49 protein-coding genes, 2 tRNA genes and 2 pseudogenes (1 of these 53 running past the window's edge) are annotated in these 57,671 nt (G+C 47.2%); 33 read left to right on the forward strand and 20 right to left on the reverse strand.

The window, feature by feature from the left end:
• Window positions 1–116, reverse strand: a 116-nt coding sequence (locus H6G46_RS11950; protein ID WP_347338223.1) for an IS630 transposase-related protein, incomplete at its 3' end; no start/stop codon positions are given.
• Window positions 117–192: 76 nt separating this feature from the next.
• Window positions 193–2,322: a ComEC/Rec2 family competence protein gene (locus H6G46_RS11955; protein WP_010871755.1), complete on the reverse strand. Its 2,130-nt coding sequence runs from the start codon at window positions 2,320–2,322 to the stop codon at window positions 193–195.
• Window positions 2,323–2,467: 145 nt separating this feature from the next.
• On the opposite strand from H6G46_RS11955, the pseudogene H6G46_RS11960 reads away from it, so the two are divergent.
• The 8 genes and pseudogenes from H6G46_RS11960 to H6G46_RS11995 all read left to right on the forward strand — a co-directional run.
• Window positions 2,468–2,954, forward strand: a pseudogene (locus tag H6G46_RS11960) (helix-turn-helix domain-containing protein); the annotation flags it as partial.
• 242 nt (window positions 2,955–3,196) lie between these two features.
• Entirely contained in the window at window positions 3,197–3,781 is a 585-nt protein-coding gene (locus H6G46_RS11965; RefSeq protein WP_010871756.1) for a GNAT family N-acetyltransferase, read from the forward strand.
• The gene (locus tag H6G46_RS11970) at window positions 3,781–4,215 is read left to right on the forward strand and encodes a hypothetical protein (RefSeq protein WP_020861472.1); all 435 of its coding nucleotides are present in this window, start codon (window positions 3,781–3,783) and stop codon (window positions 4,213–4,215) included. Before H6G46_RS11965 ends, H6G46_RS11970 begins: the two co-directional genes overlap by 1 nt.
• A 569-nt stretch (window positions 4,216–4,784) precedes the next feature.
• On the forward strand, window positions 4,785–6,560 hold the full coding sequence (locus tag H6G46_RS11975; protein ID WP_010871758.1) for an iron uptake porin: 1,776 nt from the start codon (window positions 4,785–4,787) through the stop codon (window positions 6,558–6,560).
• A 64-nt stretch (window positions 6,561–6,624) separates the two neighbouring features.
• Complete coding sequence (locus tag H6G46_RS11980; RefSeq protein WP_143705307.1) at window positions 6,625–6,810, forward strand: hypothetical protein; 186 nt, start codon at window positions 6,625–6,627, stop codon at window positions 6,808–6,810.
• A 19-nt stretch (window positions 6,811–6,829) separates the two neighbouring features.
• Window positions 6,830–7,471 (forward strand): response regulator transcription factor, encoded by a 642-nt coding sequence (locus H6G46_RS11985; RefSeq protein ID WP_010871759.1) that lies wholly within the window; start codon window positions 6,830–6,832, stop codon window positions 7,469–7,471.
• Window positions 7,472–7,528: 57 nt separating this feature from the next.
• Window positions 7,529–8,545 carry an N-acetylmuramoyl-L-alanine amidase gene (locus H6G46_RS11990; protein ID WP_010871760.1) on the forward strand — a complete coding sequence of 339 codons (1,017 nt, stop codon included), beginning with the start codon at window positions 7,529–7,531 and terminating at the stop codon, window positions 8,543–8,545.
• 23 nt (window positions 8,546–8,568) lie between these two features.
• Entirely contained in the window at window positions 8,569–8,997 is a 429-nt protein-coding gene (locus H6G46_RS11995; RefSeq protein ID WP_010871761.1) for a hypothetical protein, read from the forward strand.
• Here H6G46_RS11995 and H6G46_RS12000 read toward each other — a convergent pair.
• Window positions 8,994–9,431 carry a DUF1036 domain-containing protein gene (locus H6G46_RS12000; protein WP_010871762.1) on the reverse strand — a complete coding sequence of 146 codons (438 nt, stop codon included), beginning with the start codon at window positions 9,429–9,431 and terminating at the stop codon, window positions 8,994–8,996. The two genes, H6G46_RS11995 and H6G46_RS12000, sit on opposite strands and share 4 nt — an antisense overlap.
• A 264-nt stretch (window positions 9,432–9,695) precedes the next feature.
• On the opposite strand from H6G46_RS12000, the gene H6G46_RS12005 reads away from it, so the two are divergent.
• From H6G46_RS12005 to H6G46_RS12015, 3 genes are all read left to right on the forward strand, one after another.
• Complete coding sequence (locus H6G46_RS12005) at window positions 9,696–10,052, forward strand: STAS domain-containing protein (protein WP_010871763.1); 357 nt, start codon at window positions 9,696–9,698, stop codon at window positions 10,050–10,052.
• Between the two features lie 131 nt (window positions 10,053–10,183).
• The gene (locus tag H6G46_RS12010; protein WP_010871764.1) at window positions 10,184–10,537 is read left to right on the forward strand and encodes a hypothetical protein; all 354 of its coding nucleotides are present in this window, start codon (window positions 10,184–10,186) and stop codon (window positions 10,535–10,537) included.
• A 102-nt stretch (window positions 10,538–10,639) separates the two neighbouring features.
• The gene (locus tag H6G46_RS12015; protein WP_223211336.1) at window positions 10,640–10,906 is read left to right on the forward strand and encodes a hypothetical protein; all 267 of its coding nucleotides are present in this window, start codon (window positions 10,640–10,642) and stop codon (window positions 10,904–10,906) included.
• 211 nt (window positions 10,907–11,117) lie between these two features.
• On the opposite strand, the gene H6G46_RS12020 is transcribed toward H6G46_RS12015, so the two are convergent.
• Window positions 11,118–11,915, reverse strand: a complete 798-nt coding sequence (locus H6G46_RS12020; protein ID WP_010871766.1) for a CsgG/HfaB family protein — start codon at window positions 11,913–11,915, stop codon at window positions 11,118–11,120.
• Window positions 11,916–12,038: 123 nt separating this feature from the next.
• Window positions 12,039–12,422, reverse strand: coding sequence for a TM2 domain-containing protein (locus H6G46_RS12025; RefSeq protein WP_223211337.1), 384 nt, complete (start codon window positions 12,420–12,422; stop codon window positions 12,039–12,041).
• 520 nt (window positions 12,423–12,942) lie between these two features.
• On the opposite strand from H6G46_RS12025, the gene H6G46_RS12030 reads away from it, so the two are divergent.
• From H6G46_RS12030 to H6G46_RS12045, 4 genes are all read left to right on the forward strand, one after another.
• The gene (locus tag H6G46_RS12030; protein ID WP_010871768.1) at window positions 12,943–13,257 is read left to right on the forward strand and encodes a DUF1825 family protein; all 315 of its coding nucleotides are present in this window, start codon (window positions 12,943–12,945) and stop codon (window positions 13,255–13,257) included.
• Window positions 13,258–13,345: 88 nt separating this feature from the next.
• Entirely contained in the window at window positions 13,346–14,197 is an 852-nt protein-coding gene (locus tag H6G46_RS12035; RefSeq protein ID WP_010871769.1) for an alpha/beta hydrolase, read from the forward strand.
• Between the two features lie 90 nt (window positions 14,198–14,287).
• Entirely contained in the window at window positions 14,288–15,196 is a 909-nt protein-coding gene (locus tag H6G46_RS12040; protein WP_010871770.1) for an alpha/beta fold hydrolase, read from the forward strand.
• A gap of 149 nt (window positions 15,197–15,345) precedes the next feature.
• Entirely contained in the window at window positions 15,346–15,975 is a 630-nt protein-coding gene (locus H6G46_RS12045; protein WP_020861474.1) for a CPP1-like family protein, read from the forward strand.
• A 52-nt stretch (window positions 15,976–16,027) separates the two neighbouring features.
• Here H6G46_RS12045 and H6G46_RS12050 read toward each other — a convergent pair whose 3' ends face one another.
• The 4 genes from H6G46_RS12050 to H6G46_RS12065 form a co-directional block, all read right to left on the reverse strand.
• Window positions 16,028–17,851, reverse strand: coding sequence for a penicillin-binding protein 2 (locus tag H6G46_RS12050; protein ID WP_010871772.1), 1,824 nt, complete (start codon window positions 17,849–17,851; stop codon window positions 16,028–16,030).
• 12 nt (window positions 17,852–17,863) lie between these two features.
• The gene (locus H6G46_RS12055; RefSeq protein ID WP_010871773.1) at window positions 17,864–18,322 is read right to left on the reverse strand and encodes a hypothetical protein; all 459 of its coding nucleotides are present in this window, start codon (window positions 18,320–18,322) and stop codon (window positions 17,864–17,866) included.
• Between the two features lie 304 nt (window positions 18,323–18,626).
• Window positions 18,627–20,009: a (Fe-S)-binding protein gene (locus tag H6G46_RS12060; protein WP_010871774.1), complete on the reverse strand. Its 1,383-nt coding sequence runs from the start codon at window positions 20,007–20,009 to the stop codon at window positions 18,627–18,629.
• Window positions 20,010–20,076: 67 nt separating this feature from the next.
• Window positions 20,077–21,153: a hypothetical protein gene (locus H6G46_RS12065; RefSeq protein ID WP_010871775.1), complete on the reverse strand. Its 1,077-nt coding sequence runs from the start codon at window positions 21,151–21,153 to the stop codon at window positions 20,077–20,079.
• A gap of 146 nt (window positions 21,154–21,299) precedes the next feature.
• Between H6G46_RS12065 and H6G46_RS12070 the strand changes: the two genes are divergently transcribed.
• Together H6G46_RS12070 and H6G46_RS12075 are read left to right on the forward strand one after the other, a co-directional pair.
• The gene (locus H6G46_RS12070) at window positions 21,300–23,000 is read left to right on the forward strand and encodes an AarF/ABC1/UbiB kinase family protein (protein ID WP_010871776.1); all 1,701 of its coding nucleotides are present in this window, start codon (window positions 21,300–21,302) and stop codon (window positions 22,998–23,000) included.
• Window positions 23,001–23,125: 125 nt separating this feature from the next.
• The gene (locus H6G46_RS12075; protein WP_010871777.1) at window positions 23,126–24,232 is read left to right on the forward strand and encodes a hypothetical protein; all 1,107 of its coding nucleotides are present in this window, start codon (window positions 23,126–23,128) and stop codon (window positions 24,230–24,232) included.
• A 50-nt stretch (window positions 24,233–24,282) separates the two neighbouring features.
• Here the strand turns inward: H6G46_RS12075 and H6G46_RS12080 are convergent, their stop codons facing one another.
• Together H6G46_RS12080 and H6G46_RS12085 are read right to left on the reverse strand one after the other, a co-directional pair.
• The gene (locus H6G46_RS12080; RefSeq protein WP_010871778.1) at window positions 24,283–25,320 is read right to left on the reverse strand and encodes a LysR family transcriptional regulator; all 1,038 of its coding nucleotides are present in this window, start codon (window positions 25,318–25,320) and stop codon (window positions 24,283–24,285) included.
• 303 nt (window positions 25,321–25,623) lie between these two features.
• Window positions 25,624–25,821, reverse strand: coding sequence for a hypothetical protein (locus H6G46_RS12085; protein WP_010871779.1), 198 nt, complete (start codon window positions 25,819–25,821; stop codon window positions 25,624–25,626).
• A 119-nt stretch (window positions 25,822–25,940) separates the two neighbouring features.
• Here H6G46_RS12085 and H6G46_RS12090 point away from each other — a divergent pair, with 119 nt between their 5' ends.
• Both H6G46_RS12090 and H6G46_RS12095 read left to right on the forward strand, forming a co-directional pair.
• Window positions 25,941–26,885 carry a PhzF family phenazine biosynthesis protein gene (locus H6G46_RS12090; protein ID WP_010871780.1) on the forward strand — a complete coding sequence of 315 codons (945 nt, stop codon included), beginning with the start codon at window positions 25,941–25,943 and terminating at the stop codon, window positions 26,883–26,885.
• Window positions 26,886–27,031: 146 nt separating this feature from the next.
• A tRNA-Leu gene (locus H6G46_RS12095) sits at window positions 27,032–27,112 on the forward strand.
• 404 nt (window positions 27,113–27,516) lie between these two features.
• Here the strand turns inward: H6G46_RS12095 and H6G46_RS12100 are convergent.
• Together H6G46_RS12100 and miaB are read right to left on the reverse strand one after the other, a co-directional pair.
• Window positions 27,517–28,536, reverse strand: coding sequence for a hypothetical protein (locus tag H6G46_RS12100; protein WP_020861477.1), 1,020 nt, complete (start codon window positions 28,534–28,536; stop codon window positions 27,517–27,519).
• A gap of 83 nt (window positions 28,537–28,619) precedes the next feature.
• Window positions 28,620–29,975: a tRNA (N6-isopentenyl adenosine(37)-C2)-methylthiotransferase MiaB gene (gene miaB / locus H6G46_RS12105; RefSeq protein WP_010871782.1), complete on the reverse strand. Its 1,356-nt coding sequence runs from the start codon at window positions 29,973–29,975 to the stop codon at window positions 28,620–28,622.
• Window positions 29,976–30,099: 124 nt separating this feature from the next.
• Here miaB and H6G46_RS12110 point away from each other — a divergent pair, with 124 nt between their 5' ends.
• Window positions 30,100–31,251 carry an NAD-dependent epimerase/dehydratase family protein gene (locus H6G46_RS12110; protein WP_010871783.1) on the forward strand — a complete coding sequence of 384 codons (1,152 nt, stop codon included), beginning with the start codon at window positions 30,100–30,102 and terminating at the stop codon, window positions 31,249–31,251.
• Window positions 31,252–31,393: 142 nt separating this feature from the next.
• The gene (locus tag H6G46_RS12115; protein WP_010871784.1) at window positions 31,394–31,684 is read left to right on the forward strand and encodes a DUF2470 domain-containing protein; all 291 of its coding nucleotides are present in this window, start codon (window positions 31,394–31,396) and stop codon (window positions 31,682–31,684) included.
• A 36-nt stretch (window positions 31,685–31,720) separates the two neighbouring features.
• On the opposite strand, the gene H6G46_RS12120 is transcribed toward H6G46_RS12115, so the two are convergent.
• The 3 genes from H6G46_RS12120 to H6G46_RS12130 form a co-directional block, all read right to left on the reverse strand.
• Window positions 31,721–32,416, reverse strand: a complete 696-nt coding sequence (locus H6G46_RS12120) for a Uma2 family endonuclease (protein ID WP_010871785.1) — start codon at window positions 32,414–32,416, stop codon at window positions 31,721–31,723.
• A gap of 85 nt (window positions 32,417–32,501) precedes the next feature.
• A complete protein-coding gene (locus H6G46_RS12125; RefSeq protein ID WP_020861480.1) occupies window positions 32,502–33,224 on the reverse strand; it encodes an OB-fold-containig protein in 723 nt (240 codons plus the stop codon).
• Between the two features lie 19 nt (window positions 33,225–33,243).
• Window positions 33,244–34,341: a potassium channel protein gene (locus H6G46_RS12130; RefSeq protein WP_010871787.1), complete on the reverse strand. Its 1,098-nt coding sequence runs from the start codon at window positions 34,339–34,341 to the stop codon at window positions 33,244–33,246.
• Between the two features lie 123 nt (window positions 34,342–34,464).
• On the opposite strand from H6G46_RS12130, the gene H6G46_RS12135 reads away from it, so the two are divergent.
• The 4 genes from H6G46_RS12135 (at window position 34,465) to H6G46_RS12150 (ending at window position 37,210) form a co-directional block, all read left to right on the forward strand.
• Window positions 34,465–35,754 carry an aspartate aminotransferase family protein gene (locus H6G46_RS12135; RefSeq protein ID WP_010871788.1) on the forward strand — a complete coding sequence of 430 codons (1,290 nt, stop codon included), beginning with the start codon at window positions 34,465–34,467 and terminating at the stop codon, window positions 35,752–35,754.
• A 126-nt stretch (window positions 35,755–35,880) separates the two neighbouring features.
• On the forward strand, window positions 35,881–36,195 hold the full coding sequence (locus H6G46_RS12140) for a cupin domain-containing protein (RefSeq protein ID WP_010871789.1): 315 nt from the start codon (window positions 35,881–35,883) through the stop codon (window positions 36,193–36,195).
• Between the two features lie 6 nt (window positions 36,196–36,201).
• Window positions 36,202–36,843, forward strand: coding sequence for a PAP/fibrillin family protein (locus H6G46_RS12145; RefSeq protein WP_010871790.1), 642 nt, complete (start codon window positions 36,202–36,204; stop codon window positions 36,841–36,843).
• A 28-nt stretch (window positions 36,844–36,871) separates the two neighbouring features.
• Window positions 36,872–37,210: a hypothetical protein gene (locus H6G46_RS12150; RefSeq protein WP_010871791.1), complete on the forward strand. Its 339-nt coding sequence runs from the start codon at window positions 36,872–36,874 to the stop codon at window positions 37,208–37,210.
• A 66-nt stretch (window positions 37,211–37,276) separates the two neighbouring features.
• Here H6G46_RS12150 and fghA read toward each other — a convergent pair whose 3' ends face one another.
• The 4 genes from fghA to H6G46_RS12170 form a co-directional block, all read right to left on the reverse strand.
• Window positions 37,277–38,107 (reverse strand): S-formylglutathione hydrolase, encoded by an 831-nt coding sequence (gene fghA / locus H6G46_RS12155; protein WP_010871792.1) that lies wholly within the window; start codon window positions 38,105–38,107, stop codon window positions 37,277–37,279.
• 8 nt (window positions 38,108–38,115) lie between these two features.
• Complete coding sequence (locus H6G46_RS12160; protein ID WP_010871793.1) at window positions 38,116–39,225, reverse strand: S-(hydroxymethyl)glutathione dehydrogenase/class III alcohol dehydrogenase; 1,110 nt, start codon at window positions 39,223–39,225, stop codon at window positions 38,116–38,118.
• 28 nt (window positions 39,226–39,253) lie between these two features.
• Window positions 39,254–39,326: transfer RNA gene (locus tag H6G46_RS12165), tRNA-Arg, on the reverse strand.
• A gap of 97 nt (window positions 39,327–39,423) precedes the next feature.
• Window positions 39,424–39,561, reverse strand: a complete 138-nt coding sequence (locus H6G46_RS12170) for a hypothetical protein (RefSeq protein WP_158299071.1) — start codon at window positions 39,559–39,561, stop codon at window positions 39,424–39,426.
• A gap of 295 nt (window positions 39,562–39,856) precedes the next feature.
• Here H6G46_RS12170 and H6G46_RS12175 point away from each other — a divergent pair, with 295 nt between their 5' ends.
• From H6G46_RS12175 to H6G46_RS12210, 8 genes and pseudogenes are all read left to right on the forward strand, one after another.
• Window positions 39,857–51,775, forward strand: coding sequence for a SwmB domain-containing protein (locus H6G46_RS12175; protein ID WP_010871794.1), 11,919 nt, complete (start codon window positions 39,857–39,859; stop codon window positions 51,773–51,775).
• Between the two features lie 214 nt (window positions 51,776–51,989).
• Window positions 51,990–53,063, forward strand: a complete 1,074-nt coding sequence (bchI, locus tag H6G46_RS12180; RefSeq protein ID WP_010871795.1) for a magnesium chelatase ATPase subunit I — start codon at window positions 51,990–51,992, stop codon at window positions 53,061–53,063.
• 34 nt (window positions 53,064–53,097) lie between these two features.
• Window positions 53,098–54,312, forward strand: a complete 1,215-nt coding sequence (gene tyrS / locus H6G46_RS12185; protein WP_010871796.1) for a tyrosine--tRNA ligase — start codon at window positions 53,098–53,100, stop codon at window positions 54,310–54,312.
• Window positions 54,313–54,499: 187 nt separating this feature from the next.
• Complete coding sequence (locus H6G46_RS12190) at window positions 54,500–54,853, forward strand: hypothetical protein (protein WP_010871797.1); 354 nt, start codon at window positions 54,500–54,502, stop codon at window positions 54,851–54,853.
• A gap of 26 nt (window positions 54,854–54,879) precedes the next feature.
• Window positions 54,880–56,547, forward strand: a complete 1,668-nt coding sequence (locus tag H6G46_RS12195; protein WP_223211338.1) for a hypothetical protein — start codon at window positions 54,880–54,882, stop codon at window positions 56,545–56,547.
• 66 nt (window positions 56,548–56,613) lie between these two features.
• Window positions 56,614–56,916: pseudogene (locus H6G46_RS18490) on the forward strand (S4 domain-containing protein); the annotation flags it as partial.
• 153 nt (window positions 56,917–57,069) lie between these two features.
• Window positions 57,070–57,459: a single-stranded DNA-binding protein gene (locus tag H6G46_RS12205; RefSeq protein ID WP_010871800.1), complete on the forward strand. Its 390-nt coding sequence runs from the start codon at window positions 57,070–57,072 to the stop codon at window positions 57,457–57,459.
• Window positions 57,460–57,515: 56 nt separating this feature from the next.
• Window positions 57,516–57,671 carry the 5' end (the start) of a GIY-YIG nuclease family protein gene (locus H6G46_RS12210; protein WP_010871801.1) on the forward strand. Its footprint extends 372 nt past the window's final position, so the window shows 156 of its 528 coding nt (coding positions 1–156); its start codon is at window positions 57,516–57,518; the stop codon falls past the right edge of the window.

The following is a 57,671-nucleotide window of genomic DNA, read 5'->3' on the forward strand; positions in this document are numbered from 1 at the left end:
AACCATCTGTATATCGAGGCTTTTCCTATTTTATATATCTTGGAAGCCTCAGTTATTTTTCCTCCAGCTTCTATATAAGCTACTACCCTTTGCCTTAAATCTAAACTGTAAGCTATTGTTTAAACCTGTTCATTTTGTACACTCCATAATTTTACATTAAATTCTCTCATCGTTAATTGAAATGACTATAGTTCAAAAATTAACCGAAGAATTAAAGCTCTCGCGTGGATTCCATTGGATAGCTCCCTGTCCCGTGACCCACAATTGACCTCGATATTTTCCTATTGCTTGCTCCAAATTTTTGCTTACATAGGGTGCAATGGCGATCGCCGTGGGAGGTCGTAAACTATCCAACCAACTGTAGGGAAAAAACTGACCAACCCAGATGATAATTTGGGGTCGTTGATCCAGCGGCAACTTCAAAGCAGTTTGATCTTTCTGGGGAACTTGTAGAAAAATCCACCAGCGTTTTTGAGCAAATTCCAGTTGCAAAATCCCTGGGCTGATGGCTACCCAACTCAGATGGGCGCAGGAAGGCGGTAGCGGTTGACCAATTATGGCGGGGGTGATGGTTAGTTTACAGTCAACTTGATTAATGCCCTTTTGAGCTAGGAAGGGAGCTAACAATCTTGGTGCAGATTGATCCTCCGCCCTAGTAATGGTGGTTACTGCGCCTGGACTCTGGGCCACAATGACAGGAAATTCTTTACTATCAAAAATGGTCAATTCCACCCTAGTTTGCAGGCTAAAAATCAGGGGTAAAATAATGGTGCCCAGTAAAAATGTGGAAACCAAACCCCAACGCCGTCGCCACCAGGGAAAGGCCCAGATCAAACAAAAAGCGCCGTACATTATGACCACTTGTCCTAAGCCCACTTCCCCCACTGCCACGGTGGGTAATTGTTGAAATTGGTCGGCGATCGCCATTAACCAACGGGCAGGGAAAGCTAGCAACCAACCAGTGGCACTACCCAGGGGGGGAAAAATGAGCGCACATAGAGCACTGACCATTCCCCCCAAGCTCAACAGGGCTAACAAAGGGGTAATTAGAATATTAAGGGGTAAGGCAGCAGGGATAAAATAGCCAAATTGTTGCAGAAGTATGGGTGTAGTCCAAACACTTGCTGCTAAGGGCACTGCTATCACCCCGGCAATTTTTCCTGGCAAAAAATCCAGCCGTTGCTGTAAGGGAGGCACCATCACCACAATGCCTAAAGTGGCTAAAAAACTGAGTTGAAAGCCCAACGCTTGGCTCCAGACGGGGTTAACCAATAGCATCACTGTGGCAATGAGCAATAACGCCCCCACGGTGTTTAATTTTTGTTCGCTGGCCAGGGCCGCCATTACCCCCACCCAGAGTAAACTAGCCCGGATTACTGAAGGTTCCAGCCCTGTTAAGCCCAGGTAAAATGCCAGGGTAATTAGCCCGACGGCGATCGCCAATTTAGAACTGACACCGGCCTTTTTGCCCAGGAGCAATACAGTCCCCACCAGTAGGGAAACTTGATAACCAGAGGCAGCCAGGAAATGGGAAAGCCCCACCGATTGGAAAAGATTGCGTAATTCCGTGGGCAAATTAACCGCTTTGGCGCCCAAGACAATGGAACTAATTAGCAAGCCAGGCCATTGCCCTTGCCCCTGGACTGGTAACCAGGCTGTCTGGGCGTTGACAATTCTTTGTCGCAGGGGATTGAGACCGCAAAATTTTTCCCCCACTAGAGTCGCCGTTTCTCCTCTTAACCCGGCAAAAATACCCTGACGGGCCAAATATTGAGCAAAATTAAAGGCCCCCGGATTCTGGGGGGTACTGGGACGGTACAGCAAACCTGTAACCCGTATTTGCTGGCATTGTTGCCAGGGTTGTTCTCCCATGGGCAAAGTCAGGTAAACAGTGCCAGAACGGGGCCGAAATTCTTTTTCGGGCGGCCGTTGCAGCTGCTCTACCTTGAGCCAAAATTGTTGTTGCCCTTGGGCGTTTTCTCTCCCTCCAGCCTTCAATGTACCGATCGCCGTGATGGTCTGAAAACTTTTGGCCGGAGGATCTAGAAGGCGGCTAATGTCAGTTAAACCAGGCTGGGGCATGCGCCAAAGGGCGTAATAACTGGCCAGCAACGCAATTATTCCCGCCAGTAACCATTGCCATCTGGTTGGGCCCCGTCGCCAAACTAAGGGTAGAAAAATAATGGCGATCGTCGTAGCAAAAAACCACAGCCCAGCCAGCACAATCAATTGATTAAGATTGAAAAAATCAACATCAAGCCCCGTCCCCAACAATCCCAGAATAAAGCTAAGACAAATTAAGGCCAGGGGATGGAAGCGCATCAGTTTAACTCCATATCAAGTTTCCGAAAATTTCCTTGATTAGGGGAAATAACGGGAGACAAGTTTTTACAGTGGTTAGGGTATTTGCGTGTCACAGTAAAAACTCAGCAGAATAAGCGTTATGACAGCTTTATCGGTGTCAAGTTGCCAATATCAATTCACTAATCTCTCCAAGGAATGGGGTAAACCTCTCTGGATGAAACTAGAAGCGGTCTTAATGTACATGAGTGGCATGTCAATGAATGCTACAGCAAAACTATTGTGAGTTTCTACTCAGTCAGTGCTCAACTGGATTAGGGATTTTGGCGAAGCAAACTACGAGAAACCAGCTCCAGACTCAGCAATCGTAGTAGAATTAGACGGACTGTGGCATTTTCTTCTGACTGGAGGCCCTATCAATAACTGCTGAAGAACATCCCGATACTTTTCATGGGATTAGCAAAAGAGAAACAGTGGGAATTGAGAGAAACAACTCAGATAATCGTCATTAGTTTGCTAGATTTCATCGCCGCACGAAAGTCGTCTCCAGGTCAGCCCACATGGTTGATATCACCATGGAAATCTTTGCTAAATTCAGGGTCAATGGTAGTATGGAACTATTGCCCAACTGGTACTTCTCATTACTTTCTTGAAACTCTCTAAATTCCCGGCAAGGAACAGGGAAAAACTGAATGAAGGCAAACTTTATCCCCGCTTAGGTGTTTTACCGAAAACCGTCGTAAAGCTTCTGGTTTGAGCCATGGGTAATATAGTGTGTCAACGTTTAAATATCTGACCATGGCCCGTCAGCAAACTGCAAATGGAGCCCAGTCTCCTCGGAGTAAAAAAATTTTTGTATAATTCCGGGAACGGTATTTCTCCTTACTCCGCCTGAATGGTCAAGTCCACCCCTTCTCCTCTCCTCTCCGTTGCAATTCGTGCGGCTACGGTGGAAGATATTCCGCCCCTGGCCAATCTCCTAATTAAAAGTTTCCATCCCCCCCAAAACTGGTTGATGTGGAGCTATCCTTTTTTGCGCCTGGGCATCACAGAAGATCTGAGGCTACGCATGCGCCATGGCGATAATGCCTACCATTGCCTCATTGCGGTTAATTCAGATAACGGAGAAATACTTGGCACCGCTGAAGTTTCCCTCAAACACTGGTTCACCCGCCCCAAAACCACTGCCTACATTTCTAACCTAGCCGTGAGCCCCCAACATCGCCGCCTAGGGATCGCCAAGCAATTAATCCAAAAATGTGAAGCCATTGCCGACCAGTGGCAGTGCCGTCGCCTTAGTCTCCATGTGATGGAAAATAATTTGGGCGCCCAAAATCTCTACCAAACCTTGGGATTCATTTATCAAGAAGCAGAATGGAGTTGGCGGGCTTGGCTATGGCAGAAACCCCGACGGTTACTATGGGAAAAGATTCTAACCACGGAAATTCTTTGTCCCACCCCTGTCCACCAAACCCCCTAATGACTTCCGCCGAAGCCTTACTGGAGCAGATCCAAAACAAACAATCCCTAGTGATCAACCCCCGTCGTCGCAATGGGGTTATTTTAGTGAAGCCCTACCATGCTGAATTTGCTGGGCCAGGGGCCTTTGTGGGGGGAGACCTAGACCAAGATGTGACCTTTTGTTACCCGGTGGGTAACCTTGCTTGGTTAACTCCTCCATCCTCCGCAGAGCAAATCAAGGCTTATCTAATTCGCCGACAGTGGACTGTGTTAATCAAACAAATTGTTGATAATCCCATCGCCATGGAAAGGGCCCAGGTGATTTTAAATCAGCTAGAAAATTGGTTTGATGATGCCACGGTGGCGCTTTTGCCAGATTCTGCGGTGGCAACTTTAGTGGGGGTTTTACCTTCTACGGTACGGAGTGCCCGCACCAATGCAACGGTGTTTTAGCTCCTTTTCAGCCTGAGACAGTTTATTTGCTTGCCTGTCAATGGAAATGATGATGATTTCCCGATTATTAGGATTAGGCCGTTGCCCAAAATGTTGGTCGGTCAACAAAATCTCTGACCTATAAATGTTAATCAACTGGATAACTTTTCCTGGAGTATTAGGTATAGTTTGCTGGCAAATATTTTTTGACCAACAACTAAAAGTTAAGTAAAGGTTAAGGATCCGTTAAGCAAAGTTTAATGCTCCGGGTCACTTATAAAAATATTTTATGAATAACGTCGTAGCAGATATGAAATTACCAAACTCGGGGCGGAATTCTAGAGGGAGCGATGGCTCAAACTAGGTAAATTGGTCAGCCAAAGCCCTTCTCTGTCGAGGTTATACGTTTTTTGCATAGCTTTTAGTCGGTGCCCTTGGAATTGTTCAAAATAGGTGCTAGAATTCTCACTGAGGAATTTCTTGGTCTTCGCTGATCAAGAATCAGGTCAATAATCCAAGTTTCAACTGCTATTCAATTTATCGGTTGTGCCTGGCTTGATTAATGTAATCGGTGTGAGGATCCCTTTGTTATGAATAAGTTGACCAGTCATTTACTGAAATTATTTCCGTTGGCCCTAGGTAGCTCCTTGGCTATTGTTCCCGGCGCCATGGCCCAGTCCACAGGTGAATTGGCCACCCCTGGAGATTTCCCTAGAATTAGTAATCAGGGTGACAGTCTGGAACTGATGCGTCGTCGTCAGAATGCCGGTACCTTCAATGCGGCTACCCCAGATATCACCGACATGTCCCAGGTAACTAGTGTGTCCGAGTTGCGGGATGTGCAACCCACCGCCTGGGCCTATGAAGCATTAAAAAGTTTAGTAGAACGCTACGGTTGTATTGTTGGTTATCCTGACCGGACTTTCCGCGGCGATCGGGCCCTTTCCCGTTGGGAATTCGCCGCTGGTTTGAATGCTTGTATGAACGTGATGGAGCGTTTGATTCAGGAGAACGTGGCGGTCCTACGGGAAGACATTGATAAACTCAAGCGCTTGATGCAAGAGTTTGAAGCGGAATTGGCCGCCCTTGGTGCTCGTATTGATAACCTGGAAACCCGCACGTCTTTCCTAGAAGATCATCAATTCTCCACCACCACCAAGCTGAACGGGGTCGCCGTTTTTGCCTTGGTTGACCAGTGGGGCGGTGATAAAGCTGTGGATTGGCGGCAACAGGACAACATTGACAACTTCGGCGCTGCCGCTCCGGCTCCGGTAGAAGAGAATGCTACCCTCTCCAGTAGGGTTCGTTTAAACTTTGACACTAGCTTTACTGGTAAGGACTTACTACGTACCCGTTTGCAGGCTGGTAGTGTGCCCAACTTGTCTGGTCCTACTGGCACCAACATGGCTCGTCTTTCCTTTGACGGTTCCAGCCCGGACAATAACGTTGATATTAACAAGTTGTTCTATCGCTTCCCCATGGGTAACCTTACCACCTGGATTGGCGGTACTGGTTTAGCTCTGGACGATGTGTTCAAAACCTATAATCCCTACCTAGAAAGTGGGGACAGTGGTGCTTTGAGTCGCTTTAGCCGCTATAGTCCCTTTGTAAACCGGGGTCCTGAGGGGACTGGTGGAGCTTTGCGTTATAAATTCAATGACGTTTTCACTGTCAGTGCGGCCTATTTGGCTGATACAGGCCAGGCTAGCACCCCCTCCGATGATGTTTTCACTAGTGGAGGCAATACCTTCCGTAGTGGTAATGGCTTCTTTAACGGTAGCTATAGCACTGGGGTTCAATTTGACATCAAACCAGTCGACAACTTCAGCTTTGGTATTTCTTACTTGCACAAATACTACAGCCAAGGGGATGTTAACCTGACCGGCAGCACCGGTAGCCGCATTGCTAGTAATCCCTTTTACCAGGCGGCTACCACCATGGATACCTATAACCTCCAAGCTACCTGGCAGATCACCGACAAGTTTAATCTTTCCGGTTGGTTTGGCTATGCCAATGCCACAGCCCAAGGTTTCAACACCGGTGGTAATCCCCAAAACCGTGATGGTTTAGGCGCTGACCTCTGGACGTGGAATGCAGCTCTGTCCGTCATTGATGTGTTCAAAGAGGGGGCGGTGTTGTCCCTGAGTGGTGGTTTGATGCCCTATGCTCCCTACGTTGGTAGCTTGAGCGGCGATCGCATTAGCAATGACCGCAACTCCCCCTATATCATCGAGGCTCAATACCAGTTCCCTGTGAACAAAAACATCCAAATTACCCCTGGTGCTTACGTAATTCTTAGCCCCGAAGCCAACAGCAACAACAGTGCCATTTGGGTTGGTGTACTCCGCACCACCTTCAAGTTCTAGGAACTTTGTTGGGGTAAAACCAATACTCACACCAGTAACTTCCAGATATTTAGCCCCCACTTTATTGCTGGGGGTTTTTTCAATACTAATCTTGGCGATCGCCTGCTGGTGGGATGAAAAACTCCATATCCGGCAAAACTATTTAGACGGTACAGTTCGTCGGTTAGGATTATTTAGGGATGATGGTAGTCGGAAAAATTCTCAGATAAACCTTAGTTTTACCCCCGATCGCCAAGGTCAACCTGGTTAACCTGCAAAAATTAATCGCCATGAGCCAATCTAAGGAAAATTATCATTTATTGTTGGTGGACGACGATCCCAATCTACTCCTTTTGGTCAAGGATTATTTGGAATATCAGGGTTACCAAGTCACCACCGCTGGGAACGGTCGTGAAGCTCTGGACCTGCTGACAACTACAGTGCCCGATATGATTGTTTGTGACATCATGATGCCGGAGATGGATGGCTACGCCTTCATCGAGCAGGTGCGCCAAAACCCGGATATTAGTTGGATTCCGGTGATGTTTCTTTCTGCCAAAGGCCAAAGCCACAATCGGGTGAAAGGACTCAACGTGGGAGCGGATATTTATATGGCTAAACCCTTTGAGCCGGAGGAACTGGCCGCCCAAGTGCAATCTTGTCTCCGTCAAGCTGATCGCCTATTGCAACACAATAATCATCCCCTGGAAGACAATGCTCGGGTGCAGGTGGCCAGGGACGTGGAACTCACCCCCACCGAAACCAAGGTGATTCAATTGGTAGCCCAGGGATTGGCCAACCGGGAAATTGCCGACCACTTAAAAGTCAGTCAGCGCACTGTCGAAAGTCATGTATCGAATATGTTAAACAAGACAGGATTACACAACCGCACCGAGTTAGCCCGTTGGGCGATCCAAAAAAGTATTGCTTGAGGTTCTTTGCCACTGGTTTTCTAGTGGGCCAGCACCAATTAGAAAAACAACATATTCATGAACTACTTTTCCTGTTCCCTGCCGAAAAGTTTGGGTCTAATTTGTGCCAGCTTGCTGAGTCTCCCGGCCCTGGCCCCGCCGGTCTGGGCTGGCTCCTTGGAATATTGGAAATTTGATCTGCGGGATAGTCGTCTGGACATCATTACCGATGAAGATGTCAGACCCCAGGTAAATGTGCTGCGAAACCCCACCAGGGTGGTGGTGGATTTACCAGGTATCGAACACCGGGGCCCTACCATTTATAAGCCCCTTACCCAGTATGTTAAAGAAGCAAGGGTTGGTCGATGGAATAATAATTCGACTCGCATTGTCTTGGAATTGACGGAACCTTTCACGGTCAAGCCCTGGGAAGTGCAGGTGCGGGGGTTAGCACCCAATCGTTGGTATGCCCGCCTACCCACCATCCTCCAACCTTCGGAATATAGTTTGCCCCAGGAAACGGTGGCGGTTAATGTGCCAGCCCCAGCCCCCAGGCCCCTACGACGCTTTACGGTGGTTCTAGATGCGGGCCATGGCGGTCAGGATCCAGGGGCGATCGGGCAACGGGGCATCCGAGAAAAGGATGTGGTGTTGGCCATTACCAGGGGGGTGGCTAGGGAGTTGGAAAAACAGGGCATTGAAGTGGTGATGACCCGCAACAGTGATATATTTGTTTCTCTGCAGGGTCGGGTGCAGAGGGCAGCGGCGGCCCGGGCGGACATTTTTGTTAGTATCCATGCGAACTCCATCGGGTTGGGGCGGCCGGAAGTCAATGGGGTGGAAACCTATTATTTCCAAACGGGGCGTTCCTTAGCCCAAACCATTCATCGCAGTATCCTACAGCGGCTTAATGTGCGCGATCGCCGGGTGCGCCAGGCTAGATTTTATGTGTTGCGCCGTACTTCCATGCCTTCTACCCTAGTGGAGGTGGGTTTTGTCACGGGGAGTCAAGATAGTCGCAATCTTAGTAATCCCCGCTTTCAACAGCAAATGGCTGAGGCGATCGCCGCCGGTATCGTACAGTATTTGAAGTAAGTTCACCCCCCGACCGCAGTCGAATGTTTTCCCCCGACCCCATACTTCCCGACGACGGCCAACATCCCTGGCGTTACCGACTAGACCAGTTCACCAAGGAGGAACAAACCGCCCTAGGGGCCCTGGCCTGGGCGTTTTACCAACAATGGCCAGCCAAAGAACAGTATTTAGGTTTGGACCTCCATCCTCAAGCCCATTTCATTAGCTGTGCTCCCCAGGCGATCGCCCAACTCAATGACCAGGTGAACGGCCGCATCCAAGAAATGGTGGGAATTTTGTACGGTTATGACCCGAGAACAGAAGTGGCCATTTTTGTCATTGGCCCCACCCAATTCAAACTGCTCTTTTTCCAGCCAATTCCCGACCCCGCCAGTTGTTTTGCCGCATTGGGACTGACCATTGAGGAACTCAAACACAGGCTGGAAAAGACACTCCAGGAAAAACTAGCCTAGGGACTAGTGGACTCAATCAATTCTAGATTGGCGCCTGGGTTGATAAATGTTTGATTATTGCCCCCTGCATTGCGGCACACAGCACCACTGTCCGATTGAAAGACGGTGAAGCGGTCATTGACTTGGCATAGTTTGATGGACTCACTACCTGCCATCTCAGCAATGGCTTTGCGGTTCGGAGCCACCCCATCGCTAATTTTGAAGTAGGTAAAGGCACTGTCGGAATAGACCACACACTCCCCCGGTTCTACCACCCACCAACCTTCACTCACCCAAATCCCATTGGGATTTTCGTAGCCCTGAGCCATGAATAAGTTGGTGTTGAGATAATTGCAGCTTTTTCCGGCGATCGCCGGGGTTGGGGCAAAAACACTGCCTACCAAGGTGGATCCTAGTACCATCACCGCCGCAGACCATAACCCTTTATTAACCATAAAAACTCCTCAAACCACAGAAATTGTTAACGCCAATCTTACTAGAACTAGGCTGGCTTTGCCCACGGCCAGGGATGGGCTTACCCTGGGGATAAATAGTTTTTTGGTATTAAACTAAACAGGCCGTAACGGACAATACGGAAATTGTCGCTCCCAAAACACAAAATAGTCAGCACATCGACATAATTGACGGCGATCGCCTAAATTACTAGAGTTGAGGCCAGTTTTGCCGTTGCCTTTTTTTCTTTTGTGTGAGGAGTCAGCATGATGTCGTTTAACCCCCAGATTGTGACGAGGGATGTTTTCTATCCCCAAGGCACATTGAGTGCCGCTGTCACCCAAGCTTTCCAAGCTGATTTAGCAAGCTGGTTAGCCACTACCTCCAGTCCGGTGATGGTGATTGACTTTAGCCAGGTGGACTTCCTCGACAGCGCTATTTTGGTGGTTTTGGTCAACACCTACAAAGAACTCCAGAGTCAAAACAGAACCTTGCTGTTAAGTGGGGTTTCCCCAGAACTGAAAATCATTTTTGAGTTGACCCAACTAAATCGAGTTTTTCCCATCTATAGCAACCCGGAAGTCGCCCTGGCCAACGGGGAAAAACCTGCCCTGGCCGCCTAGAACTTCGGAACTAATAAGAGGAGCTGGATTTGCCTCCCTGGTCAATTTTTATCAGGGTCGCTGGGGTTGCATGGACTTTGGGGACTAAAATCTAGGTAATCCGCCCGGTTCATTGTTATTTTTTTGCCATCGTGTCTTCCCCGAAAAGCAAAGCCATCACTGTTCGTCCCACTCCCCCCCTGTCCCCGAGATTAGCTGCAGAGGAAAAGTTTAAGCAAGAAAAACTCCACGATACGGAGCTACTGTTGCAGGATATGTTTATTCGGGAGGAAGCCACCGTTAAATTGATTTTTGACTCCCTCTACGACATTGGTGCCATCAATATAATCAATAAAAAATTTCCCTTTCCCCCCCTAAATCGCTTTCTTAAATCCATTGTTGGGGTACCAAAGCCCATTGCTAAAATATTGCTATTTCGTTGGTTTGTGGCCAATTGCCCTAGCTTGCTCACTAATTGGCTCCACAGTAAAGTCCGCTTCAAGTAGGGGAACAGTGTAGTGATGGTAGGTTCGGGGCAATGTGAACAACTACGGTGCGGCAGACCAGGGCATTGGGCCCTATTGCTTCTGTTGTCGACTTCCAGTCCCATGGTTTTTTCCTTGGACCCTGGTTGGGCCCAATCTCCAACCTTGCCGCCCCCAGATGATATTCCCGAAGAAATTTTACGCACAGAAATCATCCTTGAAGGGCGATCGCCTCTGGATGGGGAACCCTTGACCGCGACAGAATACGCGGAATTAATGGAAGCCCTGGCAGAAAATCCTAACCCGCCCCAACTTAGTCCCAGAATTCGCCATCTGGTGTTTTTGTTGAGGGTGAGGAAATTTTTTCGGACTTTGATTCCATTTTTGTGACTTTTGGTTGCCCTGACAAGGGCATAGCTAGCCCAATTAGCAATGAATCAATATGTTCAGCGAAGAACATGTTTGGAAAGTTTTATTCTGCTCCCTAAATCTGCCAATACTGTAGGGTCTGAAAGGCTTTCAAAACAAGTCTTGGGATGCCTTTAACAGCAGTTTTGCACAAAAAATTACTGTCCTGGTTTTATTGCAAGTGGCCATACCCCTATTCCAAAATCAGAGTATCTTTGGTTTTTTGCCGACGCTGCCTGTCTTTATCTTGATATTCTTGGATGCAATTATCCTGTTCGACCATTACACAACTGAGGTAATCTGTGATCTCGACCAATCCAGCCCTTAATGCTTTGCCCACAGGAGCCCTGGAAGTGCTTTGATTATCCTGACCCGTATTAACAATGCCCAAAATATTGACGTTATTAGCGGAACTAGCAGCAGTATCGGTGGCACGTCCTTCCACTGTTCTGGCATAAACTACTTCCCCTGTGCTGCTGTCAACCACCCGCAGGTCTATGGCAACATAGGCTTCTTGCTTGGCCTGACGCTCGCTGTTCCCAATACTAAAAAGACCCAGGTTAAGTCCAAAGTTGTTACCCCCAGATTCCGAGCTTACCCCTTCCTCATAGGCGGTAACTCTCCCCAAAACAATATACTGAGCCCCAGTCAACTGTCCTCTTTGAGCAGAGGTTTCTGGTCTCGTTAATCCTAATTCTGCTAATTCCTGTTCCGACAAAACACTACCTAGATTTTGTCTTTCCACTACTTGAAAGTTACCAGTGGAGGTAAGTTCGTTACTGAGTGCATCGGCTAATTCCCTGGAGGTATTACCACTCCACCACCACCAACTCATGTTGGTATCATTTTTAAACTCTGGTACAGAAATGGTCGGTTTACCTTGCGCCTGGGCCGCTAAGGTCCCCGAGAACATGCCCGCCAACACCAAGAAAAATGGGAAAAGCTTTGATATCAAGGGAGCAGCCACCCTGTCTAGGTTGTGAGTTGCCATGGCGTTTATAGCTGATTTTTTAACCAAGGCTACAGTAGTGACGAGACAACAGTCAATAAAATATTTAACTTTTGGTTAACCAGATTTTTTGAGCGCAACTACGAAACTGTTTTAATCGGGCATTTAGCCCAATAATTGTCTACGTTTTTGTTCAAATTCGTATTCTGTGAGTAGTCCTTCTAGTCGCAACTGTTCCAACTCCCGCATAGCTTCGGCCATGGTAATAACCTGTTGGGACGGTTGCAGGCTGTCTCCATTTTGGTGCCAGGCTCCCCCAAGATCGTTGAACTGTCGGTTAAAATCCTCTTCTCCCTGGACGAAATACCACACTGCATCAATGGCGCAGGCAATTCTAGGTATGGGGGTGTTCCACAGTAACCAATAGATTCCTGCCCACACGGGTTGCCCCAGGTAAAGCTTGTGGAGACCAGCAATGGGCCAAGGTAGTACCGCCGATGTCACCGCCAAGGCGATCGCCCAGTAGCGACGTTTTGGCAAAGATAACAAGGGACTTAAAAAAGACATCATTTCAACTCTGAACAGGATCTGAATCAGTTGTAATTTTAGCCTTAGTCAGGGGGAATGTCGGCAGGAAAAACTGGCCTATGGGCTTGTTTCAAGACCGGTCTGCCAACCACAATCCTGGCGATCGCCGGCAAATTCGGGAAACCGTATTTTGCTAGGCAAAAATAAGTTTTACAATGGGAAGAACTCCATGGCACGGGGTCTTCTGTCAATACAGAGGGTCTTTGTGCCCCTTTAGTTCCCCCAGGGGTTGGGCACGATTCGACTGAGGCACCCAAGCTAAGGTCTCCCAAAAATCCCATTTTCAACAAATCTTTTGCCTCTATTATTTTAGATTTTCACAAACTTTTGCTAAATTACTAAATTTTCATAGTTGATCGAGGTAAATTATTGGTTTTTAATTGGTTACTGAACTGGGTTACATTTTTCCCTTGTGTCCAATAACTTTAATTAAATAATTAGATTTTACTTGACCATATCATTCACCCTAGATGTCATAGTTATGAGTTTTTTTGATTCAGATATTATCCAACAAGAAGCCAAACAATTGTTTGAAGACTATCAATCCCTAACCAAATTGGGTGGTGACTATGGAAAATTTGATCGGGATGGCAAAGTGATTTTCATCGAGCAAATGGAGGCTTTGATGGAACGCTACAAAATCTTTATGAAGCGCTTTGAGCTTTCCGATGACTTCATGGCCAAGATGACTGTTGAGCAAATGAAAACCCAACTGGGCCAGTTTGGCATCTCCCCTCAGCAAATGTTCGACCAAATGAATTTGACACTGGAAAGAATGAAAGCCGAAATCAAGTAGACTTCACGGTGTCGAAATTGTCTAGCCAGACGTTCCTCACCAATGTCAGAATGATGGGAGTAGGTTCCCCGTAGCAATTGCGAGAACTATGCCCACCCTGGATCTTTTGGGTTTTCCTCACCACTATCAACAATCTGGCTCTGATCGACAGGGAGCTGCCCCCAGCTTAATTTTTGTCCATGGTTGGCTCCTTAGTCACCATTACTGGTTGCCCTTGATGGAACTTTTATCCGGGCAATATTCCTGCGTTAGCTATGACCTGAGAGGGTTTGGTGCTTCCCAGAGTTTAGGCCATCCCCGTTCAGAATATGACCTGGAAGCCTATGGTCAAGATTTGATTGATCTATTGGAAAAACTAAACATTGAACAAGCTTGGCTAGTGGGCCATTCCTTAGGGGGGAGTGTGGCCATTTGGGCGGCCCACCTTTGTCCGGAGCGGGTTAAGGGGGTAGTTTGCGTGAATGCTGGGGGGGGAATTTACCTAAAGGAAGAATTTGAAAAGTTTCGCTCTGCTGGGGAAAAGTTATTGGATTTTCGTCCCCCTTGGCTAGGAAGATTGCCGTTGTTGGATTTGGCTTTCAGTCGGATGATGGTGGAGAAACCCTTAGCTAGAAAGTGGGGCAGACAACGGTTATTGGATTTCTTGCGAGCGGATCAGCAAGCTGCCCGGGGGTCGTTACTGGAAAGTACGACGGAAGCGGCGGTGCATTTACTCCCCAAGTTGGTGGCAGAATTACCCCAGCCAATGTATTTCTTGGCGGGCCAAAATGACCGGGTGATGGAATTGCAATATGTCAAATATTTGGCCAGTTTCCATGGTTTGTTTGCCCAGTTGGGAACTAATGTGGTGGAAATAGAGAACTGCGGCCACTTTGCCATGTTGGAACAGTTGCCAGTGGTGGCGAATAAACTCCAACAAATCCTGGCTACGGATCACTGAATGGGGGCAATTGTTGGCCGTTGACAATGCTTTTATCGGAAAATTCGGTCACCATAGAAATCAATGCTCCCCCCTTGATTTGGCTCTGCTATGGTCTCCCTGGAATCTTCCCCCCCAGCCCTATCTCCCCACACTCCTCCCCTGTTTTGGCAATGGCGTAACCAGGCGATCGCCTATCAACAAAGGGGAGATCGAGGGCCAGCTGTGGTACTAATCCATGGCTTTGGGGCATCCTGGGGCCATTGGCGCAAAAATATCCCTGTCCTGGGGGAATATTGCCGTTGCTACGCCATTGATCTGTTAGGCTTTGGTGCTTCCGCCAAACCTCTCCCTAGTCAAGCATTGGGTTACACCTTCAGCACCTGGGGCGACCTGGTGGCGGACTTTTGCCGGGAAGTAATTGGTGGCCCGGCCGTACTTATTGGCAATTCCATCGGCTGTGTGGTGGCCATGCAAACTGCCACCGACCACCCAGAATTGGTCACCGGCCTGATTGCTCTTAACTGTTCCCTGCGGTTACTCCATGATCGCAAGCGGTCAGCGTTGCCTTGGTACCGTCGGGTAGGGGCAGGGGTCTTGCAAAAGGTGCTGGGCTATCCCCAGATTGGCAAACTTTTCTTCCGACAGGTGGCCCGGGCCAAAACCGTTCGTCAGGCCCTCTGCCAAGCCTATGGGGACAAAAATGCGGTGACCGATGAGTTGGTGGCCATGCTCCTGCGGCCAGCCCAGGATGAAGGGGCGGCGGAAGTATTTTTGGCTTTCACCAGCTATTCCCAAGGCCCCCTACCGGAGGATTTACTACCCCGCATCCATTGCCCAACGGTGCTGATTTGGGGGGAGGCTGATCCCTGGGAACCGATCGCCTTGGGGAGAGCTTTGGCAAACCATAACTGTGTGGAGCAATTCATTAGCTTACCGGGGTTGGGGCACTGTCCCCAGGACGAAGCTCCGGAGGTAATTAATCCAATTTTGCGACAATGGATTACAGAGTGGAGTTAGACCTACCATAGCCACCATTGGTTAGGGATAGAAAATGGCTTTCCTCCCTAGGGAGCCGAGGATGTCAATGGTAAGATCTTTGGGCATACTGGATGTCAGCACTCCCAATCAAGCATTCAAGGAAATTCAACCAGAGGAGGTTTAGGACAATGGGTGAACAAACTCCCTATCAGACGCTGGGTATATCAGAGGAAGCAACTTTTGAAGATATCCAAGCAGTCAAAACTCGGCTGTTTCGGGAACATGAGGGGAACACCCAGCTTTTAGAAGAGGTGGAGGCCGCCTACGACGCCATTATTATGGAACGGCTCCGTCTGCGTCAGGAAGGAAAAATCAAAGTGCCGGAAAAAATTCGTTTCCCCGAACGTCAGGTGGAAAGTACCGGCAATGGCTTCCCTTCCCTTCCAGCCCCCACAGCCCCCAGTTGGCTAGCCAATTCCCTAGATACTCCTTCCCAAAACGATATTCTTTGGCCCGCTGGCTTTTTTGCTGGCTTGATCTTGATCAGTTGGCTCACCCAAGGAGCGGGGGGATCAGTCCAATCCTTACTATTGGTGGTGGGGGTGTTTGGTAATATCTTCTTTCTCAATCGTAAACAGCGCAAATTTGGTAAGGCCCTACTGCTTAGTTTAGGAGCCCTTTTGGTGGGGATAATTTTGGGCACTGTCTTGGGTCAGTTGCTCTTGGGAGCTAATGTGGCGATCGGCCCTAACTTGGAACAAATTTCTGCCACTATTGCCTTTATTATCCTTTGGTTGATCAGCAGTTTTGTGCGGTAACAAATAGTCCCGACGGCCCACACACCTATGGGTCCATTTCCTCGGAGCCAAGTTATTGCGGTTGGGAAGGGGGAATACCCTTAATGGCAATTAGGGCCTCCATAACGTTTTTAACCACCGGGGCAGCCACGGTCCCCCCATAGGCATTGGCCCCCTTGGGTTCATCGATAATGGCCACCACCACATAGCGGGGATTGTCCACCGGCAAGATAGACACGAAGCTAGTGATTTTGGCGTTGGCTAAATAGCCCCCTCTGGGGCCAGCTTTTTGGGCTGTACCAGTTTTCCCACCCACCCGATAACCGGGAATCAGGGCCGCCTTGCCGGTACCCCCATCGCCGCTAACCACGGATTCCATCATTTGCACCACGGAATGAGCTACTTCCGGCTTCACCACTTGTTTAACGGGGTGATCGGGTTGCCAGTGGAGATGGTTGCGGGCATCCACCAGACCTTTAACCACGTGGGGAGTAACTAATTTGCCACCGTTGGCTAACATGGCGTTGAGTTGCAGTAATTTGATCGGAGTGAGGGAAAGACCCTGACCAAAGGAAGTGGTGGCCTGTTCAATGGGGTCATCCATAAAACTTTGCCTGGGCTTGAGATAACTGGCTGCTTCTCCGGGCAAGTCAATGCCTGTACGACTGTCTAACCCCACCCCCTGCAATAATTCATAGTATCGTTCCGGCTTGAGACGACGGGCGATCGCCACCATGGCCACGTTACTGGAATAGCGGAGCACCTGGGTGATGTTGATCATACCTGCGCCACTTTTGCTGGCATTGGAAATGGTCCAAGGCCCTACCCGCACCGAACCACTATCATTAATCCTGTCCTCTGGTTTCAACACCCCTTCATTCATCGCTAGGGCGACAATCACCGGCTTAAAGGTTGATCCCGGCTCGTACAGATCGCTCACGGACCAGTTTTTGAAATACTCCACCTTGGCTTTGTAGTATTCGTTGGGATTGAAGGTGGGCTCATTAACCATGGCGAGGATGGCTCCGTCCTGGGCATCCATGACCAAAACTGTGCCCCGCTTAGCTTTTTGTTGGGCAACCTGGGCCTTGAGCAATTCCCGGGCGGCCCGCTGCAAACGCATATCAATGGTTAACTGTACCTGCCAATCGTTGGACTGCAATAGGTTATCTGGCAAAGAATCCGGCAGCACAACCCCTTTCCCCGTGCGCCGAATGGCATAGGTCTCCACTTCTCGCTCCAAAATTTCTCTCTGACTGAGTTCTAGGCCTGCCTGGCCCTGGTGCTCCCCGTCTACGTAGCCAACAACATCGGCGGCCATTTCATCCTGGGGATAATAGCGACTATATTGTTTTTCCAAATCCACCCCCCCCATCCGTAAAGAGCCAATGCGGACAGCCTGGGACTCGTTGAGGCCGGTGGCCAGTTTGATGCCCGATTCCTTTTCTTTGAATTTTTCTTTTAGTTGGGCTGGGGTAATATCCCCCAAAATTGCCGATAGTTCCCTGGCAATGTAGTCAGTGGGATCGGTAATTTCCTTGGTGGCTTCAAAGTAACGGGGATGGACAAACAGAGTATAAGTTAGGCGATCGGTGGCTAAAACATTACCCTGGCTGTCCACAATGGAACGGCGGGGCACGTAGGGTTGCATGCTGGTGCTCTGTTGAGCCTTGGCCATGCGTTGCAGTTGGTTAGCTTCCACCACCTGGAGCCGGTAAAGACGATAAGCAAGCCCTCCCATGGCTACAAATAAAAACCCCCAGACCAAAAGCAAGCGCACTACCGGCACCCCCTGTTGTTGGGTTTTTTGTCTGTGCCTTTCCTGACGGGAAATATGCTTGGTAAAGGGAGATGAATTGGCAGTTGAAGAATTTAGTTTTGGGTGGGAGGAGTCCATGGCTCGAATTGTTTAGTAGGCAACGGGCCTAGTGGTGATGTTGAAATTGCTGGCGGAGGCAACGGTGGATTTATCAACGGAAGCAGGGGGAACACTAGCCTGGGCTGGCAGAAAAATATTCTGGCCAGGACTGGCCTTAACCAAACCAGAACTTGGTTGATTTGCTTCTTGGGCTAGTTGATGTTTGATGGCTTCAGTGTTGGTGATCAGTTGGCGTTCCGTTTGCTGGAGCGCTTTAAGTTGTTGATATTCCTTGCTCCAGAGGGTGGGGGTGTACACCGTCCAACCATAAACCCCTAAAACCGTCGCCACTATTCCCAAGGTAAGGCAAGAAGTGGCCTGTTGAAACCGCAACAAGACCTGTAGAGAAGTGGGTAAAGATTCCTGGGGAGAGGTAATTAGGGGCGTAGGTTGGGAGGCAACTACGGTGGTACGGCGGGAGGCAAAGGCCGGTTTGGGTAAGGCAGACATATAAAAGTTAGTTAGGACTACAAAGGTGCGGTGGGTGAATTGTCTTCACTTTAACGGCAATGGGACAGAATTGGGTCTTTGAGGGGAAACTTTTAGGAGAATGTCGATAAAAACGACTTTTTGGTTTCCATACTCTGTTAGTTAATGGCTCTGAATGGGGTTCGAGATGGACAGTTTTGCTAGTGCAAATTTCGTAGCACAACTACGTGTTTTGATGTCAATAAATTGGGGATCACTTATTATGACCAGGTTTCGCTGCATTGATACCATTCTTGGATTCATCCATCTGGGCTAAAGAATTTTCCTAAAGACCAGTTAACTTTTCCCCCCGCAGGGACAGATCAAGCAATTGGATGGGATGAATAACCCCTAGATTCTGGCCTTGTTTTCCCAGATGTTTTTGGATTTGCAAAGAGCAGCCAGGGTTGGCGGAAATGATTAATTGGGCACCGGTTTGACAGAGATTGTTAACTTTTTGCTGCCCCAGTTCCTCTGCTACGGCTGGTTGGAGCATGTTATAGACCCCGGCACTGCCACAACAGAGGGCCGCATCCAAGGGCTCCCGCAACTGTAAATGGGGAATTTGGGCAATCAACTGTCGGGGTTGGAGACTAATTTTTTGACCATGGATCAGATGGCAAGCATCTTGATAAACCACAGGGGTTAATTCCTCAGTGACGGGGTGGAGGGTTTGATTTAACCCTATCTCCATCAGAAACTCATTAATGTCTCGTACTTTACTAACAAAGGCTTGGGCTTTGGGTAAATATTCAGCATCGTCGGCCAAGATATGATGATATTCCTTCAGTGTGTGACCGCAACCGGCGGCATTAATAATGATGTAGTCCACCTCCGTATTAGCAAAACTGTCGATCATTTGTCTGGCGATCGCCTCGGCTTGATCTGTTTGGCCTTGGTGGGCGGGGAGGGCGGCGCAACAACCTTGGGATTGGGGAATCACTACTTCGCAACCATTGGCAGTTAAAACCCGGACAGTGGCTTCATTGACGGGGGAGAAAAATAATCTTTGTACACACCCAAGAATTATCCCCACTCGGTAACGCTTTTCCCCCTGGGCAGAAATTTCCGTTGGATAATTATCCCGAAAAGAAGCGGCGGTCACCCTGGGCAAAATACTTTCCATGGCCGCTAAACGGGGAAAAAATCTGCTCAATAAGCCCGTTGCTTGCACTAATTTTTGCAAACCACAATTTTGGTAGACCCAGAGCAGGGGCAACAATAACCGCAACCGCCAGGGATAGGGAAATAAGTTAAAAATGATCCCCCGCAAGAGGCGATCGCCAAAGGGACGGTCATGATTTCGTTCCACCTGGGGCCTGGTGGCGGAGATCAACTGGTCATACTGCACCCCCGAAGGACAGGCACTGACACAGGCTAAGCAACCTAAACAACTGTCAAAATGCTGGATGGTGGTGGCATCTAAACTGGCTTGGCCTTGGTTAATGCCATTCATTAGATAGATGCGGCCCCGGGGGGAATCGGTTTCCTTGCCAATGACCCGGTAGCTCGGGCAGGTATTCAAACAAAAACCGCAATGGACACAGCTATCCAACACGGCCTGGGGAGGGGGATTTTGGGAATCAAAGCCGATTTTGGGCTGGTTGACGGCCTGGGCCAAGGCGGTGAAGGAGGGAGGAGCCGACATAGGGACCATGGGGAAAAACACTGTCCCCTATGATCACACTTTTTTCTAGTCTGAAACCGTCAACTTACCCTTAACTTAATCAATGGCCTCAGTAGCGTAAAACCAAGGCAATACGTTGATGTTGAGAGAGGGTGCCATCTTCGACTAAAGCCACTTCCCCACCATTGGCTAACACCACTTCGATGATTTCGTCCACTGCGTCGTCGATGACTTCCGTGCCACCGGGTTCCGCCACCAATTCAATGCCTCCGTTAGTGGAGATAATGGCAGGCTCATGGTAGCTTTTCTCCACCACCAGCAATTTACCTCGACCTTCCTGGGCTAAACGCCAGGCTTCCCCCACGGTGGAAACAAATTTTTGCGCACTAACTGCTTCATCCAAGGAGGTTAAGGCTTGATTTTGTTTAGCTTCCCTGACCGTTTGCATAATCTCCCACACCTGGGGGGTAAGTTCGCTGATGCTGGCCCGGTCAAAATTCCCCAGTAACGTACCGGCGATCGCCGCTGAATGCTGGGACACTTCTTGGAAAAAGGACACTAAACGATCCACACCGCCCACCACTAACGGTAAATTTTCCCCTTCGTTATAGGTACTAAAAGCCCGGTCCACTTCCTGGATAAAACGACGCTGGCGATCGTCTCGATAACTGGAATCAGTGTCCGCTGGTAACGCTTCTGTTCCCCCAGGTCCCGTCATGGCCAAGGTGAAGTAATCATCTTCCACTTCCTCCAAAATATCCCCAGTACCGGCCAGTAAACGACTTGATCCTCGGCTCAATAACAGTACCCAATATTGCAATTGCCGATGCAAACCATAGACCAAATCCCTGGTGGCGAAGGTTTTATCGATCACAACTCGAGCTTGAACAGGAAATGGTAAATAGTACAATTTGGCAAAATCGTGGCTCACATACAAAGCCAAACCACAAAGACCATAACTGTAATCAATAGTCTCCACCAAGTTGTCTAAATTCTTTAGCAGAGGCTCCAATTCCCGCTGGGAATACTCTTCCCCCAATCGAGTTTTAGCTTCACTAACCAAATTCTTAACCACAATGGGGTCTTGTTTATTGCCCGGGGAAGTGCGGTGGGTGGGCAGCAGAATGGAGAGGGCGGGAACAGGAGTTAAGGACTGTAACTGCTTGAGGTCCTGACGATTGATCATTTTGTCTTTACATAGGTCGATCCCCTAAGCTTACTGCCGGGGTCAGCAATGCTAACATTAAGAAAAATGTCGCGGTTTTTACATTTCTTTAAGTTTTAGGTAGTTAAAAATTCTAGTCAAAAGTCCATAAATCCCCCGCTAGCACCGTGCCTAACCCCAAACCCCTGCCACCCCAATCTGAATTGGATAATATTCGTCGCTACAATGCCCAGGCGATCGCCAACTATTACCGTCGTCGTCCCTGGAAAGTGCTATGGCGGGCCTTGGAAGTAGTTTGGTCCTTTGGTTTTTTCCTCACCTGTTTGCTCTGGGATCAGTGGACTGGTCAAGTGGAATACTACAAACGGCAACGGGCGGAGGATTTACGGGAATTGTTGACCAAACTGGGCCCCACTTTTATTAAAGTCGGCCAGGCTCTCTCCACCCGACCGGATCTGGTGCGGCGAGATTTTTTAGAAGAATTAATCAAACTCCAGGATCAATTACCCCCGTTCGATAACGACTTGGCTTTCCAGCTAATGGAAGAGCAACTGGGCATGAAAGTAGACGAAGCCTACCGGGAAATTTCTGCCCATCCCGTGGCCGCGGCTAGTTTGGGGCAAGTGTACCGAGCGATGCTATTTAGTGGTGAAGAAGTGGCAGTAAAAGTACAACGGCCCAATTTAAGACCAAGGCTGAGTCTAGATTTATATTTGATGCGGTTGGGAGCACAGAAATTCGGGCGCTTTTTACCTTTAAATTTAGGTCATGACTTAACCTTAATTGTGGATGAATTTGGTATTAAACTGTTTGAAGAAATTGATTATTTGAACGAAGGTCGCAACGCTGAAAAATTTGCGGAAAATTTCCATGGGGATGCGGAAGTCAAAGTCCCTTGCATTTATTGGCAATACAGTAATCAAAAAGTTCTCACCCTCGAATGGATTCAAGGTTTTAAATTAACTGATACAGATAAAATTCGGGCGGCGGGCCTCGACCCCAGTGATATTATTCGGATTGGGGTTACTTCGGGTTTAAGACAACTGTTGGAACATGGTTTTTTCCACGCCGATCCCCATCCCGGAAATCTTTTTGCTACCCTAGATGGTCGCATGGCCTATATCGACTTCGGCATGATGGATCAACTGGAGCCAGGGACAAAAGAAACCATTGCCAGCTCCATTGTCCAGCTAATTAACAAGGATTACCTGGCCCTCACAGAAGACTTTATTGCCCTCGGTTTTCTTGCCCCCAACACGGACATTACCCCCATCATTCCTGCCCTAGAAAATGTTTTTGGTAGCGCCATTGGTCAAAGTGTCCAAGACTTTAACTTTAAAACCATCACCGACGATTTTTCTGAGTTGATGTACGATTACCCTTTCCGGGTTCCGGCCAAATTTGCCTTGATTATTCGTTCTTTGGTCACCCAGGAAGGATTAGCTTTAAGCTTAGATCCTAATTTTAAAATTGTTGAAGTGGCCTATCCCTACGTGGCCCGGCGTTTATTAACCGGAGAATCACCCCAACTACGTCGTCAACTCATTGATGTGCTGTTTAAAAATGGCAAATTCCAATGGCAACGGTTGGAAAATATGCTCAGCATTGCCCGTTCGGACACCAAATTCGATCTTCTGCCCACTGCCCAATTAGGTTTGCAATTCCTTTTTTCCGAGGAAGGTCTATATTTACGGCGGCAAATTTTACTAGCTTTAACGGAAGATGATCGCCTCCATACCGATGAAGTACAACGGATTTGGGGTTTGGTAAAAGATGACTTTAAGCCCCAGGAACTGGTCAATGTCGCCTGGAATGCAGTGCGGGAATTTTCCCTGGCCGGCGTGAGCACCATTCTGCCGCAACGATAATTTTTCCTGCTTGTTGGCGGATGAATAGAGTTTAAGCAATCATAACGCTTGATGTTACAAAACGTCGGCGGCTTTTTAAGCTATCATAATAGCCTTACTTTCATCTGTCCTAGGGAAGAGTTGATATGTTTCTCAAGATTTTTCAAAAGAAGAACAATATTGATGCTACCCCAGAGGCTCCGGCCCCCGAGGAACAGAATGCCAAATCTACCTTGCCTGGTGTGCCAAGGGTGCCCATTGAAGAGCAAAAGCTTCTCCGTCGTCAGTGCAAACAGTTTGTCATTGATGAATTTGGTAAGTCTGTCATTAATCTTCGTCTCCAGAAGGGCATACTAACTCCTCTACACATTGTTGATCTTCATAAGGTGGTAGTGCCCCGGGAGTATTATCAAAATCCCCAGCGTTTGATTGAGCAAAGGGTACAAGAATGTTTGGAAATCCATCGCCAAAATCTGGGACAAAAACTTTATCGAGAATCTTTTAACCTTCAGCCGGGACATCTATTAGTTGCGATTAAGGACATTCGCAAAAAATCGATTGTATCTTTCAAGGATTACGCTGATAACCTGGACAAATTTTTAGAAATTTTTAACCCCGCTATCCATCAACTGCTACTAATTCGTTACTTCATTCCCCCAGTTCCGGATGATATGCATCAGTTTGATAATATTGAACTGCCGCCTCAATTTGAGAAAATTTTGACTGATGTGATCAACTTTTGTGACCTCAATTATAGTCTGGATAATTTGACCTACGACAAATGGCAGGCTTTAGTCCATGCCCTAGATGAGACCGGGGTTAGCCTCAATTTAGTTAATAAACACCAGGAGTATCCTTTCCGGGAGATGTTTACCTTTGACTACGGAGAAATTGGCTACCGTAAAGTGTTAGCTAAATTATTACTAAAGGAAAAAGTGGAAAAACGAACAGTGGTAATTCCCCTATTTGTGATTATGTTAGCTTTCTTTTGTTCGGAACCCAATGCCAGAGTTAGTTTTCCCTACCATTTTCTCTTTACTGCCACGGGGGATGCTAAGAAGCGTTCCATGGAAAAAGGTAAAATATCCTTCTTTAAGCTCTTTAATCAATTGTTGGATGAATCCTTAACCCAGGATCAACTAAGCAAGTGTTTAGCTGTAATTCACAATGAAGTTTTCCAAATTCACCAAATGGAAATTGATGATTTGCTCCTCGGTTACCGGCAAAAGCACAATGCCATGAGCGGAGTTTAAGTTGTTTTCCGATTAAACTTGAATGTCCAACTTGTCTTAAATTGGTCTGTTTAAGTAACCGAGTCGATTTCAATGCTCCCTTTGCCGTCCTTGCCATCCCCTTGGCGATCGCCGTTATTGGAGCTGTAGGGATTAGCGAATAACCTTTCCGGGTCGAGGGCATCGGGATGGGTAGAAAATTGGGGCAATACTTCCCGAATGAAAGCGGCGGAAGCCTTAGAACGGTAACGGTTAGGGTTAATGATGACGGAAAGAACCCGGCGAATTTCCACATTTTTAATCGGAGCGATATGGAGCACATTCATCTCCAATTCCTTTTCGATTGCCGTGGTGGAGACAAAGGCCGCCCCCAAACCAGACTGCACCGCATTTTTAATCGCCTCAATGGAGTTAAGTTCCATTTCAATTTTGAGACGCTTGGTATCAATTTCCCCCTGGCTCAACACCTTATCAATCACTTTGCGGATGGTGGACTGGGAATCGAGGCTAATAAACTTGAGCTTGTATAAATCTTCTTTTTGGATAGTCTCTGCCTGGGCTAGGGGATGGAGCACCGGCAAAATCAAGGCCAATTCGTCTTCAGCGTAGGGCAACACGGTCAGAGTTTCCTGCAACTCCGCCGGTACTTCGCCGCCGATAATGGCCAAATCCACCTGGCCATTGGCCACGCCCCAAGCTGTCCTACGGGTGGAATGGACCTGTAATTGCACCGTTACGTCAGGATATTGCTGCCGGAACATGCCGATCATCCGAGGTAGGAGGTAGGTGCCCGTAGTTTGGGAAGCCCCCACAATCAGGGTGCCTCCTTGTAAATTCTGTAAATCTTCGATCGCCCGACAGGTTTCTTGGCAGAGGGTAATAATCTTTTCGCCGTAATTGAGGAGCAAATGCCCTGCCTCCGTCAACTGGGCCTTGCGTCCTCCCCGGTCGAATAGGGGCACACTCAACTGTTTTTCCAGGTTTTGCACCTGCAAACTAACCGCCGGTTGGGAAACGTACAATGTGTCTGCCGCCCGTTTAAAACTGCCTTCCGAGGCGATCGCCTTGAGGATGCGAAGTTGATCCAGCGTGAACGGGATATCCGACATAGATCCAGCCAAACGATGAACAAGACAGGGACAGCCCTATTGCACTGACAGTACCACAATTAGAGCCTTTGCAACGGTATCGCCCAGGGTCTAATTCGTTAATGGGAACCTAGTTAATATCAGGACTGATCCCGCTTAAAAAAAAGTTAATCTACTATGGTCGACGCAAAAAAGAGGGCAGTTGATTCACTCCCTCCCTTTGCAAAATCCACCAAATGGTGGTTATTAGCTTATTTTTGCTACTCCGCCGACCCCAGCTGGGCGCTAAAGCCTTCAGCATTAAACACCCTGGTCAAAGTGAAACTAGCTCAGGGAAGCATTACTGCGGTCATAGGTTGTGCGGAAACTGGATTGAGGTTTGCCCTGCACAGTGGTCCAAAAATCCTTTTCTGCTTCCACGCCAATCTCAGCGGCAGCGCGGGACAACATGGATTGTTGACGGTTTTTGATGAATTGGTGGTGGCGCATCATGAGAGCGCGAGCCTGTTGTTGAGTAGACATAGTTAATACCTCTTGACGATTGCTGAAAAAAGTTTTGGTTAATTACCCTCTTTAATATTTATAGCACAAATTCTGTAACATTTTATACAGAAACAAAAATTTACATCCCCTTCTTCCCTGTGTTCAATTCCCCAGTTAGACCTATGCGCTATGGCTTCTATACCCTTGACGTGTTCACTGACCAACTTTTTGGCGGTAATCCCCTGGCGGTTTTTCCCGATGCTGAGGGTTTGACCGATGGACAAATGCAAAAAATTGCAGCGGAAATCAATTATTCCGAAACGGTGTTTGTTTTGCCCCCAGTGACGGAAACGGGGAATTTTCGCCTAAGAATTTTTACCCCCAAAAGGGAATTGGATTTTGCAGGGCATCCCACCATTGGGACCACCTATCTGTTGGGTTTGCTCCAGCCCCCCAGCCCTTTAGTTACCACCACTTGGCAGTTGGAAGAGCCGGTGGGCCTAGTGCCCGTTACCCTCCACTACAAGCAAGGACAACTGGTGCAAACAGAATTAACCGTGGCCCAGCTTCCCCAAACCAAGGATTCTGCCCCATCTTGTGAAGATTTGGCCTTGCTTTTGGGATTATCCATTGATCAGCTACAGCAAGGAGAATATGAACCCCAAGCCTATTCCTGTGGATTGCCCTTTTTATTTATTCCACTGATAAATGAGGAGGCGTTAAATCGGATTAGTTTTAATCCATCGGTTTGGCAAAATCTCTTGGCGGGTCAATGGGCCGATTGCGTTTACTGCCTGGCCCCAGGAGATCCTTCACTGGGTTTGTCCGATAACAAGTTGATCCATGGGCGGATGTTTGCCCCTGGTTTGGGCATTGCGGAAGATCCGGCCACTGGCTCCGGGGTAGCGGCATTGGGAGGTTATTTAGACGATCGCCTAGACACTCCAGGCTCACACCATTGGCAAATTGAACAGGGCAAAGCCTTGGGAAGGCCCAGCCAATTACAGTTAACTGTGGTAAAAGACGGTCAGGGGATTAGGGCAGTGAAAGTGGCCGGGCGATCCGTTTTAGTCTCGGAGGGCTTCATGAACCTGGGGAATTAGAAACAAATTGCAGAATTATCACCCCCTGGGGGCAGAAATTTTTCTTCTTCCCCGACCCCAAACTGCGGTGAAAATGGGATTTGACCATTGCTTGTGTACACAACGAGGAAAAATTGAGGGGATTGTGATAGGATGGTTGGTCGGACGCGGACGTGGCGGAATTGGTAGACGCGCTAGATTTAGGTTCTAGTGTCTTTGGCGTGGGAGTTCGAGTCTCCCCGTCCGCATTAAGGGAACAAAACTTCTATTGTTCTTAGCCAAGACGGCTTTCTTTAAGATCTCTAGTACGGGCGAAGCGGTTTGTGCTGAAGCTAATGATTCGTGACTTGATCCTTAGAATCTCGGGGAAATATAAATAGTCGTCCATCCTGAAACAGGCTTTAAAAACTAAGTGACGTTCAGTGCAATCTTAACAACATGAGGTTAATAATTCAGCCGTTATGCTACTTCAATTTACCAAAGCCCTGAATGGCGGTAATTTATACCCCCCAGTTATTAAGAAGCTTTCATTGTTTATTTAACAAATTTAAGAAGGTATTAATGTCTTTAGAAGACCTTATTTTTGTCCCAATTATTTTACCCTGCAACCTACAATGATAAAAGAGCAATACTTCTGTGAAAATTACGATAATTAAAGAGTGTTATTTTCAGCCTCAAATTTCGCCTCGATATAGCCAGCTTCTACCAAAAAAGCCCTCAGAGCATCGGGATAGGAGTCGTATTTAACCTCGTTTAAACAGTTACTTTGGTCATCATATTCCAAACAATTAGTTAGCCCCCAATCAGACTCCCGGTCGTAATATTTGAGCATGGTCTGCCAGCCCTCATCCAATTCACCAATTAGGGCTTTATTAGCGACATAGGCGGCGAGAAAACCGTTCTTTTCCGAATCCTGGGCTACAATTTCTGGCAGATCTTTTTCCATAGATTGAGCATTTTCTCGATGGATAAATTGGAAGCTAGGCTCAAAGGACACATCCACTACTTGACCATTTTGCAGAGCCCAAATCTGGGCTGGGGCCGCACTACCGGCATAGGAGGAAAAGAGATAAAGGAAACGATTATCTACCTCTACATACTCATCCCAACCATCATTATTTAGATCTTCCGCCGGATGGGGGCCACCATTAAAAAAGCCGAAGTCCCGTACAGACCAATCACTCCCATTTTGATTACTGGTAAAGACTTTGACCTCGTTGCAACAATGGGCACCGCCGGTATAGGTAGCAAAAAGCACTGCTGGATAAGGATTATCCCGATCCATATCAGTAATCTGCAGCAAAGCGATGGGCATGGGGGACTCTGACCCTTCTAGAGTGGCTACAATTTTGTTTTTAAATTTAACGGTGACGGTGGGAAACCAACTTTCATAGCCATCATGTTTTTCTTGGCGATAGCTGATGCTGGCACTCACATCGCCTTTTTCTACTTTTCCGTTTAATTTTGGTTCGTCGCTATTAGGATCAAAGGTCTCAAAAGTATATGTGTCTGAGTTTTGAGCCAGTTGCACTTCTTGGCGATCGCCATTCACCTGTTGATTCTGCTCTACTGCTGGAGGGAAGGAGGGAGTAATGGCACAAGCAGATAGGGGCCAAACCGAGGCTAGGGCCAACCCCAGCAGACCAATGTGAAAACTCTGATATGGAGCCATGACTATCATCTCCCCCAAATTAGACCGTTGATTTTTCCAATCTCCATTGTGGCAGGAATTTTTCGGGGCCATAACTTTTTTGCCTAGGCAGTAACTAAACTTAAAGCTTCCCCGGTGAGGCTAAAGGCCCGGGCTTCGGTAATTTTTACCGGCACTGTTTTACCCAATAGTTCGCTAATCTCTCCTTGGAAAAAAGTTAAGCGGTTGCCCCTGGTGCGTCCCATCACCTGCCCTGGGCTCTTAAGGTTTTCCCCTTCCACCAGCACTTCTTCCACCCGACCGAGGTAACGTTGGGAGCGTTCCATGGCCTGGGTGGAAACTAGATGATTTAATCTTTGCAGGCGATCGCCTTTGACTTCTTCGGAAAGTTGATTGTCCCAGAAGGCCGCGGGGGTGCCGGGACGGGGAGAATAGGCAGCGGTGTTGAGTAGGTCAAAACCAACCTCTTCAATTAGGTTGAGGGTATTTTCAAACTGGGCTTCCGTTTCCCCTGGGAAACCAACAATCACATCGGCACTGATGGCCGCATCGGGCATATAGCGACGGATTTTTTCAATGATCTGTAAATATTTTTCCCTGGTGTAGCCCCGTTTCATTGCTTTAAGAATGTCGTTATCCCCCGATTGGAAAGGAATATGGAAATGTTCACAAACCTTGGGCAATTCTTGGCAGGCTTGAATTAACCGTTCGGTGAAATAACGGGGATGGCTAGTGGCAAACCGCAGGCGATCAATCCCCTCAATATCATGGACGTGGTAGAGCAAATCCGTCAGGGTATGGAGATGGCGACCCGATGGAGTGGTGCCTGGTAGATCCCGGCCGTAGGCATCAATGTTTTGCCCCAGTAGTGTGACCTCTTTAAATCCTTGTTGGGCCAGGACTTCCATTTCTCCATAAATGGCTTCTGGAGTACGGGATTGTTCTACCCCCCGCACATTGGGCACCACACAATAACTACAACGTTCATTACAACCGTAGATAATATTCACCCAGGCACTGACGGTGCTTTCCCGCCGGGGTTTGGTGATGTCTTCCATAATGTGCAGACTCTCCGTCGCCACCACCTGACTACCAGCCCACACCTGTTCTAGTAACTGATCTAGCCGATTCGCATGTTGAGGCCCCATCACCAGGTCCAACTCTGGCACCCGGCGCAATAATTGCTCCCCTTCCTGTTGGGCCACACAGCCCGCCACCACCAGAGTTAATTCCGGTTCTACTTGTTTCCTTTTGGCTTGACGACCAAGGTATGAGTAGACTTTTTGCTCAGCGTTGTCCCGAATAGAACAGGTATTGTAGAGGACTAAATCCGCCTGGTTGGGGTCATCGGTGTAGGTCATGCCCAAATTTTCCAGAATGCCGGCCATCCTTTCCGAGTCCGCCTTATTCATCTGGCAGCCAAAGGTAATAATGTGGTAGCGACGGTGGGAAACATTCATGGGAAATAGGGCGAAGCAATGAACAGCACAATGTCTGATTATAGTTCCCCGTCTTGACCCCCGGCTGTCCCCCAACCTGATAAATTGGACAGATATCAGTGATAGACATTTACTCGGATTTAATATGAGAGCTCTGGTTATTGGCGGTGATGGTTACTGTGGTTGGGCCACGGCACTGTATCTCTCTAACAAAGGCTATGAAGTCGGTATTTTAGACAGTTTGGTGCGGCGCTATTGGGACGCCCAGTTGGGGGCTGAAACCTTGACTCCCATCGCCCCCATCCGGCAACGCCTTGATCGTTGGTATGAGTTGACCGGCAAAAAGATCGACCTGTTCATTGGCGATATTAACGACTATCCCTTTTTGACCAACGCCCTCCGTCAGTTCCAGCCCGATGCGGTGGTGCATTTTGGGGAGCAACGGTCAGCGCCTTTTTCCATGATTGACCGGGAACATGCGGTGCTGACCCAGGCCAATAACGTATTGGGCAACTTGAATCTGCTCTATGCACTGAAGGAAGATTTCCCCGATTGTCATTTGGTGAAACTAGGCACCATGGGGGAATACGGTACGCCCAACATTGACATCGAAGAAGGGTACATCACCATTGAGCATAAAGGTCGTAAAGACACCCTACCCTACCCCAAACAACCCGGTAGTTTCTATCACCTCAGTAAGGTTCACGATAGCCATAACATCCACTTCGCTTGCAAAATCTGGGGTCTGCGGGCCACGGATTTAAACCAGGGCATTGTTTACGGGGTACTCACCGAAGAAACCGGCATGGATGAAATGCTGATCAACCGTCTTGATTATGACGGTGTATTTGGTACGGCTCTGAATCGTTTTTGTATTCAGGCGGCCATTGGCCATCCCCTGACAGTGTACGGTAAAGGTGGACAAACCCGTGGTTTGCTGGATATTCGGGATACGGTGCGCTGTATTGAACTGGCGATCGCCAACCCGGCCGATAAAGGTCAATTCCGGGTGTTTAACCAATATACGGAACTGTTCAGCGTTGGTGACTTGGCCCAAATGGTGCAAAAAGCGGGCGCGGATCTCGGTCTAAAAGTGGAAATTGACCACTTGGAAAATCCCCGGGTTGAGTTGGAAGAACACTATTTCAACGCCGTCAATACCAATCTGCTGGATTTGGGACTCCAACCCCACTTCTTGTCTGATTCTTTGCTCGATTCCCTGTTGAACTTTGCCACCAAGTACAAAGACCGGGTGGATCAAAAACACATTCTGCCGAAAGTTACCTGGCGCGGCTAGGTTCTGATGAAGGTTACCCTCACTAGTTTGGTGGGGGTTTTCTTTTTCCAATTCTGGTGGGGAAGAGTTTTTCTTAACCCACATTGCTCTAGACGGAATTCTGGTTAATTTTTAGATTTTTTATTTTTCATTGGCAAAAATTATGGCTGATCCCCTCACCCCTGCTATCAGTGACCGCATTTGTAAACACATGAACGAAGACCATGCCTCGGCGATCGCCCTTTATGCCCAGGTTTTTGGTCAACAAACCGATGTAACCATGGCCCAGATGCAGGCCATCGATCCCACGGGTATGGATTTAGTGGTGGAAAGTGAGGGTGGCTCAAAAACTATCCGCATTGAATTCGAGCAACCCCTGAAGGATTCTGAAGATGCCCACCAAGTATTGATTGCCATGGCTAAGCAGGCCCGGAGTGTTGGTAAAAATAGCTAATTTGCTCCATGGATTCTGCCGCTACCTGGACAACCGTTAAACGTCAATGCCGGCCTCCGCTAACAATGCCTTGAGGCGATCGTTTTCTGCTTCCGCTAATTCGGCCCGGAGTTTTTCCCGCTCAGCCCGTTGAGCCTCTTCGTTGGCCCGTTGGGATGCTTGTTCAGCCTGGGTTGCTAATGCCACGGTGGAGAGAAAAGGTCGCCCGTCAGGATAATAAACCCGCAAAGTCTCAGCGCTCAGCTCAAATTTTATGCCCAACAAAGGACTAACCCAATGGGCCATCTCCTCGATGATGGTCAACTCTCCGCCAATTCGTTGCAACCCAGTTAGCTCATTGTCATCTGGATCATAAACATAGTACTCTTCTACGCCGTGATGGTCATAGAACTTCAACTTTTTGGTCATTTCCTTGAGGGTGTTGCCAGGGGATAAAATTTCAAACACCACTTGGGGCGCTTGGTTATTTTCCTGCCACTGGCGGTAGGAACCCCGTTTTCCCTTGGGTCTGCCCAAAGCCACCATTACGTCCGGTGCCACGCGAATTTCTGGATGCCCTTCCACGGGATACCACAACAGGTCTCCCCCGACAAATACGTCTGGGTTGTGGGCGAAGAGGCATTCCAAATTTTCTTTCAGGAGGACAATCCATTCAAATTGTTCTGTGTTGTCGGCCATGGGCTGTCCATCGCTGTCGGGGTAAATGATTTCTCGGTCGAGGGCTACGGTCATGGGGTTAATCCTCGCAATTTTTTCTCCAGTCTAGACAATGCCTCGCATGGGTGGGACTTTGACCAACACTGAAAAGTTTGGGTCTTTAAGACTTTAACCATTTATCCTCGTCGGAACTGTCCTTGGCGATCGCCAGGTAGCCATAACCCTTGGGGGACTGGTCAATGATCAAAATTTCCTGATTATGGTGGGGAATGACGGTGGCCCAATCCGGTAGGCTAACGCTGATGGTGATTAGATTTCCCGCATTGTCATAAACATGGGCTTGGCCGATGGTGCCATTGGCTAGGTAGGGCAACTTTTTCGAGGTGACAGTGCCCGTGCAACCAATGACCCGTTCTGTGCTGACATCCTGGCTAAAGGTCTTAAATAAATGGGCGATCGGACGGGAAGCAAGGCGACCAAGCCAAAGACTGATGGCCAGGGAAACCAGGAAAATTATCCCAGCCCAACCCATTAGTTCCCTAGGCATAGTCCCCGTCACCGTAGCTACAGTCACATTCAATATCCAGCCGATTACTCCCCAGAGACTAAAATCTATACCGAGGAGAATCATCAACGGAACTTTACCCAAACCGAAAAAGGAGAGTACTTGCAGGGCCATGGGCACGGCTTCCCCCTCTTCCATGTCTCCCCCCTGGTCAAGCTCCACGTCTAAATGGGTGATGTCCACATCGGAGCTCGCTTCTAGGGACATTTCCACATCCAAATCTTCATCCCCATCCCCAGAAATTATCATCAATCCTAGGCAGAGTATTCCCAACCCCAGCAGTAACCAGTAGGTCAAATTAGCTAAGTGGAAAAGCATAATGACGGTATTCCTTATACTAACGATGGTTTTTTGGCAGACGTACCCGTGCTGGATTGAGGGGACAAAGAAGTTGGTTGAGGGCACGAAGTTGTTCTACTGTGCCTAGGCAAATGAGAGAATCAGCGTCTAGTAAATGGGTGTCCCCCATGGGGCCCACAATTAATTTACGATCTTGGCGACGAATGGCCAGAATTAATGCTCCTGATTGGGCCCGGAGTTGGGCCTCCCGCAAGGTTTGGCCAATGTAGGGACAGTCTTCGGCCCCAATGCGAAATTCTTCCATATAGAAGGAACGGTCCGCTCCGGTGAGAATACCATCAACAAAACTCACCACCTGGGGTCGCAATGCCGCCGCCGCTAGCCGTTTACCCCCGGTAATGTAAGGAGAAACCACTTCATCAGCCCCGGCCCGTTTCAGTTTTTGCACCGCTTCTTCGGAACTGGCCCTGGCGATCGCCCGAATTTTCGGATTGAGGGTTTTAGCAGAAAGCACCGTATATAAATTTTCTGCGTCGGAGGAAAGGGCAGAAACAATACAAATAGCCCGTTCAATGTGGGCTGCCAGGAGGATTTCGTCCAGGGTGGCATCTCCCTGGAGGACAGCATAGTCCCTCAGCTTTGCCTGGATAATAACCTCTGGGGAAGCGTCAATCACCACAAAGGGAATATTTTCTACGGCAAACTCAAAGGCAATTTGTTGCCCTGTGCGTCCATAGCCACAAAGAATATAATGGTCCGCTAATCGCTCAATCACCTTTTGCTCCTGCCGCCGGCGTAAACTATCTTGAAAGTATCCTTGGATAAAGGCTTCGGTGAAACGATTTACCATGTAGCCGATGGTCAACAAGCCCATCAAAATCAGCAAAATGGTAAATAAACGGGATGCCGGACTGAGGGGATGGGTTTCCCCAAAGCCAACGGTGGCTAGGGTAATGGTGGTCATGTAGAAGGCATCTAACCAAGTCCAGTCTTCCACGTATCTGTACCAGGCCGTACCGACCACAAATAGGCCCGCTAGGGTAATGGCCCCAGCCATTAATTCCTGTCTTAACCTGCGCCCCTGGCGATCGATGAGATTTAACAGGTTTTCCTGACTTGATGATCCCAATCCCATCCTAAAACCTCACTTAAAACAGGTCAGTCGATTTAAGATCAGGAGACAATTATTTCAGAGGGGTGACCCTACCCCTGCAGACCATATCCAAATTTGGCCAGTCTAACGCGTTAGGAGCCCCCCGTGACCTATTCCCCTGTTGTTGAATCCGTCGAAGCCCAAGCTTTTGCCGTAACCGACCTATCCCCTGCCGCCGAGTTTAAAACCGCAGATTTTGATACCTATGTGATGAACACCTATGGGCGATTTCCCATTGCGATCGCCAGGGGTCAGGGCAGTACTTTATGGGATACCGAGGGCAAGAGTTATCTTGATTTTGTCGCTGGCATTGCCACCTGTACCCTTGGCCACGCCCATCCGGCCTTGGTTAGGGCGGTTTCTGACCAAATTCAAAAGCTCCACCACGTCTCAAACTTGTACTATATTCCCGAACAAGGGGAGTTGGCTAAATGGATTGTGGAGCATTCCTGTGCGGACCGGGTTTTCTTTTGCAACTCTGGGGCAGAGGCCAATGAAGCGGCGATTAAATTAGTGCGAAAATATGCCCACACTGTCCTGGATTTCCTCGAACAGCCCGTTATTCTCACCGCCAAAGCTAGTTTCCACGGCCGTACCCTAGCCACCATCACCGCCACGGGCCAGCCTAAATATCAGCAATATTTTGACCCTCTGGTGCCCGGCTTTGACTACGTACCCTATAACGATATTCGCTCTTTGGAAAATAAAGTGGCTGATTTAGATGAAGGTAATAGTCGAGTGGCAGCCATTTTCCTCGAACCTCTCCAAGGGGAGGGGGGAGTCCGCCCTGGGGATTTGGCCTATTTCAAACGGGTGCGGGAGATCTGTGACCAAAACGATATTTTGTTGGTCTTTGACGAAGTGCAAGTGGGGGTAGGACGCACTGGCAAGTTGTGGGGCTACGAACATCTAGGGGTGGAGCCAGACATTTTCACCAGTGCCAAGGGTCTGGCCGGGGGCGTTCCCATTGGGGCGATGATGTGCAAAAAATTCTGTGACGTATTTGAGCCGGGCAACCATGCCAGTACCTTTGGTGGTAATCCCCTGGCCTGTGCCGCTGGGCTAGCGGTCTTAAAAACCATTGAAGGCGATCGCCTGTTGGACAATGTCCAGGCCCGGGGGGAACAGCTACGGAGTGGTTTGGCGGAAATTAAAAATCAATATCCCACACTCTTTACCGAAGTCCGGGGTTGGGGCTTAATCAACGGTCTGGAAATTAGCGCCGAAAGTTCCCTCACCTCCGTTGAAATTGTCAAAGCCGCCATGGAACAGGGTTTACTCCTGGCCCCCGCTGGTCCCAAAGTGTTACGGTTTGTGCCCCCCCTAGTGGTGACGGAAGCAGAAATTGCCCAGGCAGTGGAAATTCTCCGTCAGGCGATCGCCACTTTGGTTTGATCAGTTAATTATTGAATAAATATCACACCGTCCTAGTTTTTAAATCGCAGTCTGGGGCGGTTTGTTACTGGGAAATCAAACCATTGGCCTAGTTGACTTGCTGAAATTTTTTCTCCTTGCCACGCCATGAAAAACCTTTGGCAATTGCCCGATCGCCTACCGGATCAAGAGCAATTTGACCTGCTGCTGGAAAATAAAAATATTACTTTAGAACGAATTATTTCCACTGGGCAGATAACTCCGCCAGGGGAATGGTATGACCAAGACCGTCCAGAATGGGTAGTATTGTTGCAGGGAAAAGCAGAAATAACCTACGATACCGGTGCAGTGATTAGCCTTGGTCAAGGGGATTATCTGCTCATTCCGGCTCGGCAAAAACATCGGGTAACATTTACCACTCATGAACCCCCTTGCATTTGGCTAGCTTTACATTTTAGTTAAATCCCTATGTCCCTAGAGCGTCAAACTTTAAAGCAAAAACTATCAACCTTAATTCAACCGCTACAAACAGCAAAGCGGGGCGCTCCCCTCACCAATCGTACTTTATCTGCCACCACCTGCCAACAAATTGAATCCCTAGTGACGGCGATCGAAGCCTTAAATCCTAACCTATCCCCACTGTTATACTCACCCCAATTATTAGATGGCAATTGGTGGTTAAATTACTCCACTGCCAGGGAAATTAGATCCCTAGATAAGTTGCCCCTGGGGCTGAAAGTTGGCCGTATTTATCAAATCATTAACGTCCCCAATCAATCGTTTCTAAATCAAGCTTTTGTTTACCATCCCCTGGGGCTAGCAAAAGGTTATGTCAAAGTAACAGCAAAGTTTGAAATTGCCAAACCGGCTGGGACAGTGCTACCGGATAAGCGCATCAATGTGGAATTTTTAGAAAGAATGATTTCCATTCAAAAATTAATGGGTGTCCCCACCCCCAAGTTAGACCCAGCCAAAGTTGTACCTGCCCGATCGCCAGAGGGAAGAATTCCTTTCTTAGAAATCACCTACCTTGATGATGATTTGAGAATCGGTAGAGGTGGCGAAGGTAGTCTATTTGTGTTGTCAAAAGTGTCTGAAGTTACCCCATAGAATTAACTATGATTGAGAGCAGAAGCTCATGAAAAATAAGTTGGGAATAATATTAGTTTGTAACTGTTTGTTTTCCCTCTTTATTAATCGTGGTGTGGGAGCGGAAGAAACCATTAACATTGGCGATTGTAGCTTCAATGGCCATCCCCTCTACGGCAAAATTCAATTAGTTGGCTCTTTCCCCGATCTCACAGTGCAGGTGGTCAGTTCTTTTCCCGATCTTAAGGTGCAACTAGTGGAAAGTTTTCCCAATCAATGTGGGCAATGGCAAATTGTCACCTCCTTTCCCGATACCAAAGTTCAAATTGTCGAATCCTTTCCCGACGTTAAAATTCAGTACGTGGATAGTTTTCCTGGCCTGCCGTAACCTTAATCTTTGCCAATATTTTTCGGCATATTTTTGGGTGTTTCCCCAGGAAAAATTAGGGGGAAACTAGTTTAGCAGCGCCGCTCCATGCCAATCCATGTGATCACCGATGAAACTAGCAATAAAGTAATAGCTATGGTCATAGCCCGGTTGCATACGGAGGGTGAGGGGATGGTTAGCCGCCGTGCAGGCCGCTTGGAGTAACTCTGGCCGCAATTGGGTAGGGAGGAATGGATCAGCGTCGCCATAGTCCACGAAAAATGGTAGCCGCTCTGGAGCCGATTTAATCAGAGCACAGGTATCCCAAGCTTGCCAGCTTAACTGGTTATCCCCTAAATAAGCTTGGAAGGCCTTTTGTCCCCAGGGAACTTGAGTGGGGGCAACAATGGGAGAGAAGGTGGAAACACTGCGATAACGACCGGGATTACGCAGGGCAATGACTAGGGCCCCATGGCCCCCCATGGAATGGCCAAAAATACTCCGGGCATCGGTGGCGGCAAAATTAGCCTCAATCCACGTAGGCAGCTCTTGCACAATGTAATCATGCATTTGATAGTGGGCTGCCCAGGGAGGTTGGGTGGCGTTGAGATAGAAACCGGCTCCCATACCGAGGTCATAATCTTCAGAATCAGTTACGCCTTCACCCCGGGGGCTAGTGTCTGGCGTCACCATAATTAGTCCATGCTTTGCTGCGTGCTGCTGTAGACCCGATTTAGTGATGGCATTTTGTTCAGTACAGGTGAGGCCAGACAGCCAGTACAAAACTGGGCAATGTTGGTTAGTAGCCTGGGGAGGCAGGTAAACGCCAACGTTCATGGTGCAATTAAGCACAGCGCTGTGATGGCTATAAACGCTTTGCCAACCCCCAAAGCTGGCGTGGTGTTCTAATCGTTCCATGGGTTGTATTAGTAGTGGATCACACTGCGAATCGATTTGCCGTCATGCATGAGGTCAAAGGCTTGGTTGATATCCTTTAGTTCCATGGTGTGGGTAACAAAGGGGGCTAGTTGGATCTCCCCCCGCATGGATTGTTCCACCATACCTGGTAATTGGGAACGACCTTTCACACCGCCAAAAGCGGTGCCCATCCATTTGCGGCCGGTAACAAGCTGGAATGGTCTGGTGGAAATTTCTTGGCCAGCCCCTGCTACGCCAATGATTACCGATTGCCCCCAACCCCGGTGGGCACATTCCAGAGCGGAGCGCATTACTTCCACATTGCCGATGCATTCAAAGGAGTGGTCCACTCCCCAGCCGGTCATTTCCACTATGACTTGCTGAATGGGTTGGTCATGGTCTTTGGGATTAATGCAGTCAGTGGCGCCCATCTGCTTCGCTAGCTCAAATTTGGCGGGGTTGGTGTCGATGGCAATGATGCGACCAGCTTTGGCCTGACGAGCTCCCTGTACAACAGCGAGGCCGATGCCCCCCAGGCCAAACACCGCCACTGAGTCTCCTGGTTGTACTTTGGCGGTATTGTGCACAGCGCCGATGCCTGTGGTGACGCCGCAACCCAGTAAACAAACGTGTTCGTGGTTTGCTTCGGGGTTAATTTTGGCGAGGGAAACTTCGGCAACAACGGTATATTCGCTAAAGGTGCTACAACCCATGTAGTGATAGAGGGACTGGCCATTGTAGGAAAAACGACTGGTGCCATCGGGCATAACCCCTTTGCCTTGGGTGGCCCGCACTGCAACGCAGAGATTGGTTTTACCGGAGCGACAAAACAAACATTTCCCACATTCAGCAGTGTAAAGGGGGATAACGTGGTCTCCCAGTTGAACACTGGTTACCCCTTCCCCCACTTCAACCACAATGCCTGCTCCCTCATGGCCCAGCACAACGGGAAAAAGTCCTTCCGGGTCATCGCCGCTGAGGGTAAATGCGTCCGTGTGGCAGACTCCGGTATGGGTGATCTTGACCAAAACTTCGCCTTGCTGGGGTGGAGCCACATCTATTTCCACAATTTGCAAAGGTTTGCCCACTTCAAAGGCAACGGCGGCACGGGATTTCATAGCAGATCCTTAACGTTGAAGGGAATAACGGGTGCGGCAGGATTCGAACCTGCGACCGTCCGCTTAGAAGGCGGATGCTCTATCCACTGAGCTACGCACCCAGGCTTGCTACTCAATTCCATTCTCCCATATTTTTTGGGGCTAGGATTTCGGTGTTAATGGAATATTTCCGGGGGACAGGGAAAGGATAGTTGACAGCTACGGCTGTTGACAGTGCACATCGGGACTGGGCAAAAGAGCAACAGATGGGGGCTTGCTGACATCATTACCCCGTTCCTTTTTGGCAACGGTCATTTGGGTGTGAATTTTTGTATCTTTCGCCTTTGCGTAGCGCATTTTTCAATAAAGGTCAATATACCATTAGTAGATTGTTTGGTTCATACCACGAAAAAATTGAGTCCCTGTTGAGACCGTCACCGTGGTTTTAAATCTTACCGACGGTCTTTTCGCCATTATTGCAAGACTGCCCTGGTGGGCCGGGAGCCCAGGGAGATAAGTTTTAGCACGCTGTCTATGACCCGAATTCTGCTAGTTAGAGCAACGCTCAGGCGATCACCAATATTGCTGGCCAGTCCATCAAAAGCCTGAATTTGACCGTCGACCCTCATTTTATTTGTGGAGCCTAGCCTTAATGAGTATAACTTTATCTGATCGCCTTTCTGCCGTTGTTCAAGACAGTGCCGGAACGAGTCATATTGTTTGGCTAGAAGGAACCAATATTTGGCACGCTGTTTATGACCCAGTTTCTCAGACATGGAAAAATGCCCAGGCCATTGTCAATACCGCTGGTCAGAACATCCGAAGTCTTAATTTGGTTGCCGATTCAGGGTTAATTGTCGAATCTGGAACAAGCAATAATACGCTGATTCCAGGCGTGGCAGTTATTTATCAAGAAGGTCTGGAAAACGACAGTAACTTTTTCTATACCGCGGCGCGCTATGACAATGTTGGCAAACTGCAATGGCTCGAAGCCCCCCAGGCCCTGACAGCGGATCAAGTGGGGGATTTAGAACCTCGGGCGGTGGTAGACAACGGGGTTATTACAGTAGTCGGGCAAAAAGTTGATCTCGTCAAAGCCCAAAACCAGGCCATCCGGGAAGATGCGGATCCATACTATCAAACCTTTCAAATTTACAGCAATCAGTTTTCCACAATCCCATCAACCCCAGTTACGCCCATCGCCGCTTATGCTCCCCAGATTACTAAAGATGGTGTCGTTCAAGGCAACTACATTCAGCGGGACCAAAATACTGTGGCCGCATTACCCAGTGCTACTTACCAACCCTTGACCCTTGCAGAAACACAATCCAGTAGCTTTCAGGGATGGGGGGCAAATTGGACAGTCTCCCAGACATTTGACACTAACCTAAGCAACTTAAAACTTTTTAAGGGAATGGCGGGTGTTCCTGAGGCTCTGCTTACGCCCATTTTTAAGAAATTCAATATTACTGGAACATTACTGGGATCTTCAGGTAACAATCCTAATCTTTCATTTTTTGGTGGCGGAATCAGTACAGAGGGAATATTACTCAATGCCTCGATGGCGGTTCAATTCAATGAAGATGACCAGGACACCAACAATACCTCATCTGGAACTGCAGGAAGCAGTCTCAATCCGGCAGAAAATACAACACAACTCTCCCGTAAGCCAGAAATTTCCCTCTCTGCCATTGCCGCGACCCTTTATACCTTTGATAAAAGCTTAGGTGAAGACAATCTTTCCTATCCTTTAACAGTAGAAACGGGCAGTCTTGGCCTAACAGTTGGCTTTACATTTCCGATTCCGATTGAAGGAACACCCATTCTCTTTAACTTTTTAGGTAGTGCTGGCCTGGGAATGCAGTGGCAATTATCTCCGAAAGACCCTCAAACCTATGTGTCTCCTGTTGGGGCAGTTTTATCTCCTACGGGTGGTGATTCTGATGCGGTACTGGCAGTCCTGTTTAATGTTCCTCCCTTGGGTGCTATCACGGCGATCGGACTGGCGGTAATCTCTGATATTACTGAAGTAGTTGAGTTGATTTTCACCGACGTTGATCCTGACGGCAATGAAGCCATAGAACTCGAATCCTTGTTATTTTCGATACCGATTGCGACTGGTATTGATGGCGGGATTAAAATCCCCTATGTTTTTGAAGCCTTAGCTGGGATTCAGGCGAGCTTAGTCGGAACCGTTGGCGGCACTCGGTCGGCGGATAATGGTGCATTTCAATATGACCGAGATCTAAGCCTGGGATTTCCGATGAATATCACCATTAAATTCTTGGGTTTTCTTGGCGGAACAGTGGGTATCTATCCCTATTGGACTTGGGGTGATGATCCCAGTAGTAGTGCCAGTAATAGTGATTTCGCCACCCTTAATCAAGCCAGTGCCGATTCTCCCACGGCAATTGTGAGAGGGCCGCTATTAGAAATCCAAGGGTTACAAACTAACGGCACCCCCCAGGCCACAGATTTCCAAGTTAACGTCAAAGACCCCCTAGGCCAGACCACAACAGTTCCAGTTTTTGGGGTGATCACTCAGGGCAATACGACCATTCTCCGGCTTGAATCAGCAATTCCGCAAACCAACTTAAACGATCAGCCTTTTTCAAATATTAAGGTTACTTATCAAAATAATGCTCCGATTCCTGTTGTTAATCAATCGGCCAATACCTTTACCTATAATTACAATCCGATTAGTGGTACTAACAGTAATTATCAAGTCACAGGTCAGCAGGTTGTAATTGCCTTTAATGCCACTCTAAATCCCAACATCATACCCGATTCATCTCTATTTCAAGTTACGGATACCAATGGCAATTCAATCTCAATTTCCTCTGTTATTGTAACGTCTCGCAGTGTGATCTTAACTCTATCCGGATCGAGCAGCACCTATAGCGTTAGTTATTCGGGTAGTAGCAGTTCTGGAAATGTATTAACCACAGAAGATAATGTTGCAATTAGTGATTTTAAGATTGCCAGTAATACGCCACCAAGCACCGCTGGACAAGTGAATCGTACCTATAGCAACGTGCCAGCAGGAACCACAAGTGCAATTACAACTAACCCCCTGCTCGGTAGTACAGTGGCCCAAGATTATGCTGAGGATAGCCCACCTGCTTTAGCTGTCACTGATTCTGGTGTGTTGCTGGCCTGGAGTAGTGATACCCCGCCGATTACACCCATTTCTGCCTTGCTATCGGGAACTACGATTATCCTCACTTTTGCTGACACCCTCGTAAATCTAATTAATACCAACAAGGCCACTAGTAATCCGTTTACAGTTCTAATTAATAATCAAAGTGTTGAAATTCAGGATTCATCTAGCACAGGAAATTATGTTGCAATTTCGTTGAATTCAAGTACTGTTATTGATGCTGACGATACGATCTCGGTTAGCTACAGCATTGATTCCACACTAGAAAATAGCCTCTTTAATCTTTACCTTTCTGATGCCACAGATTTCGCCTTGTGGGTGCCTGACTTTACCACGCCTGTGACGCAAGCAGCTAGTTCAACCAATGCCCCAACGCTATTAGAAGCAGTGGCAATTTCCAATGTCATTACGCTCACCTTTGACCAAATCCTTTCATCTAGCAATCTTCCTCCTGGAAGTCAATTTAAGGTTACAGTCAACAATTCCGATAATTTTATTACTGTGATCAATGAGGTAACAATTGAGAATAATTCTGTTACTTTGCCCTTATCAGAACCCATTGGACAAGGCGATATTGTTACCGTTAGCTATAGTTCTGGTGCTGGCACATTAGTTAATAGTAATAATATTCCCGTTGCTCCCTTTACAACAAGCGATATTCTGACCACATTTGCGAATCCTGGGACGGTGATTAAAACACTTTTAGCCACTCCCAGCACCTCAAGCGTTAGTATTGCCTATCCAAGCTCAATTATTGGGACAAGTGGCTTAAATTACGATCCAGCCGTGTATTTTAACCAGGCCACAAATCAGGTATTTGCTGCTTGGGTGAATGTTGATAGTAGCCAAATTCAGAATCAACTCATCCCAGGCCAATATTATAGCAACTTAGAGATTATTACCCAGGCCCTGCAAAGCTCAACTATTTACTTTTCTGTTGCCTCTTTAAAGGATCTTGGTGATCTTGGCCCCAACGGTCAAATCATTCCCTGGTCAGTGGCCGCCCCCATTCCCCACCAGCAAACAGGACAGAATACCAATGTCACGCTTGGCCTGGGGCCTGATGGTTCGATTATGGCGGCCTGGTTAAATACCACACTGGATAATAATGGTACGCCCACAACCACGATTTACTATTCCACACTCAATCAAAATGATAGCTCCCCGGTCTGGTCTGCCCCTGTTCCCATACTTCCCGACATTAATCCCGATGCCTTTACGCCCCTAACCATTAGTACGATCAATCAACAACCAGCAATTTTCTGGACTGAATCTTCCCCAGCATCCTATCGTCAGTTAGTTCTTAATGCCGCCCCATCGGTTTATTTACGTCTTGGGGAAAGGACTGGTGATGTAGCCCGCAATAGTGGTCAGTTTCAAGCCGCCGCCAATGGCACCTATAGCGGTACTTTTACTCTGGGGGAAATGGGAGCCTTAGAAACCACAAGTAACACTGGTGATCCCAATCCTGCCGTGCTGTTTCAAGGTGGGGGTGTAACGCTTGATCAACCTGTACCTCTGACAAACCAGGCTTTTGCGATTGAGTTTTGGTTTAAGTTGCCCAATTTACCTCGGGAATCTATCAATCTAGTTTCCGCACTGGGATTATTTGGCCTGGGCCTGGAGGTTGATCCCAATGATCCTAATGCGCCACCGAAACTTACCTTTGGCCTGGGTAATGATGATCAGAGCCAAATCCAAGCTAGTGAAACCTTTGCCACTGATGTTTGGTATTACGTTGTTGGTACCTATGATGGCTCAAGTCAAAACCTGAGTTTGTATCTCAATGGTGTCTTAGCTGGAACCCTGGATGATGTGGAATTTGATCCGTTTCCCACCGCAGCGGCCTTAGCTTTAGCAGGGGCTTCTACAGCGAATAATCCGGTTTATTTAGATGAAGTGGCATTCTATCCCAAGGCATTAACAGCTTCTAATGTCAATGCGGCAGATTTAACCAATGCAAATTTCCAAAACCTAACAGGTAGCCAAATTCTTGAGATCATTGCGGGGACAAATCAAATTGGCAACCACTACGCCGCCCAATACAACCAGCCGGTTCCCCCAGGCCCTAATACTTATTATTCCGTTTCGGATGGTTCAAGTTGGCAACTCCCTAGTCAAATTAACCCCACACCCGCAATCGTTCCCACCCAGTTAGCCGGGGCCAATATCCCTGTTTTCGATTTAGTCTCTGCCACTCCCGCCCAGGCCAGCACCGCGATTGCGCCCAATGGAATTGCTGATGCCGTTTATCAGATTTCGCTTTCTAATCCAAACTTAACTATCAGCGGAATTAAAGTTACTAGTGGCAACCAGGCCTGGGCGATTGGCACCGACGACAATGGCACAGCACTCACGGGTAATCAGCTTGGCCTACTTTTAGGAGATACCCTACTCAACAGTCTTAATCCCGATACTCAATCCTTTAGCTATCCAATTCAGGGATATACCGAAAATCTCTTTTTATTCATTGATCCCGGCAGTTCCAATACTACTCTTGGGCCAGTTGAAGTTACGGTTTATTTCGAAAACAACGATAATACCCCTACACCGTTTTCTGTTGCTCCCTATCAGATAAATATGGCAACAATGGGGCCAGATCAAACAGTTACAGGAACAGCAACGGTTACTGAAGCCAATGATTCCTCCCTCGCCCTAATTGATAGTGGGTTTATTATTAATTCCGATAATCCGGCGATCGGGTATGTTTTGGCCAGTGCGTTTAATTCCGATGGTACTTTAGCCTATGTGGCAGTGGGGAATCGTGGCTATAGCGACAGTCAGGGCAATGTTCTTAACAACGGGACTGTCCAGATCTTGTTTAGTTGCAGTGATATTCTCTCTGGCAGTGGCTCATTAAGTACAACAATTCTCAATGGCAATCCTGATGGGGTTTTAATTACCAATATTCAAGATGCGGGGGATAATCAGCGGAACCTTTCGCTTTCCTTAGCTACGGGAGATATTGACGGGGATAGCATTCCTGATTTAGTGATTGGTGCGCCCAATGTGGGTAACTTTGCTGGAGCGGTTTACGTCATCTATGGCAGTTATCTCAGCAATCAAAAAGGACAAATAATTGATGTCACAAATCTCAGCACGAAACCTAACACTATGGGTTTTGTGGTTAATGGCAATGAAGCGGAAGACTTAGCGGGCTTTTCAGTAGTGGTGGGGAACTTTGATGGGGATAGCTATGGTGACATTGTTTACGGTGCGCCCTACGCCAAAGATAGTAACGGGAATCGGGTTGGCCAGGTTTATCTAGTTGCTGGTTTTGCCCAAGGAAGTGCTCCAGACTCAATTAGCCCTACAGTCATTTATTCTGGCAAAAGTTTTGATATTCCCAATCCCCAACCGAATCCACCAAGTCAAACCCTAACAGTGGGTGAAGGGGCAGGGTTTGCACTGGGAGTTTCACGGCGACTGAGTAATGGACCATCTACATTTACAGGTAGCACAACGACAGATGATCTCTTTATTGGCGCGCCCAACTATCAAATTCAAGTCGTAAATCAATGGACAAATCAAAGTAATCTCCCAGGCCAAAACTCACAAAACCAACAAAATCAACAAATCACATCAGACCTTTTTCCTAGTTCCAGTTTTGTTTCAGCCGGGGCCGTTTATGTCTATAACTCTAATCAAGGCTTAAGTCTTAAAACAAATCCTTGGGCCATCTATACCGGGCCAACGATTCCCAATGCTCAAGGCACTGCCACTAGTTATTTTGCTGGAACTGTGATTGGCTCGGGTTTGAATACGGATTTCACAGATTATGACGGAGATGGCCGCCAAGATTTAGTGATTGCCGGGCCTGGGGCCAATACCAACACGGGGCAAGCCTTTGTGATTGGTGGGTCTACTGCAACTCCATCTGTAACAACTACACAATCTGGAATAACTACAACAACTACACAAGCCTTAAATACAGTCAGTAACCTCGTGATCAATGGTGGATTAAGTGGGGGCAAAGCGGGAACAGTCATTACTTCAGTGGGAGACTTAAACCATGATGGCTATCAAGACCTTTTAATTACTGCGCCCCAAGGAGCCAATGCTACGGGTCAAAGTTATGTCTTATTTGGGACATTGAATTTAAGTGAATTCGGGACTGTTTTTGATCTCAATGTCACCGCTAACGACAACAAAACCACATTTTTACTCAATGGCGATCAACCCTTCCAGGCTACGGGAACAGCAGCAGTTGGTGTGGGTGATATTAACAATGACGGCGTAGATGACCTAATGCTCACGGCTCCAGTGGGTCAACAACTTTATGCGGTTTATGGGCATCCCTGGTTAGCGGACGATGGCAGTATCAAACTTGCGGATGTTTCTTCTAATAATGGCTTTGTCATTGATGGCTACGAATATTCCCTCCCATCTAGCCCCTTTGGTTATGTCCTCAGTTTTGATCTTGTTTATGGCAATGATTTTGAACTGGTTTCTGCTTGGTTGCAGTTAATTTCGCCCACTGGTCAAGTCATCTGGCGCTCGAATCCAGGAGAAGGAGTAACGGTTACGCCCGAAGCCTATGCCATTATGCAAAGTGACGGCAACTTTGTGATTTACGGCCAACCAGGGGGGAATTCAGGGGATGTCATTTGGAGTTCCAATACAGCAGGGAATAGCGGGGCTGTTCTGAAATTAGCCTCGGATGGCGGTCTTTATATTGTTGATTCCGAGGGCAATATTGTCCCCAATGGTACTCTAAATCCTGGGAATACTAGCCTGATTACTAATGCTGTTACCCTCGACGAAAATCAAGAAATTAATATCAGTCTCGATACCTTTCTGTCCAATGGGGAGAATGGCGGCAGTCTCTTTGGTAATGGCCTCAACATTGTAATGGTTGGGGATGTTAATGGCGATGGCTTTGCTGATGTGATTTCTGGGGGAAGTCCGGCTGGGGGAGTGCTTATTTTTGGCAACAGCACTAAAGATTTACTCGATGCAGCCCTAGGCACTGACGATTTAATTATTTCGGTGGAAAACGCTCAAGTTAAAGAGTTTGTTGCCCTTGGAGATTTTGATGGGGATGGCTTAGCTGATTTTGGCGTTATTGATGATCAAGGCAACTTCTTTCTGGTTTTAGGCAGTCCGGAATTAGGTAGCCAAGGTAGCCTTGTTATTGACTCTACTTTGCCAAATTTATCTAACTTTAACCAGGCCTGGGGAGTCGGAGATTTTAATGGCAACGGTTACGATGATTTTGTCTTACAAGGCCCTAATTCTACGATCGCCGTTTACGGTAACGCTAATGGAACATTAACCGACTCATCTCCTTTAACGTTTGGTAACAATTTCCCCCTACCCAGTTCTTTCACAGGTATTGATTTAAATGGCAATGGCATCAAGGAAATTGTCGCCGGTCAGCCCAACTTAAACCCAGTCCCTAATATCGGTGGCTTTGGTGGTGGTTTACAGTATTTTACCTATGAGGCTGGAAATGCGGTTTTACAACCAACGGTTAATCCTCCCAATGCCTCAGTTACGGAGGCTTCTGGTCTGTCTTCATGGGGACAAATTTCGTTTCCTAATCAATATGCCCAAGCTGGTGTGCCGTCATTTGCAACGTTAGATGGCTGGCTGTATCAAGCATTTTACGGAATCAACGAGCGTATTTCCACTAAAGATTCATACATTTATATCCAACGAAGCCGAGATGGAGTCAGCTGGGAAAACCTCACTCAAGTCGTCCCGCTCGATAGCAATGGTACGCCGATTGATCTTAAGAATTTGCCCCCCTCAATTACGGCTTACAATGGCACACTTTATTTAGGCTTTACTGCTGACAATGGCCAGGTGTGGGTTGCAGAAGGAGTCAATACTAATGCCAACTCCGGGATACTCATCAATGCCGTCCCAATCAATCAAGCCTCCAATAATGGCCCAACATTAGTGGCCTTTAATGATGAACTCTATGTATTCTTTGTTAAAGATGCTTCCGATAATGACATTCTCTATTCCAGTTCCAGCAATCCAGGGAGTAGTAGTGGCTGGGATGGTACCAGTACCGTTCTCACGTTTAGCGATGTTAACCAGGCGACTAATTTCCCCCTCAGTGCTACCGTTGTCCCTGGATTAGATGGGGATACTCTTGCCGTAGCATTTCGTTCTAATAACTCCCCCGCAACTTGGGTCGGCCTTCTCAACTCCAGCGATGTAACAAATTGGCAGGGTTCGGCAGAATTAACCCAGGTTGACGCCAACTCCCAAGTATCCCTAACTGTGGTAGATGGGACTTATTATTTATTTTTCACTTCAAGCACTGAGGCTAGTGCTTCATATGCTACCTCTACAGATGGCTTGAATTGGGGAGATATCACATTAATTCCCTGGGATGATGGCAACCTTGGTGGTGTTGCATCAATCTTATTTAATCAAAGCTTTATTTTATCATTGAATCAAAGTAATAATGAATCTCTTCTTTTTGCTTTTTCAAATTCATTATTCGAGCCGAATCAAGCAAGTCGTTGGGGTGAGCAAGTCCGGGACATTGGTGATTTTAATGGAGATGGTATTGCTGATTTAGCCGTGTTGGCCCCTGGCTACCGAAATCTACTGCAATTTCCAATTTTAGACTACCCAGCTATCAACAATTTAGGGGGTGTGTTCATTTACTACGGAGAGGAGAGTGGGATTTCGGTTAATGATCCTCCTGATGTTGTTTTAGCTGCGCCTGATCTTCCCCAGGAAACCATTTTTGAATTACTGGAAATTACTCCTACTGGTGATGTAAATGGAGATGGCTTTGATGATTTGTTAATTAGTGCACCTCTCACCCCTGTTATTGCTGGTCAATTTCCTGATGTCAATGGTGATCAAGGGGTAAGCTGGGTCGTTTTTGGCGGAACCCATTGGGGAACTGAGTACACCGCAAATTCGCCTTTCGGTTTAGGGAACCTTGCCAACAATCAAACCAATAATAGTCAAAACTTTAATCCCTATGGTTTTGTGACGACTGGATTACCGAGATCCCAAGCTGGTATTTCCATCAGTGGCGGGGCAGATGTAAATGGTGATGGTTTTAGTGATTTTGCCCTAGGTGCGCCGGGTAACTTTGACAATCTCAGTTATGTGCTGTTTGGCAGTGACTTTACCAACCAAGTCAATCAACTGGGAACCATTGGCGATGATGTCATGTTGGGCAGTCCCACAGGGGAAATATTTGTTGCTGGCCAAGGAGATGATCAAATTTATACCAATGGCGGGGTGGATACGGTTTATGCCGGCCCTGGGAATGATTTCGTGACGGTCACTGATACGAATTTCCGACGGTTGGATGGCGGCAGTGGCAATAATATTCTCAAGTTTACGGGCTACACAAATCAAGATTGGGATTTAACCACTCTTTCCCCAGGCCTGCGACTGAAAAATTTTAATATTCTCGATGTCCGGGATTACGGGGCTAATATCCTTACCCTCAATGCTCTGACGATTACACAACTTTCAGCTAATAACGAAGTTCGGGTTCTTTTAGACGCCAATGACAAGATCAATCTAGATTCAAGTTTTAGCTTTAGTGAAAAAGTCTATCTCGATAACCAAAACTATTATCTTTATACCTCTAACGCTTCAGCCGCCACTGTGTTGGTCAATGTCCCCTCCAATCAGGTTACGTTTACTGCTACGACGAGCAATTCCCCCAGTCTCAACCTAATTCCCACGGCTCAACCCAATGCTCCTACTACCACCGATGTAACCATCCTCGCCGCCACTAATTCTGACCCAAATCAACCCACCCGTTTATTTGTCTCTAACCCGAAAGTTTCCGAAGCTGCTGGAGAGGCCCAGTTTGTCATTGAGCGCACGGGAGACTTAAACAAATATGTGTTGGTCAGCTACATCACCCAGGATATGAGTGGCAAAGCTGGCGATCGCTATTTACCCATAGCAGGACAGTTAATATTTAATCCTGGAGAGAACCAAAAAAACATCACAGTTAAAATTCCTACTGACTCTGTTTATACCGCCGATCGCCAATTTAGCCTATTGGTTTCTTTGCTGAATGATGGTTTGGAAGCAGGAGATTGGGGCGATGCTTTTGCTTTAGCCGGTGATGCCAATGGTGCCCAGATCCGTCGTTGGAACTACCTGGCCGGGAATTGGGATAACAGTGTCATGGGTGGCTTGATTGATTTCTCCACCACGGTTAATTCCGACCAAGCTGAGATTCATTTGAGTGTTGAAGGCTTAGGGGAATTTAACGACTTTTTTGGTTACGATCCCCTCAGCCAAACCTATCAATCCATAATGTTTAATGGTGCCACAGGGGCCCGGCTCACCAATTCAGATAGCCCAAACGCTATTGGCGGAGTAGAACTTAAACTTTTGGACGGCGATCGAGGTGATGCCGATGGCATAGTTAATGGTTTGGTGGCAACTAATGGTTATGCGGGCCGCACCATCCCAGGCTTAATTAGCAATAATAACCGAGTTTTTTGGGCTCCCACCAACGCCGATGGCCAAGTGCAACTCAGGTTAATCAATAGCCCCTCACAAAACTATGAAATTGGTTGGGTTATGGTGGATAGTGCCGATGGTGCCATTGATGGTTTACTTCCTGATGATCCGGGCTATGAGGAGGCCGCTTTGGCCCGCAAACAAGCTGTTTTTAGTGATCAAGCCAATGCCTCAGCCCAGGCTTTAACCCGTAGTTTAGCCCGACAAAGTTTTACTGATATTGAAGCTTTTGCCAGGACAGAATCACAATTTTTTGGTAGCTTTAGTAACTCTAATTTAGAAGCTAATCGTTACTATATGCTCTATAGTCAACAGGGAGAAGAAATTGCTTTTTCCATTGATGCTCCACTAATGGTTGAAACAGATAGTCGAGGTTATCATCAGTTAGATTTTAATGGCATTACTACAGAAATCGCTTCCAAAACTTTGGTTGTGCCGGGAATTTTAAACCAGACTGTGACGACAAATGTTTCCATTAGTCGTGCGGGGGCTTACGAAAATCTTATTGTTCTCTACAAAGTGGATAGTCTGACCGGGGGCATTGATACCGATGGCGATCGCCAGATTAATTTAAACCCAGGGGATGTGGGCTATGTACAGGCGGCATTAACCAGGGCCCAGAATCCAGCAACGGGGCTAAGCTTAAACGCCCCTGACGAGTTTTTTAGCACTACTCAAAAGACCATCAGTTTGTCGGGCAATAATATTTATGGCATGGCGATTATTCCCAACTCATCCATCGAAGAAGTGTTAAGCAAAAATCCCACTAACGACCCGAACCTTGGCCCTGTGGCCCTTTTTTCTTTTGAGCAAGCCAATCCTGGGGGAGTGAGCCAAATGAGTCGTCTGGGTAGTAACCTGTTTGGTTTTGAAGATATGGTGGGCGGCGGCGATCTTGACTACAATGACATAATTTTACAATTCAGCTTTCTAACTTCATAAATTAAGTACAAAAGTGACATAGAGGAATAGGCTGATCTATCCCCTTGAGTCTGATCTGGTCCCGCAACCGAAATTAGTCCGCTCCACTCCTGTCCCGAGGGTGTGTCAGAATGGTTAACGGCCGGATTTTAGCGCCTTGTCACTAAACTGCCAGATTTGCCCAGTCAAATCCCTATTTGAATTCGAAACTTTTACTATTATTGTCTCTTTGCCCATGACTGCCACCCTTGCCGCCCCCAGCAAAACCCGCCGTGTTGTTTTTCCTTTTACGGCGATCGTCGGTCAAGATGAAATGAAGTTGGCCCTGTTGCTCAATGTCATTGATCCCAAGATTGGCGGCGTCATGATCATGGGCGATCGGGGAACCGGGAAATCCACTACCATTAGAGCTTTGGCGGATTTGTTGCCGGAAATTGAGGTGGTGGCCAATGATCCTTTTAACTCTTCCCCCAGCGATCCCGAGATGATGAGTGAGGAAGTACGGATCCGGGTAGATAGCCAAGAACCTTTATCTATTGTCAAAAAGAAAGTCACCATGGTGGATTTGCCCCTGGGGGCAACGGAAGACCGGGTGTGCGGCACCATCGACATCGAAAAGGCATTATCAGAAGGAGTTAAAGCCTTTGAACCGGGTTTATTGGCCAAAGCCAACCGGGGCATTCTCTATGTGGACGAAGTTAACCTGTTGGACGATCACTTAGTGGACGTGTTGTTGGACTCCGCTGCTGGGGGTTGGAACACGGTGGAGCGGGAAGGTATTTCCATTCGCCATCCGGCCCGGTTTGTTTTAGTGGGTTCCGGTAACCCAGAAGAAGGGGAATTGCGGCCTCAATTGTTGGATCGATTCGGCATGCATGCTGAAATTCGCACTGTGCGGGAACCGGAATTGCGGGTAAAAATTGTCGAACAACGGACGGAGTTTGACCAAAATCCCCATCCTTTCTGTGACCAATATCAAACGGAACAGGAAGCGTTACAAGCAAAAATTGTTAATGCCCAGAATTTACTGCCCCAAGTGACCATTGACTACGACTATCGGGTGAAAGTATCGGAAGTCTGTGCAGAACTTGATGTGGACGGGTTACGGGGAGATATTGTTACCAATCGGGCCGCCAAAGCCCTGGCCGCTTTTGAAGGTCGCACTGAGGTAACAGTGGATGATATTAGCCGAGTAATTGTGCTTTGTTTACGCCATCGTTTACGGAAAGATCCTCTAGAGTCCATTGATTCCGGCAGTAAGGTGGAAAAGGTATTTAAACGGGTTTTTGGCGTTGTCGATGAAGCTTAACGCGGCAATCTCTGTTGTTTTTATTGTGTGATTTATGGTTGTAAATTCTGATCCCGATTGGCTTTGGCGGGGAACGGCGGAAATTTTTCCCCACAATGCTGACTCAAACAATCCCCAGGAACATTTAGGGATTTTAACCCAACAGGACAGACCTCTACGGGTAAAGCTGGGCATTGATCCCACGGGCACGGACATTCATTTAGGCCATAGCATTCCCTTCCGTAAATTGCGGGCGTTTCAGGATGCGGGCCACACAGCGGTGGTAATTATTGGTGATTTCACTGCCCAAATTGGCGATCCCACTGGGAAATCGGAAGTACGGAAACAGTTAACTGCGGATCAGGTGAAACGCAATGCAGAAAGTTACCTAGCTCAGTTAAAACCAATTCTAGATTTTGATACTCCAGGAAGATTGGAAATCCGTTACAACTCCGAATGGTTAAGCAATTTAGATTTGAATAAAATTCTGGAATTGCTAGCAACGATGACAGTGGGACAGATGTTAGCCAAGGAAGGGTTTGCGGAGCGTTTCCAAAAGGAAAATCCGATCTTTTTGCACGAATTTCTTTACCCTTTAATGCAGGGGTATGATTCTGTCGCTGTAAATGCAGATGTGGAATTGGGGGGCACTGATCAAAAGTTTAATATTGCGGTGGGCCGGGATTTACAACGGCATTTTGGCAAAACTCCTCAATTTGGTTTACTGTTGCCGATTTTGCTGGGGACAGATGGACAACAAAAAATGTCCAAGTCTCTGAACAATTATGTGGGTTTACAGGAAGATGCTTTATCCATGTACTCCAAGCTGGAGAAGACGCCTGATCGCCTGTTGGGGGAATATTTCGAGTTACTAACTAACTTGGACTTGGCCGAGTTACCGGAGAATCCCAGGGAGTGCCAAAAGTTGCTCGCCAAGGAAGTTACAGCCCAGTTCCATGGAGTTGCAGGGGCGATCGCCGCCCAAAAAACAGCGGAGGATATTGTCACCCAAGGTAAGGCGGGTAATACGGACAGTGTGCCGGAATTTTCCCTAGCTGAAATTACTTTTCCGGTGAAATTGGCCTATCTCCTCAGTGCCAGTGGCCTGTGCCCCAGTAGTAGTGAAGGGAGAAGGCAAATCAAGGGGGGGGCTGTGCGCTTAGATGGCGATCGCCTAGAGGATGTTAATCAGGAATATGCCGATCCCAAAATGTTAATTAATAAGGTGTTGCAAATGGGCAAGAAAAAATTTATTCGTCTGATTTCTTAATCTCCAAGGCGATCAGCTTCTTAACTTTCACAAAAAGCGATCATTCTATTCGTAACAAGCTCACACTCGAAAAAAGAGGTTTAACGCTTTCCCAAAAATCGCACTGCGATATTGTAGATCACACCAGCATAGATAGTATGCTGATGAGCAGGTTTTTTAGTTATGAGTATAATCAAACGAATTTGATATGCCCACCCCACAAGCACTGTATCGCGGGGCTGTACAAGCTCAAGGTGACGACATTACACAAAATGGGGGCTATACTCGCTCTTGGGCGCGGGGTACTCCTGTGACGGCTCAAGAGGGATTAGACTTTCTTGCTAAGATTGAGGAACAATGCAATGAGTCTCAGAAAGAACAACGAAATTCAGCTTTTGTCAAAGCTGAACGTTTTATCAAGAATGCTAGTAAAAATGGAGGTGTTGATCAAAATTCTCAACCTCATCCTTTTCAAAATCCTAGACGTACTGTTCCAAACGCTCGTGTTGATATTGAAATTCGCAAAGGTTTGACTTTTATTCCTGCTAAAAATTTGGAATGACAATACTTTTTACCAAAATTCAAGCAATGTCAGACTCTACCGATTTGGATAGAGCAATAGATAAGCTTGACAAAATTTCTATTAATTTTGGTGCCGTAGATGAACAGATAAGGTGTTTTGCATTTTTATTAGCAATTGCCGAAGAAAATATTGCTGAGATTGTCTTAGGTATATTAGTTAGAGGAATCATGAAATATGAACCAAATAGGGTTAATAATGAAGTTCTTTGGCTATTTTTGGCAGCCGTTTTGTCTCGTTCAAATATTACGCCTGCCAGTGCTTTAAGAATTAGTCTTTTAGGAATAGTATCTCGTATTGAAGATTGGGCATCACCCATTTTTGCATTACTAGTTACCGCATTAGATAGTTTTTTACGTAATAGCCTGGAATATGGAGACCCTTTAATTGCAGAGCAAACTTTAGATTTTCTTGCCACTTGGGGCGAGAATTATGCTCAAGCACCTCGTACTTTAGAGCAAGTTGCAAAGATTAACTCTTTAGCTCGTTTAGTTTTACAAAAAGTTGATGAACCTATTCTTCAGGAGGAATGGTCAGAAGGGTTAGATTTATTTTTAAATATTGCTCATATTGCTTGTAAAATAAAATATTCAGATCAACGTATTTGGTCGTCTTCAGTAGAACTACTTAAGGATCTCTATCCTGTAAATATTTTAAATAATAATAATGAATATTCAGACAAGCACCGTCAAGTTCAAAAAAATATTCTAAAATTAATTGATTCTTCTCTGGCTGTAATCGGAACTATTTTTGTTAGAGGAGGCTTGTCGGTCGTAGTACACATTGAGCATTTAAATCAGGAACTAACATGGTCACTTGGAGCTAGCGCAATAGATAGAATCGAGCGTTTTTTTCAGGAAGTATCAAGCATTTTCAAACTAGGATTTCCTAAATTTAATCAAATACAATCAATTCAAGGTTCTTGGATTCAGGTTCTTAATCTTCCTCTAACTCCTAGGGAAGCTAATATTTTAGCAACAGAAATTGCTTCTTTATCCTCAAAAAATTACGAACAAAGTGAGATTAATCAAAATACTATTGATAGTTGGCGAGAATGTGCAGAAATCCTTAGTGAAAAGGACTTTAAGATTAACTTATCTGTTTCCACAAAGGATATAGGATTACAGATTATTCCTCCCATTTCTACAGAGAATTTTGCCAATATCTCTACAGGAGCAACTACTGATTTTAATGAACAAGAAAGAACACACATTAGAATTCTCTCTTGTGATGTTCCACAAGCTAATAATATTGAAAGAATTTTGGAGCTTGCACAATTATTTGTTCAATATTCATCTTCAACTCAAACTATTAGTGATAAGTTTCTTGAGATAAGAGGAACAAAATCTAGAGATTTTTTCTATTATCGTAGAGCAATTGAAATTCTTAACCTTATTGATTGGCGTGGGCATCCGACCAACGTCTGTTCTGCTTTGTTTCGCTTATCTAAAAAAGAGGCAAAAATGAGACTTCTTGCCTATCAATTTATTTCTTCTAATGTTGGTTCTGCTTGGCTACTGTGGAAAAATGCCAATGATCTTTCAGAGATTAATCCTGACAGTGCAGAAGAATTTTTAACGGCAACTTGTCCATCACTTTCTCAAAAAACAATTGAACGACGTTCACAAACATTAAAAGCATGGCTCACTATCTTTCTGCAATACTGGGATTCTTAACGATTTGAGTTAGAACTACGACTGATTTTCATATTCTGGGGTTCATAAAGGGAAAAAATTTAAGAGGCGATCGCCGCCCAAAAAACAGCGGAGGATATTGTCACCCAGGGGAAAGCGGGCAATACGGATAGCGTGCCGGAATTTTCCCTAGCTGAAATTACTTTTCCGGTGAAATTGGCCTATCTCCTCAGTGCCAGTGGCCTGTGCCCCAGTAGTAGCGAAGGGAGAAGGCAAATCAAGGGAGGAGCGGTGCGCTTAGATGGTGATCGCCTGGGGGATGTTAACCAGGAATACCAGAAACCGCAGGATTTGGACGGTAAGGTGCTCCAGGTAGGCAAGAAAAAATTTATTCGCTTCACTGCGAATTAGCAATTAAAATAGTAATTTATAACTACTCTCTCCGTCGGCGATCGAGGTAGAATTGGGGCGAACTGATTTGACCGGTCAATCCTGCCCATTCCTGCCTGATCCGTCCAGATTCAACCAATTACTGCCCAACCTTAGAATTGAGGTTATCGCCCCATGAACAGTTTTGTTTTAATGGCCACCGTTATTCGGGAACCGGAACTGCGCTTCACCAAAGAAAATCAAACCCCCGTCTGCGAATTTCTAGTAGAATTCCCCGGCATGAGGGATGATTCCCCCAAGGAAAGTTTGAAAGTAGTTGGTTGGGGCAATTTGGCCAACACCATCAAAGAAACCTATCACCCTGGCGATCGCCTAATTATCGAAGGACGCTTAGGTATGAATATGATAGAACGGCAGGAAGGCTTTAAGGAAAAACGAGCTGAGCTAACTGCTTCCCGCATTAGTTTGGTGGATAGCGGCAATGGCATTAATCCTGGTGAGTTGTCTTCTCCTCCAGAACCTGAAGCAGTGGACCTTAGTAACACCGATGATATTCCGTTCTAACATCCACAATTCAGCTACTCCCAGTCAGATTTTTCCTTGAACTTGAAATTTCCACAATGGCGGATTCCCTTCCCAATTTAGTCGATCTCAACTTCTTACCTTTTTTAACGGAGGCTGGGGAAATTGATCCGAACTACGAAAAACGTATTGGGGTTTACGCCATTTTTGACCAGCATCAGAATCTACAATACGTAGGCTATTCCCGTAATTTA

This window comes from Synechocystis sp. FACHB-908 (assembly GCF_014698595.1).
In the GTDB taxonomy this organism is placed as follows: domain Bacteria; phylum Cyanobacteriota; class Cyanobacteriia; order Cyanobacteriales; family Microcystaceae; genus Synechocystis.

Bases quoted from the DNA above. Each gene is read 5' to 3' on its own strand.
- H6G46_RS11955 (WP_010871755.1), bottom strand. From the start codon at position 2,322: ATGCGCTTCCATCCCCTGGCCTTAATTTGTCTTAGCTTTATTCTGGGA.
- H6G46_RS11965 (WP_010871756.1), top strand. From the start codon at position 3,197: ATGGTCAAGTCCACCCCTTCTCCTCTCCTCTCCGTTGCAATTCGTGCG.
- H6G46_RS11970 (WP_020861472.1), top strand. From the start codon at position 3,781: ATGACTTCCGCCGAAGCCTTACTGGAGCAGATCCAAAACAAACAATCC.
- H6G46_RS11975 (WP_010871758.1), top strand. From the start codon at position 4,785: ATGAATAAGTTGACCAGTCATTTACTGAAATTATTTCCGTTGGCCCTA.
- H6G46_RS11985 (WP_010871759.1), top strand. From the start codon at position 6,830: ATGAGCCAATCTAAGGAAAATTATCATTTATTGTTGGTGGACGACGAT.
- H6G46_RS11990 (WP_010871760.1), top strand. From the start codon at position 7,529: ATGAACTACTTTTCCTGTTCCCTGCCGAAAAGTTTGGGTCTAATTTGT.
- H6G46_RS11995 (WP_010871761.1), top strand. From the start codon at position 8,569: ATGTTTTCCCCCGACCCCATACTTCCCGACGACGGCCAACATCCCTGG.
- H6G46_RS12000 (WP_010871762.1), bottom strand. From the start codon at position 9,431: ATGGTTAATAAAGGGTTATGGTCTGCGGCGGTGATGGTACTAGGATCC.
- H6G46_RS12005 (WP_010871763.1), top strand. From the start codon at position 9,696: ATGATGTCGTTTAACCCCCAGATTGTGACGAGGGATGTTTTCTATCCC.
- H6G46_RS12015 (WP_223211336.1), top strand. From the start codon at position 10,640: ATGGTTTTTTCCTTGGACCCTGGTTGGGCCCAATCTCCAACCTTGCCG.
- H6G46_RS12020 (WP_010871766.1), bottom strand. From the start codon at position 11,915: ATGGCAACTCACAACCTAGACAGGGTGGCTGCTCCCTTGATATCAAAG.
- H6G46_RS12030 (WP_010871768.1), top strand. From the start codon at position 12,943: ATGAGTTTTTTTGATTCAGATATTATCCAACAAGAAGCCAAACAATTG.
- H6G46_RS12035 (WP_010871769.1), top strand. From the start codon at position 13,346: ATGCCCACCCTGGATCTTTTGGGTTTTCCTCACCACTATCAACAATCT.
- H6G46_RS12040 (WP_010871770.1), top strand. From the start codon at position 14,288: ATGGTCTCCCTGGAATCTTCCCCCCCAGCCCTATCTCCCCACACTCCT.
- H6G46_RS12045 (WP_020861474.1), top strand. From the start codon at position 15,346: ATGGGTGAACAAACTCCCTATCAGACGCTGGGTATATCAGAGGAAGCA.
- H6G46_RS12050 (WP_010871772.1), bottom strand. From the start codon at position 17,851: ATGGACTCCTCCCACCCAAAACTAAATTCTTCAACTGCCAATTCATCT.
- H6G46_RS12055 (WP_010871773.1), bottom strand. From the start codon at position 18,322: ATGTCTGCCTTACCCAAACCGGCCTTTGCCTCCCGCCGTACCACCGTA.
- H6G46_RS12065 (WP_010871775.1), bottom strand. From the start codon at position 21,153: ATGATCAATCGTCAGGACCTCAAGCAGTTACAGTCCTTAACTCCTGTT.
- H6G46_RS12075 (WP_010871777.1), top strand. From the start codon at position 23,126: ATGTTTCTCAAGATTTTTCAAAAGAAGAACAATATTGATGCTACCCCA.
- H6G46_RS12080 (WP_010871778.1), bottom strand. From the start codon at position 25,320: ATGTCGGATATCCCGTTCACGCTGGATCAACTTCGCATCCTCAAGGCG.
- H6G46_RS12085 (WP_010871779.1), bottom strand. From the start codon at position 25,821: ATGTCTACTCAACAACAGGCTCGCGCTCTCATGATGCGCCACCACCAA.
- H6G46_RS12100 (WP_020861477.1), bottom strand. From the start codon at position 28,536: ATGGCTCCATATCAGAGTTTTCACATTGGTCTGCTGGGGTTGGCCCTA.
- miaB (WP_010871782.1), bottom strand. From the start codon at position 29,975: ATGAATGTTTCCCACCGTCGCTACCACATTATTACCTTTGGCTGCCAG.
- H6G46_RS12110 (WP_010871783.1), top strand. From the start codon at position 30,100: ATGAGAGCTCTGGTTATTGGCGGTGATGGTTACTGTGGTTGGGCCACG.
- H6G46_RS12115 (WP_010871784.1), top strand. From the start codon at position 31,394: ATGGCTGATCCCCTCACCCCTGCTATCAGTGACCGCATTTGTAAACAC.
- H6G46_RS12120 (WP_010871785.1), bottom strand. From the start codon at position 32,416: ATGACCGTAGCCCTCGACCGAGAAATCATTTACCCCGACAGCGATGGA.
- H6G46_RS12125 (WP_020861480.1), bottom strand. From the start codon at position 33,224: ATGCTTTTCCACTTAGCTAATTTGACCTACTGGTTACTGCTGGGGTTG.
- H6G46_RS12130 (WP_010871787.1), bottom strand. From the start codon at position 34,341: ATGGGATTGGGATCATCAAGTCAGGAAAACCTGTTAAATCTCATCGAT.
- H6G46_RS12140 (WP_010871789.1), top strand. From the start codon at position 35,881: ATGAAAAACCTTTGGCAATTGCCCGATCGCCTACCGGATCAAGAGCAA.
- H6G46_RS12145 (WP_010871790.1), top strand. From the start codon at position 36,202: ATGTCCCTAGAGCGTCAAACTTTAAAGCAAAAACTATCAACCTTAATT.
- H6G46_RS12150 (WP_010871791.1), top strand. From the start codon at position 36,872: ATGAAAAATAAGTTGGGAATAATATTAGTTTGTAACTGTTTGTTTTCC.
- fghA (WP_010871792.1), bottom strand. From the start codon at position 38,107: ATGGAACGATTAGAACACCACGCCAGCTTTGGGGGTTGGCAAAGCGTT.
- H6G46_RS12160 (WP_010871793.1), bottom strand. From the start codon at position 39,225: ATGAAATCCCGTGCCGCCGTTGCCTTTGAAGTGGGCAAACCTTTGCAA.
- H6G46_RS12170 (WP_158299071.1), bottom strand. From the start codon at position 39,561: ATGCGCTACGCAAAGGCGAAAGATACAAAAATTCACACCCAAATGACC.
- H6G46_RS12175 (WP_010871794.1), top strand. From the start codon at position 39,857: ATGAGTATAACTTTATCTGATCGCCTTTCTGCCGTTGTTCAAGACAGT.
- bchI (WP_010871795.1), top strand. From the start codon at position 51,990: ATGACTGCCACCCTTGCCGCCCCCAGCAAAACCCGCCGTGTTGTTTTT.
- tyrS (WP_010871796.1), top strand. From the start codon at position 53,098: ATGGTTGTAAATTCTGATCCCGATTGGCTTTGGCGGGGAACGGCGGAA.
- H6G46_RS12190 (WP_010871797.1), top strand. From the start codon at position 54,500: ATGCCCACCCCACAAGCACTGTATCGCGGGGCTGTACAAGCTCAAGGT.
- H6G46_RS12195 (WP_223211338.1), top strand. From the start codon at position 54,880: ATGTCAGACTCTACCGATTTGGATAGAGCAATAGATAAGCTTGACAAA.
- H6G46_RS12205 (WP_010871800.1), top strand. From the start codon at position 57,070: ATGAACAGTTTTGTTTTAATGGCCACCGTTATTCGGGAACCGGAACTG.